General features: G+C 65.9%; 41 protein-coding genes and 1 rRNA gene. 20 read left to right on the top strand and 22 right to left on the bottom strand.

The annotated features are described in order from the left end of the window. Positions 1-126 precede the first annotated feature (126 nt). From lnt to miaB, 5 genes are all read right to left on the bottom strand, one after another. On the bottom strand, positions 127-1,593 hold the full coding sequence (gene lnt, locus ACGTN6_RS17955; protein ID WP_394594277.1) for an apolipoprotein N-acyltransferase: 1,467 nt from the start codon (positions 1,591-1,593) through the stop codon (positions 127-129). Positions 1,594-1,633: 40 nt separating this feature from the next. Continuing rightward, the gene (locus ACGTN6_RS17950; protein ID WP_394594274.1) at positions 1,634-2,503 is read right to left on the bottom strand and encodes an HlyC/CorC family transporter; all 870 of its coding nucleotides are present in this window, start codon (positions 2,501-2,503) and stop codon (positions 1,634-1,636) included. Continuing rightward, a complete protein-coding gene (gene ybeY / locus ACGTN6_RS17945; protein ID WP_394594271.1) occupies positions 2,500-3,012 on the bottom strand; it encodes an rRNA maturation RNase YbeY in 513 nt (170 codons plus the stop codon). The genes ACGTN6_RS17950 and ybeY overlap by 4 nt, the downstream gene beginning before the upstream one ends. Beyond that, positions 3,009-4,112 (bottom strand): PhoH family protein, encoded by a 1,104-nt coding sequence (locus ACGTN6_RS17940; protein ID WP_394594268.1) that lies wholly within the window; start codon positions 4,110-4,112, stop codon positions 3,009-3,011. The genes ybeY and ACGTN6_RS17940 overlap by 4 nt, the downstream gene beginning before the upstream one ends. Before the next feature lie 378 nt (positions 4,113-4,490). After that, positions 4,491-5,834, bottom strand: coding sequence for a tRNA (N6-isopentenyl adenosine(37)-C2)-methylthiotransferase MiaB (gene miaB / locus ACGTN6_RS17935; protein WP_394594266.1), 1,344 nt, complete (start codon positions 5,832-5,834; stop codon positions 4,491-4,493). Between the two features lie 400 nt (positions 5,835-6,234). On the opposite strand from miaB, the gene ACGTN6_RS17930 reads away from it, so the two are divergent. Both ACGTN6_RS17930 and ACGTN6_RS17925 read left to right on the top strand, forming a co-directional pair. Next, complete coding sequence (locus ACGTN6_RS17930) at positions 6,235-6,870, top strand: TIGR04211 family SH3 domain-containing protein (protein WP_394594284.1); 636 nt, start codon at positions 6,235-6,237, stop codon at positions 6,868-6,870. A gap of 10 nt (positions 6,871-6,880) precedes the next feature. Then, on the top strand, positions 6,881-7,519 hold the full coding sequence (locus ACGTN6_RS17925) for a thiopurine S-methyltransferase (protein WP_394594264.1): 639 nt from the start codon (positions 6,881-6,883) through the stop codon (positions 7,517-7,519). 19 nt (positions 7,520-7,538) lie between these two features. Here ACGTN6_RS17925 and ACGTN6_RS17920 read toward each other — a convergent pair whose 3' ends face one another. From ACGTN6_RS17920 to ggt, 6 genes are all read right to left on the bottom strand, one after another. Beyond that, positions 7,539-8,129, bottom strand: coding sequence for a YajG family lipoprotein (locus ACGTN6_RS17920; RefSeq protein ID WP_394594261.1), 591 nt, complete (start codon positions 8,127-8,129; stop codon positions 7,539-7,541). Positions 8,130-8,196: 67 nt separating this feature from the next. Beyond that, complete coding sequence (locus ACGTN6_RS17915) at positions 8,197-9,303, bottom strand: sulfate/molybdate ABC transporter ATP-binding protein (RefSeq protein ID WP_394594258.1); 1,107 nt, start codon at positions 9,301-9,303, stop codon at positions 8,197-8,199. After that, a complete protein-coding gene (gene cysW / locus ACGTN6_RS17910) occupies positions 9,300-10,127 on the bottom strand; it encodes a sulfate ABC transporter permease subunit CysW (RefSeq protein ID WP_394594256.1) in 828 nt (275 codons plus the stop codon). Before cysW ends, ACGTN6_RS17915 begins: the two co-directional genes overlap by 4 nt. After that, complete coding sequence (gene cysT, locus ACGTN6_RS17905; RefSeq protein WP_394594253.1) at positions 10,127-10,990, bottom strand: sulfate ABC transporter permease subunit CysT; 864 nt, start codon at positions 10,988-10,990, stop codon at positions 10,127-10,129. Before cysT ends, cysW begins: the two co-directional genes overlap by 1 nt. A 25-nt stretch (positions 10,991-11,015) precedes the next feature. Continuing rightward, complete coding sequence (gene cysP, locus ACGTN6_RS17900; RefSeq protein WP_394594250.1) at positions 11,016-12,038, bottom strand: thiosulfate ABC transporter substrate-binding protein CysP; 1,023 nt, start codon at positions 12,036-12,038, stop codon at positions 11,016-11,018. Positions 12,039-12,234: 196 nt separating this feature from the next. After that, the gene (gene ggt / locus ACGTN6_RS17895; protein WP_394594282.1) at positions 12,235-13,959 is read right to left on the bottom strand and encodes a gamma-glutamyltransferase; all 1,725 of its coding nucleotides are present in this window, start codon (positions 13,957-13,959) and stop codon (positions 12,235-12,237) included. Positions 13,960-14,096: 137 nt separating this feature from the next. On the opposite strand from ggt, the gene rpe reads away from it, so the two are divergent. The 3 genes from rpe (at position 14,097) to ACGTN6_RS17880 (ending at position 16,095) form a co-directional block, all read left to right on the top strand. Next, positions 14,097-14,795: a ribulose-phosphate 3-epimerase gene (gene rpe / locus ACGTN6_RS17890; RefSeq protein ID WP_394594248.1), complete on the top strand. Its 699-nt coding sequence runs from the start codon at positions 14,097-14,099 to the stop codon at positions 14,793-14,795. 2 nt (positions 14,796-14,797) lie between these two features. Then, positions 14,798-15,103 (top strand): GIY-YIG nuclease family protein, encoded by a 306-nt coding sequence (locus tag ACGTN6_RS17885; protein WP_394594246.1) that lies wholly within the window; start codon positions 14,798-14,800, stop codon positions 15,101-15,103. A 146-nt stretch (positions 15,104-15,249) separates the two neighbouring features. Further along, complete coding sequence (locus ACGTN6_RS17880; protein WP_394594243.1) at positions 15,250-16,095, top strand: mechanosensitive ion channel family protein; 846 nt, start codon at positions 15,250-15,252, stop codon at positions 16,093-16,095. 74 nt (positions 16,096-16,169) lie between these two features. Here the strand turns inward: ACGTN6_RS17880 and ACGTN6_RS17875 are convergent, their stop codons facing one another. After that, complete coding sequence (locus ACGTN6_RS17875; RefSeq protein WP_394594240.1) at positions 16,170-17,465, bottom strand: NAD(P)/FAD-dependent oxidoreductase; 1,296 nt, start codon at positions 17,463-17,465, stop codon at positions 16,170-16,172. Between the two features lie 277 nt (positions 17,466-17,742). Here ACGTN6_RS17875 and ACGTN6_RS17870 point away from each other — a divergent pair, with 277 nt between their 5' ends. After that, complete coding sequence (locus tag ACGTN6_RS17870) at positions 17,743-18,408, top strand: phosphoglycolate phosphatase (protein ID WP_394594237.1); 666 nt, start codon at positions 17,743-17,745, stop codon at positions 18,406-18,408. 241 nt (positions 18,409-18,649) lie between these two features. Then, the gene (gene trpE, locus ACGTN6_RS17865) at positions 18,650-20,137 is read left to right on the top strand and encodes an anthranilate synthase component I (protein ID WP_394594279.1); all 1,488 of its coding nucleotides are present in this window, start codon (positions 18,650-18,652) and stop codon (positions 20,135-20,137) included. A gap of 168 nt (positions 20,138-20,305) precedes the next feature. Here trpE and ACGTN6_RS17860 read toward each other — a convergent pair whose 3' ends face one another. The 3 genes from ACGTN6_RS17860 to ACGTN6_RS17850 form a co-directional block, all read right to left on the bottom strand. Continuing rightward, positions 20,306-22,228 carry a TonB-dependent receptor domain-containing protein gene (locus ACGTN6_RS17860; RefSeq protein WP_394594234.1) on the bottom strand — a complete coding sequence of 641 codons (1,923 nt, stop codon included), beginning with the start codon at positions 22,226-22,228 and terminating at the stop codon, positions 20,306-20,308. An 84-nt stretch (positions 22,229-22,312) separates the two neighbouring features. Beyond that, the gene (locus ACGTN6_RS17855; RefSeq protein ID WP_394594231.1) at positions 22,313-23,671 is read right to left on the bottom strand and encodes a histidine kinase sensor domain-containing protein; all 1,359 of its coding nucleotides are present in this window, start codon (positions 23,669-23,671) and stop codon (positions 22,313-22,315) included. Further along, positions 23,668-24,369, bottom strand: a complete 702-nt coding sequence (locus tag ACGTN6_RS17850) for a response regulator transcription factor (RefSeq protein ID WP_394594230.1) — start codon at positions 24,367-24,369, stop codon at positions 23,668-23,670. Before ACGTN6_RS17850 ends, ACGTN6_RS17855 begins: the two co-directional genes overlap by 4 nt. Positions 24,370-24,761: 392 nt before the next feature. Here ACGTN6_RS17850 and ACGTN6_RS17845 point away from each other — a divergent pair, with 392 nt between their 5' ends. The 3 genes from ACGTN6_RS17845 to trpC are packed head-to-tail and all read left to right on the top strand — an operon-like array spanning position 24,762 to position 27,222. Then, on the top strand, positions 24,762-25,343 hold the full coding sequence (locus ACGTN6_RS17845) for an anthranilate synthase component II (protein ID WP_394594226.1): 582 nt from the start codon (positions 24,762-24,764) through the stop codon (positions 25,341-25,343). A gap of 30 nt (positions 25,344-25,373) precedes the next feature. Further along, a complete protein-coding gene (gene trpD, locus ACGTN6_RS17840; RefSeq protein WP_394594223.1) occupies positions 25,374-26,393 on the top strand; it encodes an anthranilate phosphoribosyltransferase in 1,020 nt (339 codons plus the stop codon). Positions 26,394-26,415: 22 nt separating this feature from the next. Further along, positions 26,416-27,222: an indole-3-glycerol phosphate synthase TrpC gene (gene trpC, locus ACGTN6_RS17835; RefSeq protein ID WP_394594221.1), complete on the top strand. Its 807-nt coding sequence runs from the start codon at positions 26,416-26,418 to the stop codon at positions 27,220-27,222. Positions 27,223-27,308: 86 nt separating this feature from the next. Here the strand turns inward: trpC and ACGTN6_RS17830 are convergent, their stop codons facing one another. The 3 genes from ACGTN6_RS17830 to ACGTN6_RS17820 all read right to left on the bottom strand — a co-directional run bounded on the left by ACGTN6_RS17830 (position 27,309) and on the right by ACGTN6_RS17820 (position 32,665). Beyond that, positions 27,309-29,135 (bottom strand): cation:proton antiporter, encoded by a 1,827-nt coding sequence (locus ACGTN6_RS17830; RefSeq protein ID WP_394594219.1) that lies wholly within the window; start codon positions 29,133-29,135, stop codon positions 27,309-27,311. A 99-nt stretch (positions 29,136-29,234) separates the two neighbouring features. Beyond that, positions 29,235-29,435 carry a DUF2905 domain-containing protein gene (locus ACGTN6_RS17825; RefSeq protein WP_183389846.1) on the bottom strand — a complete coding sequence of 67 codons (201 nt, stop codon included), beginning with the start codon at positions 29,433-29,435 and terminating at the stop codon, positions 29,235-29,237. A gap of 38 nt (positions 29,436-29,473) precedes the next feature. After that, on the bottom strand, positions 29,474-32,665 hold the full coding sequence (locus tag ACGTN6_RS17820; RefSeq protein WP_394594217.1) for an FAD-binding and (Fe-S)-binding domain-containing protein: 3,192 nt from the start codon (positions 32,663-32,665) through the stop codon (positions 29,474-29,476). 169 nt (positions 32,666-32,834) lie between these two features. Here ACGTN6_RS17820 and serS point away from each other — a divergent pair, with 169 nt between their 5' ends. Continuing rightward, a complete protein-coding gene (gene serS / locus ACGTN6_RS17815) occupies positions 32,835-34,112 on the top strand; it encodes a serine--tRNA ligase (protein ID WP_394594215.1) in 1,278 nt (425 codons plus the stop codon). 140 nt (positions 34,113-34,252) lie between these two features. Here serS and ACGTN6_RS17810 read toward each other — a convergent pair whose 3' ends face one another. Next, positions 34,253-35,044, bottom strand: coding sequence for an SIMPL domain-containing protein (locus ACGTN6_RS17810; protein WP_394594212.1), 792 nt, complete (start codon positions 35,042-35,044; stop codon positions 34,253-34,255). Positions 35,045-35,214: 170 nt separating this feature from the next. Here ACGTN6_RS17810 and ACGTN6_RS17805 point away from each other — a divergent pair, with 170 nt between their 5' ends. After that, entirely contained in the window at positions 35,215-36,315 is a 1,101-nt protein-coding gene (locus ACGTN6_RS17805) for an AI-2E family transporter (RefSeq protein ID WP_394594210.1), read from the top strand. Positions 36,316-36,373: 58 nt separating this feature from the next. Here ACGTN6_RS17805 and trxA read toward each other — a convergent pair whose 3' ends face one another. Then, positions 36,374-36,697, bottom strand: a complete 324-nt coding sequence (trxA, locus tag ACGTN6_RS17800; RefSeq protein ID WP_126487061.1) for a thioredoxin — start codon at positions 36,695-36,697, stop codon at positions 36,374-36,376. A 238-nt stretch (positions 36,698-36,935) separates the two neighbouring features. On the opposite strand from trxA, the gene cysB reads away from it, so the two are divergent. Further along, positions 36,936-37,907: an HTH-type transcriptional regulator CysB gene (cysB, locus tag ACGTN6_RS17795; protein ID WP_394594206.1), complete on the top strand. Its 972-nt coding sequence runs from the start codon at positions 36,936-36,938 to the stop codon at positions 37,905-37,907. 89 nt (positions 37,908-37,996) lie between these two features. On the opposite strand, the gene ACGTN6_RS17790 is transcribed toward cysB, so the two are convergent. Then, positions 37,997-38,617 carry a phosphoadenosine phosphosulfate reductase domain-containing protein gene (locus ACGTN6_RS17790; RefSeq protein WP_394594203.1) on the bottom strand — a complete coding sequence of 207 codons (621 nt, stop codon included), beginning with the start codon at positions 38,615-38,617 and terminating at the stop codon, positions 37,997-37,999. Between the two features lie 171 nt (positions 38,618-38,788). Then, a complete protein-coding gene (pabB, locus tag ACGTN6_RS17785; RefSeq protein ID WP_394594200.1) occupies positions 38,789-40,156 on the bottom strand; it encodes an aminodeoxychorismate synthase component I in 1,368 nt (455 codons plus the stop codon). Between the two features lie 235 nt (positions 40,157-40,391). Between pabB and ACGTN6_RS17780 the strand changes: the two genes are divergently transcribed. The 7 genes from ACGTN6_RS17780 to ACGTN6_RS17750 all read left to right on the top strand — a co-directional run. Then, positions 40,392-41,105 (top strand): GntR family transcriptional regulator, encoded by a 714-nt coding sequence (locus tag ACGTN6_RS17780; RefSeq protein WP_394594197.1) that lies wholly within the window; start codon positions 40,392-40,394, stop codon positions 41,103-41,105. Positions 41,106-41,136: 31 nt separating this feature from the next. Further along, positions 41,137-42,027 carry a methylisocitrate lyase gene (gene prpB, locus ACGTN6_RS17775; RefSeq protein ID WP_394594194.1) on the top strand — a complete coding sequence of 297 codons (891 nt, stop codon included), beginning with the start codon at positions 41,137-41,139 and terminating at the stop codon, positions 42,025-42,027. Between the two features lie 66 nt (positions 42,028-42,093). Then, positions 42,094-43,221, top strand: coding sequence for a bifunctional 2-methylcitrate synthase/citrate synthase (gene prpC, locus ACGTN6_RS17770; protein ID WP_394594191.1), 1,128 nt, complete (start codon positions 42,094-42,096; stop codon positions 43,219-43,221). 308 nt (positions 43,222-43,529) lie between these two features. Further along, complete coding sequence (acnD, locus tag ACGTN6_RS17765; RefSeq protein WP_394594188.1) at positions 43,530-46,166, top strand: Fe/S-dependent 2-methylisocitrate dehydratase AcnD; 2,637 nt, start codon at positions 43,530-43,532, stop codon at positions 46,164-46,166. Then, on the top strand, positions 46,163-47,332 hold the full coding sequence (gene prpF, locus ACGTN6_RS17760) for a 2-methylaconitate cis-trans isomerase PrpF (RefSeq protein WP_394594185.1): 1,170 nt from the start codon (positions 46,163-46,165) through the stop codon (positions 47,330-47,332). Before acnD ends, prpF begins: the two co-directional genes overlap by 4 nt. A 93-nt stretch (positions 47,333-47,425) precedes the next feature. Beyond that, entirely contained in the window at positions 47,426-48,907 is a 1,482-nt protein-coding gene (gene prpD / locus ACGTN6_RS17755) for a 2-methylcitrate dehydratase (RefSeq protein ID WP_394594182.1), read from the top strand. 584 nt (positions 48,908-49,491) lie between these two features. Then, positions 49,492-49,894: ribosomal RNA gene (locus ACGTN6_RS17750) — 16S ribosomal RNA — on the top strand; the annotation flags it as partial.

Raw genomic sequence — 49,894 nt, 5'->3', positions numbered from 1 at the left:
CCAGCTTCCAGCTTCCAGCTTCCAGCTTCCAGCTTCCAGCTTCCAGCTTCCAGCTTCCAGCTTCCAGCTTCCAGCTTCCAGCTTCCAGCTTCCAGCTTCCAGCTTCCAGCTTCCAGCTTCCAGCTTCTACGGTTTACGGCGGCGCAGCCGCAGGCCGGGCAGCACCAGCAGGGCGCCTAGCAGCCATACCGGCCAGCTGCCGGTGCGCGAGAACGGCGTGAGGCCTTCCATTGGCGTGACCTCGCCGGTAAGGGTGGCGATCTCGAACTGCGGGGCGCGATCGGTGACCTTGCCCTGGGCATCGATCAGTGCGGTGACGCCGTTGCTGGTGGCTCGGATCACCGGTCGGCCGTTCTCCAGGGCGCGCAGTCGGGCCATCTGCAGATGCTGCAGTGGGCCGATGGAGGCGCCAAACCAGGTGTCGTTGGACACCGTCAGGATCACGTTCGCTTGCCGGGCCTGTGCGGCGACCAGGTCCGCATAGATGATCTCGTAGCAGATGGCATTGCCGATGCGGGTGCCAGCCACCTCCAATGGTGCTTGGTCGTCCGGGCCTGGGGTCATGGCCGGCATCGGCAGGTCGAAGAAGGCAATGGCGCCGCGCAGCAGGGATTCCAGCGGCAGGTATTCGCCGAAGGGCACCAGATGGCGCTTGAGGTAGGTGTCCTCGCTGTTGACCTCGAGCACCCCGTTGTAGAAGTGGCCGGCCTCGTCGCGGGTCAGGATGCCGGTGAGCAGGGCGGTTTCCGGGGGCAGCAGGGTCTGGGCTCGCTCGAGGATCGGCTGGGCCTGATCGGCGAACATCGGCAGTGCCGCCTCCGGCCAGATCACCAGATCCGGTTCGTGATCGAGCTCGGCGGTCAGCGACAGGTAGGTGTTGGCGGCCTGGCGCTGGCCCTCCTGCGTCCACTTGATCAACTGCGGCAGGTTGCCTTGGAGCAGGGCGACACGCAGCGGCTCGCCGGCGGGCGTCGTCCACTGGCCGGGCAGGGCGAGAGGAATCAGCCATAGTACCGCCAGTGGCAGGGCGCTCCACCAGCGACGACGCAGCAGCGCTACACCCAGAGCGCCGCTGAGCGCCACCAGCAGCGACAGCAGGTAGACGCCACCGATCGGCGCCCAGGAGGCCAGTGGTGAATCCACTTGGCCGCTGCCCAGCAGCAGCCAGGGGAAGCCGGTGAACAGCCAGGTGCGCAGTGCCTCGCCGAGCACCCAGGCGCCGGCGAAGGTCAGCACGGACAGGCGGGGGCCGCAGAGGCGCCGGTAGAGGCCCAGGGTGACGGCGAAGAACAGTGCCAGGGCGGCGACGAACAGCGCGGTTAGCCCCAATGCAAGGGGCATGCCGGTGTAGCCGTAATCGTGGATCGATACATAGACCCATGAGGCGCCGGTCCCGAACAGGCCGAGTCCATAGCACCAGCCGCGCCAGGCGGCCTGGCGAGCGTTGAGTGAGGGCAGGCCGGCATAGAGCAGGCCGGCGGCCACCGGGGCTAGCCACCAAAGATGGAAGGGCGCGGCGGATAGCGTGGTGAGCACGCCGGCGGCGATCGCCGCCAGGGGCCCGAGGGTCCGGTGGAGTCGAGAAGGGGGCATGGCACCGTCCTTGGTGAAGAGGGCCTGGTGGATGAGAGGATCAGTCCTCGGCGACCTCTGAGGCCGGCTCGGCCTCCAGAAGACGGATACGGCGATTGTCGGCGTTGAGCACGGTGAAGCGCCAACCGCCGATCTCGGTGTGCTCGCCGCGGCCGGGCAGGTGTCCGAAGCGCTGCATGACCAGTCCGCCCAGGGTGTCGAACTCCTCGTCGGAGAAGCGCGTGCCGAAGCGCTCGTTGAAGTCCTCGATGGGGGTCAGGGCGCGGATGGCGTAGCGCGATTCCCCCAATTGACGGATGTCCTCTTCCTCGTCGGTATCGTGCTCGTCCTCGATATCGCCGACGATCTCCTCGAGGATGTCCTCGATGGTCACGATACCGGCGGTGCCGCCGTACTCGTCGACCACCACGGCCATGTGGTTGTGGGTGTCGCGGAACTCCTTGAGCAGGCTGTTGAGCCGCTTGGACTCCGGTATGAACATCGCCGGTCGCAGCACTTCTTCGAGCTGGAAGGGGTGGCCATTCTCCTGCCCCTGTCGCAGCAGTGGAAGCAGATCCTTTACCAGCAGGATGCCCTTGACCTCATCGAGATTCTCGCCGACCACCGGGTAGCGTGAGTGTCCGGTCTCGAGGATCACCGGGAGATACTCCTCAAGCGGCTGGTCGAGGCCGATGGCGGTGATCTGGGAGCGCGGGATCAGTACCTCGCGAACTTGCTGGTCGCTGATGTTCAGCGCGCCCTCGATGATCATCATGGCGTCCTGCTCGAGCTTGAGCCGGGTTGCCGCCTGACGCAGGAACTCGAGCAGCTCGTCCCGGGAGCTTGGTTCGTCGCTGTCGCTGGATAGGGCGCTGAACAACTTGTCGAACCAGGACTTGCTGCCCTGGCCGGTCGATCGGTCTTCGTTCATGCGTCGGCTCTCTCGTCCTCGGTGTCGGAATCGCGATGCGGTGGACTGGGGGTGAGGTAGGGATCGGCGATGCCCAGGTCGGCGAGGATGTCCCTTTCCATTGCCTCCATGGCCTCGGCCTCGTCGTCCTCGATGTGGTCATGGCCCAGTAGATGCAGTGTGCCGTGAACTACCATATGAGCGTAGTGATCGCCTACCGTCTTGTGCTGAGCTCGAGCTTCGGCGATGACCACCGAATGGCAGATCACCAGGTCGCCGAGCAGCGGCAGCGGCACCCCGGGTGGGCACTCGAAGGGGAAGGACAGCACGTTGGTGGGCTTGTCTCGATCACGATAGTCGCGATTGAGTGCCTGGCTCTCGGCACTGTCGACGAAGCGTACCGTGAGCTCGCAGCGCGGCTCGTCGGGATGGCGGGCCAGCACCGCCTCCACCCAGGTCCCGAGCTCGGCCTGGTCGGGCAGTCCCTGCGCGTCCAGGGCCACCTGGCGATCGACCACGGCGCGGTTCATGAGTCTTCCTCACGGCCGTTCTGGCGCTCGAGCCGCTCCTGGCTCAATTGTCTTTCCTGACGCAGCGCCTCGCGCTCCTGTTCGCGGGCCTCGCGCTTGGCGCGGGCCTTCGCTTCTTCCTCGGCTTCGAAGTGATCGTAGGCCTCGATGATGCGCTGTACCAGCGGGTGGCGCACCACGTCCTTGGCGGCAAAGTGGGTGACGCCTATCCCCGGGGTGTCCTTGAGCACGTCGAGCACCTGAATCAGGCCCGAGGCCTGGCCGCGCGGCAGGTCGACCTGGGTGATATCGCCGGTGATCACCGCCGTGGAGCCGAAGCCGATGCGCGTCAGGAACATTTTCATCTGCTCGCGCGTGGTGTTCTGGCTCTCGTCGAGGATGATGAAGGCGTTGTTCAGGGTTCGCCCGCGCATGTAGGCCAATGGCGCGATCTCGATGATTTGACGCTCGATCAGCTTGGCCACCTGTTCGAAGCCGATCATTTCGTAGAGGGCATCGTAGAGCGGGCGCAGATAGGGATCGATCTTCTGGGCCAGGTCGCCGGGCAGGAAGCCAAGCTTCTCGCCGGCCTCCACCGCCGGACGTACCAGCAGGATACGCCGGACTTCCTGCTGATTCAGCGCCTCCACTGCGGCGGCCACCGCTAGGTAGGTCTTGCCAGTGCCGGCCGGGCCGATCCCGAAGTTGATGTCGTGCGCGCGGATACTCGAGACGTAGGCCTGCTGGTTGAGCCCGCGAGGCTTGATCAGCGTCTTGGGCGTGCGCAGGAGCACCTCGTCGTCGCCGTGGCTGCCTTCTTCCTCTTCCAGGGCCTCGAGACCGGACTCCTGCAGGAACAGGTGTACGGTGTCGGGCGTCAGTTCGCTGGCTTCTGCCTCGCGGTAGAGGTGTTCGACGACGTTGGACGCGGCCTTGACGCGGGGGCCGGGGCCGGCCAACTGGAAGACGTTGCCACGGTTGCGCAGGGTTACGCCCAGGCGCTCCTCGATCAGCTTGAGGTGCTCGTCGCGCTGGCCGCAGAGGTTGGCCAGGCGCTGGGGATCGTTAGGCTCGAGGTTCAGGGTGATGACGCGGTTGGCCGCGGAGGCTGGCTGGCTCAAGACGGGCTGGTCCATGGGTTGATGGATGTCAGGGTCAGTTTATTGCCCCGGCGGCTGCCGGGGCAATGTGCGTGCACGTTCTCTGATCGGCTGCGCCTCTGCCATTGAGCGTTGAACCCTGAACAGAAGGCTGATGTAGCGCACCGGGCGGCGCGTCTTCTCACGATCTCGCCTTGTCTGGCCTGAGCTGGCCAGATCAGGAATCGTCCTCCTGGCCGAGCCGCTCAGGCCGGGCAAGCGAGCTGTTGAACGCCTTTGGCAGACCGGGCAGGCAGCGTCTTAGTCATTGCTGAAGTACCTTGGCGAATGTGCCTAAGGCTTGTCCCGCCGGTCCGCCTGGCCATGACTCGGCCCCCGCAGCGCGTGGGGCGCGTCGAGTTAGAAGCGTTCCGGAGAGGCCAGGTCGCCGCGCAGCGAGTTGGGCAGCGCCTCGGTGATCTCCACGTCGACGAAGTAGCCGATCAGCTCGGTGGGGTTCGGTGCGCGGAAGTTGACGACCCGGTTGTTCTCGGTGCGGCCGGACAGCTGGCCCGGATCCTTGGGCGAGAAGCCGGTGACCAATATGCGCTGGGTGGTGCCCACCATGCGCCGGCTGATCTGCATGGCCTGCTGGTTGATGCGCTCCTGAAGAATCGCCAGACGCTGCTTCTTGATCGCTTCCGGGGTGTCGTCGGCGAGGCCGGCGGCTGGGGTGCCGGGGCGTGCCGAATAGATGAAGCTGAAGGAGACATCGAAGCCGATGCGACCGATCAGGTCCATGGTGTCGGCGAAGTCTTCCTCGGTCTCGCCGGGGAAGCCGATGATGAAGTCCGAGGAGAAGCTGATATCCGGGCGCAGCGCTCGGATGCGCTCCATCTTGTCCACATACTCCTCGACGGTGTGGCCGCGCTTCATGGCCGCGAGGATGCGGTCGGAGCCGGCCTGTACCGGCAGGTGCAGGTGGCTGACCAGTTCGGGAATCTCGCCGTAGGCCTCGATCAGGCTGTCGGAGAACTCCACCGGATGCGAGGTGGTGAAGCGGATACGGTCGATGCCTTCCACCGCCGCCACGCAGGCGATCAGCTCGGCCAGGTCGATCTCCTCGCCGAGCTGGTTCTCGCCGCGGTAGGCGTTGACGTTCTGGCCTAACAGGTTGATCTCGCGCACGCCCTGGTCGGCGAGGTGGATCACCTCGTCCATCACCGCCTCGAAGGGCCGCGAGACTTCCTCGCCGCGGGTGTAGGGCACCACGCAGAAGGTGCAGTACTTGGAGCAGCCTTCCATCACCGAGACGAAAGCGGTGGCGCCATCGGAGCTTGGCTGGGGCAGGTGGTCGAACTTCTCCACTTCGGGGAAGGTGACGTCGACCATCGAGATCTGGTTGTCCTTGCGGGCATCGAGCATCGATGGCACCCGATGCAGGGTCTGGGGACCGAACACCAGGTCGACCTGTGGCGCACGCTTGCGCAGCGCCTCGCCTTCCTGGCTGGCGACGCAGCCGCCCACGCCGATGACCAGCTCAGGATTGGCCTCCTTGAGCTTCTTCCAGCGGCCGAGCTGGTGGAAGACCTTCTCCTGGGCCTTCTCGCGGATCGAGCAGGTGTTGAGCAGGATGACGTCGGCGTCGCGCTCGTCGTCGGTGAGCTCGAGCTGATGGGATTCGCCGAGCAGATCCGCCATGCGTGCGGAATCGTACTCGTTCATCTGGCAGCCATGCGTCTTGATGAAGAGTTTCTTCGCCATAAGAATAGGTCGTGGCGCCTGGGCCCGACGGGTTGCACCGGTGAATGATCGTTCGCAGGAAGGCGGCCGGCATGGCCGTCTGATGAGGGAGATCATTATACGCGGCCACGGGAGGTGGGGCCAGGGTGGCGAGTCGGTGATGCCCGGGTCTGTGGTACCCTTGGCGACTTCGGTCGAGTCGGCGGCTGGTCAGGAAATGATCGCAGCGCTGTCGTGTCGGTAGCCATGCCGGCTGGCCGAGGGTTTCCAGCGGTTTTCCCGGCACTTGTCCACAGATGTTGTGGATGATCCGGGCCGCCTTTCTCATCGCGGCCGGCCGGGCCAGGAAGGCCTGGTCATGGCCGCCATCGCCGCGAGCGACGTACTTAGAGCCTTGGACAGCCAGGACGATGGCATGACGATGCAACGCTACAAGACACTGATGACGCTGGGCATGGTGCTCGGGGCTCTGGCCCTGCCGGCACAGGCCCAGCAGGATGATGCCCAGGACGACGCCTCTCGTTGGGTGTCCGACGATCTCACCACTTACGTGCGCAGCGGACCGACGGACGGCTATCGCATCGTCGGTACCCTGACGGCCGGCGATCCGGTCGAACTGCTCGAGACCCAGGGCGACTACAGCCGCGTGCGTAGCCAGAGCGGCGACGTGGTCTGGGTACCTTCCAGCAATATCCAGGATGCGCCGAGCGCCCGGGTGCAGCTTCCCGAACTCGAGACCCGGGTCGAGGAGCTCTCCGAGGAGCTGTCGGGCATCAATGAGACCTGGGAGAGCCGTATCGCGTCGCTCACCGAGACGCTCGATGTGCGCGAGCGGCGCATCGCCGACCTGGAACAGCGCAACCAGGCCCTGGAATCGGAAAGCGAGGCGTCCCGCTCCACGGTTCGCGAGCTGCAGGCGCGGCTCGACACCCAGGAGGAAGACCTGCTGATGCGCTACTTCATGTATGGCGGTGGGGTGGCCGGGGCCGGCCTGCTGGTGGGGTTGATCGTGCCGCATTTGCCGCGCCGCCGCCGCAAGCGCGATCGCTGGTTCTGAGGGCGAGCACATGAGCAACGAATGGCTCGATCGCTGGCGCGAGGGGCGCATCGGCTTTCATCGTGACGAGGTGCACCCCGCGCTCGCTCGTCACTGGCCGAACCTAGGAGTCGCTCCCGGCAGCAAGGTATTGGTGCCGCTATGCGGCAAGAGCCTGGACATGCGTTGGCTGGCGCAGCGGGGCCACCCCGTGCTGGGCATCGAACTGGCCGGCGAAGCCATCGAGCAGTTCCTGGCCGAGGGCGAGGGGGAGATCTCCCGCTACCACGGCGACAGTTTCGACATCAGTCGTCAGGGTAACGTGGAGCTGTGGCGCGGCGACTTCTTCCACCTGCATATCGAGGCGGCCGCCGAGGTCGGCGCCTTTTATGATCGGGCGGCGCTGATCGCGCTGCCCGACGCGACTCGCCAGCGCTATGCCTTTCATCTCGCCCAGCTGACCCCGCCGGGCAGCCGCGGACTGCTGATCACGCTTACCCGGGCGCCCGGCGATGAGGGCGGTCCGCCCTTCAGCGTGGACGCCAAGGAGATTCGAACGCTATTTGCGGCCAACTTCGAGCTCGTACACTTGGAAGAGGGGGAGCCGGAGCCGGGTAGTGGCTTTCGCGAGAGCGTCTGGGCGTTGACCCGCCGCGGTCCGCGAACCTGAATGGCGAGTCGATGGAGGTTCAGCGAGCCAGCAGACTCGCCAATTCCGGATCGCGGAAGGCGCGGTCCAGAGCGTTGGAGAGCAGCTCCTCGATCATTGCCTGGTTGGCTTCACGATCCGGTTTTACCGCGTATTGCTGGGTACGCCGGGCGGTGTAGCTGCCGGTGTAGGTGGTGCCATCGTTCCGGGCTTCGGCTTCCATCACGGCGACCAGGCTTGCGCTGCCGACCATGGGTGGGGCATCGCCACGGCCGTAGTCGAGGCGTTTGAGGGTCAGCGTCAGGCTCGGTCGTCCCGGCGCGCTGTCACGGGTGGGCCGAAAGCCCATGTCTCGCACGGCGCGTTCGGCCTCGGCCTGCAGCCGCGGCGCCAGTTCGCCCGGATCGACGATGATCACCGCCGTCGAGCCGGCGCTACCGGAACGGGTGCCGATCACGGCCTCCTCGCGGGCGTCGCGGGCGGTCACGCTGACCTCCTGTCCGGTCCCGGCGGCCGGCACCTGGGCGCTGCGCTTGGGATCCGGTTGCAAGTAATGGGGGCCGGCGCAGCCGGTGAGCCAACCCAAAGTCAGCATCAAGGCCGTGAGGGGCAGAAAACGTCGACGTCGCATGGCACTTCCTTTGTGAAATGGCGGGAGCATCGAGTATAGCCTCGCCACCGCAGCCTATGCATTCTCGTCAGCCGGCAAGCGGGGCCGTGCTGGTGCGTGCCGCCAGCGAGTCGTCTGCGAAGCGATGCCAGCGGCGCGGCAGCGCGTAAAGTCGCTGGCCCCGGGTCAGGGCGAGACGCTCGAAATCTGCATGGCGCACGGTGGCGAGCCAGGGGCCGGGCAGCCAGTCGGCGGCCAGCTCCACCCGCACTTCTGCGCCGACCGGCGAGATAGCGGTGACGGTCACCGGCAGGTGGGCCGACTCGCGGGGTGCCTTGTCCAGCGCTACCTCGTGGGGGCGAAGCAACAGTTCTTCCGCGCCATCCGGCAGGTCGACATCGAGCCGGGCGTCGCCGCAGATGAGGACGCCATTGCGCACCTGTCCCTCGAGGTGATTCACATCGCCCAGAAACTCGAACACGAAACGATTGCCCGGGGCTCGATACAGCGTCTCCGGAGTGTCGATCTGCTCAATGCGGCCATTGCTCATCACCACCACGCGATCGGAGAGCTCCAGGGCTTCTTCCTGATCGTGGGTGACGAAGACGCTGGTGAAGTTCAACTCGTCGTGCAGGTGGCGAAGCCAGCGGCGCAGCTCCTGGCGGACCTTGGCATCCAGGGCGCCGAAGGGCTCGTCGAGCAGCAGGACGTCGGGGCGCAGGGCCAGGGAGCGGGCCAGCGAGACGCGTTGTTGCTGGCCGCCGGACAGTTGCGCCGGATAGCGCCCCGCCAGCTGCTCCAACTGGACCATTTCCAGCAGGTGATGCACGCGGGCGCGGATCTCGCTGCTGGACGGACGTTGACGCCGCGGCATGACAGTCAGGCCGAAGGCCACGTTGTCGTAGACCGTCATGTGACGGAACAGCGCATAATGCTGAAAGACGAAGCCGATGCGTCGGTCGCGCACATGCAGCCGGGTGACGTCACGCTCGCCGAACAGGATGCGGCCGGCGGGCTGGCGATCGGGGGCCTCGAGCCCGGCGATGATGCGCAGCAGCGTGGTCTTGCCGGAACCGGAGGGGCCGAGTAGGCCGATCAACTCGCCCTGGTGGATGTCGAGGTCGAGGGGCGCCAGGGCCTGGTGGCGTCCCCCGTGGCCATAATGCTTGGCGATGTTCTCGAGACGAATGCTCATGCGGAAGCCTCCCGGCGCGTGGCGCGCCACTCCAGGCCGGCCTTGGCGGCCAGCGTGAACAGGGCGATGAGGGCCAGCAGGGCGGCGCTGGCGAAGGCGCCCACGGTGTTGTAATCCTGGTACAGCAGTTCGACGTGCAGCGGCAGGGTGTTGGTCTCGCCGCGGATCGCTCCGGACACTACCGACACGGCGCCGAATTCACCGACCGCCCGGGCATTGGTCAGGATGACGCCATACAGCAGCGCCCAGCGGATGTTCGGCAGGGTGACCCGGCGAAACAGCGTGAAGCCCGAGGCCCCCAGAGTGACCGCCGCCTCTTCTTCCCGCGAGCCCTGGGCCTGCATCAGAGGAATCAGCTCCCGCGCCACGAAGGGACAGGTGACGAAGATGGTGACCATCAGGATGCCCGGCCAGGCAAACATCAACTGGATGTCATGGGCGTCCAGCCAACCACCGAGCCAGCCATTGCGACCGTACAGCAGCAGATAGACCAGCCCGGCCACCACCGGCGAGATGGCGAAGGGAATGTCGATCAGCGTCTGCAGCAGGCGGCGCCCGGGGAAGCGAAAGCGCGTCACCAGCCAGGCCAGCATCACGCCGAACACCAGGTTCACCGGAATGGTCAGCACGGTGATGAAGAGCGTCAGGCCGATGGCGGACAGCGTATAGGCGTCGCTGACGTTGCGCCAGAAGCCGCCCAGGCCCTCGGCGAGGGCCTGGGCGAAGATCGCCACCAGCGGCAGCAGCAGGAACAGCGCGGCCAGCGCCACGGCGGCGCCGATGAGCAGGCGGCGCAGGACGGGAGCGTCCCCGATTCGTTGCATCAGGCATTCCCTCCGTGCAGGCGGCGAATGAAGCGCCCTTGCCAGAGATTGATGGCCAACAGCAGGATCAGCGAGGTGGCGAGCACCACCGAGGCGATGGCCGAGGCGCCGACATAGTCGTATTCCTGCAGCTTGACGAAGATCATCAGCGAGGTGATCTCGGTCTCGTAGGGCATGTTGCCGGCGATGAAGATCACCGCGCCGAACTCGCCGAGCGAGCGGACGAAGGCCAGACCGGTGCCGGTGACCAGCGCCGGCCACAGGTGGGGCAGGATCACGCGGCGAAAGGCCACGCCATCGCGGGCGCCCAGCGCCATGGCGGCCTCATCGATTTCCCCCGGCAGGTCCTCGAGGATTGGCTGCACGGTACGTACCACGAAGGGAATGCTGGTGAAGGCCATGGCGAGTGCGATGCCCACCCAGGTATAGGCAACCTCGATGCCGAGAGGGGCCAGCGCCTTACCCATCCAGCCGCTGCTGGAATAGAGCGTGGCCAGGGTGATGCCGGCCACCGCCGTCGGCAGGGCGAAGGGCAGATCCATCAAGGCATCGAGCAGGCGCTTGCCCGGAAAGTCGTAGCGCACCAGTACCCAGGCCAGCAACAGTCCGAACAGCGCGTTGATCACCGCGGCGACTGCGGCGGCGCCGATGGTGGTCAGGTAGCTGGCCACCACTCGGCCTTCGCTGATGATCGCCCAGTATTCGCCCGGCGACAGCCCCGAGAGCTGACCGACCAGGCCGGTGAGCGGAAGCAGCAGGACCAGCGACACGAAGGTCAGGCTGATGCCTAGGGACAGGCCGAAGCCCGGCAGCACTCGCTGCCGGGCTCGGGGAAGTGATAAGGAGAAAGCCGCTGCCTTCATGATGGTGCCTCTTTCATGGCGTCACTCAACGGCGCTGCAACTGATCGAGGGTGCCGCCACTCTTGAAGTGGGTCTCCATGGCCTGGTCCCAGCCGCCGAAGACGTCCTGGACCTCGAACAGCTCGGTCTCGGGGAAGCGATCGCTGAATGCATCGACCACCGTCTCGTCGTGCACGCGATAGTTGAAACCGGCGAGAATCCGCTGAGCCTCTTCGGTGTAGAGGTAATCCAGATACCCCTGGGCCAGCTCGGCGTTGCCGTTATCTTCGGCATTCTCGCCGACTACCGCGACCGGGAACTCGGCCAGGATGCTGACCGGCGGCACGATCACCTCGTACGCGTCGCTGCCGTACTCCTGGCGAATGTTGTTGACCTCGGACTCGAAGCTGATCAGCACGTCACCGATGCCGCGCTCGATGAAGCTGGTGGTGGCACCGCGACCGCCGGTATCGAAGACCTTGACGTTGCCAAGGAAGGTGCGCATGAAGTCTTCGATCTGCTTCTCGTCTCCGTCGAAGGCGCGATCGGCAGCGCCCCAGGCGGCCAGGTAGGTGTAGCGGCCGTTGCCCGATGTCTTGGGGTTGGGGAACACCAGCTCGACGCCTTCCTCGGCCAGGTCGGCCCAGCTCTCGATGCCCAGCGGGTTGCCCTCTCGTACCAGGAAGGCGGTGGTGGAGTAGTAGGGCGAGGCATTGTTGGGCAGCTGCGCCTGCCAGTCTTCGGCCACCAGGCCGGCATCGGCAAGCACCTGAACATCGGTGACCTGGTTGTAGGTCACCACGTCCGCCCCGAGCCCCTGCAGTATGGCGCGGGCCTGCGCCGACGAGCCGCCATGGGACTGCTTGATGGTCAGGGTGTCGTCATGGTCCGCCTCCCAGTGAGCCTTGAAGGCCGGATTGATCTCGGCGAACAGCTCCCGGGCGATGTCGTAGGACGAGTTGAGCAGCTCGCGCTCGGCGGCCATGGCCGGGGCGGCGAGACCGATGCCCAGGCCGGTGGCGACGATGGCAGCGGAGAGACTGCGACGGACGAAGGGCAGCGATGACATGACGACTCCTTGGATCCACGAAGGGTTGACGTTGAAGGCCAAGGTAATAATCGCCAAGTGTAATTACAAGCGTGTTATTAATTCCTTTTTTATCTAAGCCTATCGAGAAGGACACTAGGCTGCCGGCAAGAGGCAAGAAGAAGAGAGAAGAGAAGGAGAAAAGGGCGTGCCCCCGGCCTCGCCGGGGGCTGGGCCATCAGAGCCCGATGGCGGATGAGGTGGAGCGGCGCGGATCGGCGCCGCCGTAGAACTGCCCGTCTTCGATCACGATCGACTGGGCGGCGCCCATGGCCGACTGCTGACTGATGGTGTGGCCCCGAGCCTCCAGCAGCGACAGGGTGTCGGGGCTGAAGCCTGCTTCGACGCGCAGCTCGTCGGGCAGCCACTGGTGGTGCAGGCGCGGGGCGCTGACCGCCGACTGGATGTTCATGCCGTGGTCGATGACGTTCATCAGCACCTGCAAGGTGGTAGTGATGATGCGCGAGCCGCCGGGGCTGCCGGTGATCAGGAAGTTCTCGCCGTCGCGCTTGACGATGGTCGGAGTCATCGACGACAGCATGCGCTTGCCGGGTTCGATCTTGTTGGCCTCGCCGCCGATCAGGCCGTAGGCGTTGGGCACGCCGGGTTTGGCGGAGAAGTCGTCCATCTCGTTGTTGAGAAGGAACCCGGCGCCTTCGACAGCGATGCCCGAGCCATAGCTGAAGTTGATGGTATAGGTATTGGAGACCGCCAGGCCGTCGTCGTCGGCGATCGAGAAGTGGGTGGTCTCGTTCGACTCATAGGGCGCCGGGTCGCCGGCGGCGATCTCGGCGCTGGGCGTGGCCCGGTCGATGGCAATCTCGGCGCGCAGCTCGTCGGCATAGCCCTTGGCGGTGATCCCGTCGAGCGGCACCTCGACGAAGTCGGTGTCGCCCAGGTACTCGGAGCGGTCGGCGTAGGCGCGCTTCATGGCCTCCGCCATCAGGTGCATGGTGTCGGCGGCGCCGAAGCCCATCTCGTCGATGTCGTAGGCCTCGAGAATATTGAGGATCTGCACGATATGGGCGCCGCCGGAGGAGGGCGGGCTCATGGCGTAGACGTCGTAGCCGCGGTAGGTGCCGTGGCTGGGCTCGCGAATCACCGGCTGGTAGCCGGCCAGGTCTTCGCGGGTGATCAGGCCGTCGTGGCGCTCCATCTCGGCAGCGATCAGCTCGGCGGTCTCGCCTTCGTAGAATTCCCTGGCGCCCTGCTCGGCGATGCGCTTGAGCGTTGCCGCCAGATCCGGCTGGCGGAAGGTCTCGCCTACTGCGTAGGGGCTGCCATCCTCCTTGTAGAACATCGATTTGGTGGCGTCCCATTTGGTCAGACGCTCGCCGGCCTCGGCCACGCCGTCAACGAAGCGTTGGGGCACGACGAAGCCGTCCTCGGCCAGGCGAATCGCCGGCGCCAGTGCCTCGGCCAGGCTCAGGGTGCCGTATTTCTCGAGCGCCAGTGACAGGCCGGCCACGGTGCCGGGCACCCCGGCGGCGCGGTGGGTAAAGCGCGACCATTCGGATACGGCGTTGCCGTCCTCGTCCTGGAACATGGTCTCGGTAGCGGCGGCGGGGGCGGTTTCCCGGTAGTCGATGGCAATCACCTCACCGCTGTCCTCGTCGGAGATCAGCATGAAGCCGCCGCCGCCGATGTTGCCGGAACGTGGCTGGGTGACCGCCAGCGCGAAGCCTGCGGTGACCGCTGCATCCACGGCGTTACCGCCGTCGGCGAGCACGTCGTGGGCGACCTGGGAAGCCAGGAAGTGACTGGTGGTCACCATGCCTTGAGTGCCGACTTCAGGGTGGAAACGCTCGCCTTCGAGGATGGCCGACTGGGCGACGGCGAGCGTCGGAGCCAGCAGAGTGGCGGATAGTAAGCCGGCACCGAGGGTGCGGCGCAGCAGAGACATGTGCATTGACCTCTCCTTAGTCCTGTTTCACGGGGAACCTTCACTATTGTCGGCGATGGCCAATGGTGCAAGGCGACCGGGCGCGTTCCTGTTAGAATGCCGCCCATCAAGACCGCGACTCGACAGGACCCCGTTTCATGAGCGACTCGACGCCCGATTACCAGCTGGCTCCCTCGATCCTTTCCGCCGACTTCGCCCGTCTCGGCGAGGAAGTGGACGATGTCCTCGCCTCCGGTGCCGACATCGTCCACTTCGACGTCATGGACAATCATTACGTGCCGAACCTGACCATTGGGCCGATGGTCTGCGAGGCGTTGCGCAAGCACGGCGTCACCGCGCCCATCGATGCCCACCTGATGGTCAAACCGGTCGATCGCCTGATCGGTGACTTCATCGACGCCGGCGCCACCTACATCACCTTCCACCCTGAGGCCTCCGACCATATCGATCGCTCACTGCAGTTGATCCGCGATGGTGGTTGCAAGCCCGGCCTGGTGTTCAATCCTGCCACGCCGCTGTCGTTTCTCGACCACGTGATGGACAAGGTCGACATGGTGCTGTTGATGAGCGTCAACCCCGGTTTCGGTGGCCAGTCCTTCATTCCGGCCACCCTCGACAAGCTGCGTGAGGCACGCCGGCGCATCGATGCCTCGGGGCGGCCGATCCGCCTGGAAATCGATGGCGGGGTCAAAGTCGACAACGTCGCCGAGATCGCCCGCGCCGGGGCGGATACCTTCGTTGCCGGCTCGGCGGTGTTCAAGGCGCGCAGCGAGGCCGACCCGCACCGCTATGACAGCGTCATCGGCGACTTTCGCCGCGCCCTGGCCGAGGCCTGAACGTGGCGGAGGCGAGCCGCTGGCATCTCTACGTGATCGAGACGGCTGCCGGAGCCCTCTATACTGGCATCACCACCGACGTGACGCGCCGGCTGGCCGAGCATCGCGCCGGTCGCGGGGCCAAGGCCCTGCGTGGCAAGGGCCCCTTGCATCTGGTATATCACGAATGTGTGGGAGTGCATGGCGAGGCGCTGCGACGCGAGGCGGCGCTCAAGCGCCTCACCGCGGCGGCTAAGCGACGCTGGCTGGCGGAACGTCGGAGCGGCGAGGAAACGGGGACGTTTTCCCCCTCAACAAGCGCTGAATAGATCGGCGAGCGAGTAAAGCGCAAGGCTTACGAAACGCAGGCGGCGGGGCCTGGAAGGATGAGGGACGGCTTCGCGCATCGCGCAAAGTAGCGATTTGCCCGTGCAGGCACTGGCCCAGTGTCTGCCTAACGTGACAGGGAGAGCAAATGGACACGCAATGGATCACCGATTTCGTGCAGATGCAGGGCGCGAGCTTCGTCATCAACCTGGTGGCGGCACTGGCCATCTTCGTGATCGGCCGCTGGGTGGTAAAACTGCTGCACGGCTTCGCCATCAAGGCCATGCAGCGCGGCAGGCTCGACCCGCTGCTGGTCAAGTTCCTGGGCAATATTCTCTTTGCCCTGATGATGGTCTTCGTGGTGTTGGCGGCGATCAGCCAGATCGGTATTCAGACCACCTCGTTGATCGCCGTGCTCGGTGCCGCCGGCCTGGCGGTGGGGCTGGCGCTGCAGGGCTCGCTGGCCAACTTTGCCGCGGGGGTGCTGGTGATCATCTTCCGCCCCTACAAGATCGGCGACTATGTGGAGGGCGGTGGCGTCTCCGGCACCATCGACGACGTGCAGATCTTCACCACCGAGCTCAGGACACCGGACAACCGCAAGATCATCGTGCCCAATGGCCAGATGATGAGCGGGGCCATCACCAACTATTCCAGCCATGACACTCGTCGGGTGGATCTGGTGGTCGGCGTCGGCTATGACGATGACATCGATACCGTGCGCCGGGTGCTGGAGAGCGTGGTAGCCGACGACCCGCGGGTGCTGGCCGATCCCGCGCCCAACATCCGCATGTCCGCCATGGGTGACTCCAGCGTCAACTGGATCGTGCGCCCCTGGGTCCAGGCGGCGGACTACTGGGACGTGTTCTGGGAGATGACCGAGGAGATCAAGCGTCGCTTCGACGCCGAGGGCATCAGCATTCCCTTCCCGCAGCGCGACGTGCACGTCTACCATCATCCGGAAAAAGCGGACGAGGCGAGCCTCGAGCGCTGAGTCTATCTTCCGGAAATGAAACGGGCCCCGGCAATCGCCGGGGCCCGTCTCGTTTCAGGCAGGCCCAACCGAGCTCAGTGCAGCTTCAGTCGGGGTTTGAGGAACCTGTTCAGGCCGTCGACGACCACCATCAGACCGGTCTTCAGTAATCCATGGATCGCCCTCTGGTGCATGCGGTAGAGCGAGGCGTAGAAGAACTTGGCCAGATGGCCCTCGATGAACAGGCTGCGCGCCGAGGCGCCGCGCATCAGGCTGCCGATGGCGTCGAAGTGGGCCAGCGAGATCAGCGAACCGCGGTCGCGGAACACGAACGGCTTGAGTGGTTTGTCCTCCAGGCGGGCCAGCAGGTTCTTGTAGAGCCGATCGGCCTGCTGATGGGCTGCCTGGGCCCGGGGAGGCACCGTGGAGCCATCCGCCTGGGGGCAGCTGGCACAGTCGCCGAAGGCGAAGATGTGCTCGTCATCCAGACTCTGCAGGGTCGCCTCGACCTTGAGGCGGTGGTTTCGCTCGGTGGACAGGCCCAGCTCCGAGAGCAGGGCTGGCGCCTTGATGCCGGCCGCCCAGACACCGAGATCGATGTCGATTCGCTCGCCGTCGGCGGTGACGATGGCGTTATCGGTGACCTCGGTGACTCGGGTATCGACATGTACCTGGACGCCCAGACGTTCCAGCTCGCCATGGACCGCATCGCTGATGCGTTTCGGCAGGGCAGGCAGCACCTTGGGCGCCGCCTCGATCAGATGTACCTCCAGGTGGGCGCTGTCCAGTGTCGTGAAGCCGTAGCTGTTGAGCATCTGGGAGGCGCCATAGAGCTCTGCGGCCAGCTCCACGCCGGTGGCGCCGGCACCGACGATGCCGACCACCATCTTTGCGGAGGGCTCTTGAGGGGCGTTGTAGCGCAGGAAGGCGTTGAGCATGGCCTGACGGAACAGCTCTGCCTGGCGAGGGCTGTCGAGGAAATGGCAGTGATCGGCGACCCCGGGGGTGCCGAAATCGTTGCTGACGCTGCCCAGTGACAGTACCAGTTCATCGTAGGGTACGGTGCGGGCGGGCAGGATTTCCTGGTCGTCGTCGTCCAGCACCGGAGCCAACGTCAGGGTCCGGGCGTCTCGGTCGAGGTGGGTGAGCGTGCCGAGCTGGAACTGATAGCCGTGGGTACGGGCATGGCCCTGGTAGGAAATCTCGTCGAGCCCCGAGTCGAGCGCCCCGGTGGCGACCTCGTGGAGCAGCGGTTTCCAGATGTGAGTGGGGTTGCGATCGACGAGCACGATCTCGGCGCGCTTGCGCTTGCCGAGCTTGCGGCCGAGCCGGGTGACCAGCTCGAGTCCGCCCGCGCCTCCGCCGACCACCACGATTCGTGGTAGCGTCATGCGAGACTCCTGACGTGAAAGTGGAAAAAGACACATGCGATGTAGGTCGCCTGGGTCGGGTCGGGCGTCTCGAATGGCGTCACGGCACGCCTGGAGCGGCCATGGCGCCGGGAGGGCTCACGGCCCGGTAGCGGCGACGTCTGTCCCTAGCATATGCCTATGCCGCGTCGCTGCCTATGCCCCAAAACGGGTATCTGGTGATTTTTTCCGTAATATTACATGCTTGAGCCGCTGGCGCCGTGCCAGTCGCCCTTACTCATGCCCTCGGGAGCCTGTCATGCATGCACTGTTGTCCGATATTCGTCTGGTGGTCTTCGATCTCGATGGCACCCTGGTCGATTCGGTGCCCGACCTGGCGGCGGCCGTGGATACCGCCCTGACGGACCTGGCGTTGCCGAGACCCGGTGAAGCGAAAGTGCGCGACTGGGTGGGCAACGGCTCACGGATATTGATGGAGCGAGCCCTCGAGGACGCCTTGGGCGAGGCGCCGGCGGCAGCATTCCTGGATACTGCCCACGAGCGCTTCCTGGCTCGCTACGGGGAGGCGCCCTGCGAACGCACCCGACTTTATCCCGGGGCAGGAGAGGCCTTGGCCGGCTTGGCGGCGAGCGGTCGTCAGCTGGCGCTGGTGACCAACAAGCCTGCGGCCTTTATTGCGCCGATCCTGAGTGCCACCGGGATCGAGCGATATTTCGGGATGTGTCTGGGCGGCGACAGCCTGCCACGTCGCAAGCCCGATCCGCTGCCGCTGACGCATGTCGCCGAACATTTCGACGTCGCGCCGGCGCACTGCCTGATGGTCGGAGATTCGCGCCATGACATCGCCGCCGGCAAGGCGGCGGGCTTTCGTACCCTGGCGGTTCCCTACGGCTACAATCACGGCGAACCGGTGGCGGCGAGCCGGCCGGATGAGGTAGTTGAATCGCTGGCGGAACTCGTTTAGTGTAAATCGAGTTGCGCTATAATATCGCAGTTGTTGATAATTTTTTGTTATATACGATCCTTCGATCGTCTGATGGAACCCGCATCATGCTGGCTTTTTCCGCTTCCTCGACCGCCGTCCGCCTTCTTCGTGCCACCGGCATGCTCGGCGGTTGGCGATGGTGACGCTCGAGTCCTGAGTCGGCGTCGACCGTCTCTCTTCGCGCTATCCACGTCTACCACCCCGAGGAAACGGGCCCATGATGACCCTCGAACGCTTTCAGGCGCTGGCTGACGCCGGCTACAACCGCATCCCGGTCACCCGCGAGGTGCTGGCCGATCTCGACACGCCGCTGTCGACCTATCTCAAGCTTGCCGACGCGCCCTGGACCTTCCTGCTGGAGTCCGTGCAGGGTGGCGAGAAGTGGGGCCGTTATTCGATCATCGGCCTGCCATGCCGCGAGCGAATCGAAGTGCGAGGCTTCCAGGTCTCTCATATCGTTGATGGCCAAACACAAGGCGTCACCGAGGTCGAGGATCCGCTAGCCTGGATCGAAGCCTTCCAGGCGCGCTTCAAGGTACCGCGCCTCGACGACCAGCCGCGTTTCGACGGCGGCCTGGTGGGCTACTTCGGCTACGACACCATTCGCTACATCGAGCCGCGCCTGCGCGGGGTGGAGAAGCCCGATCCCATCGGCGTGCCCGATATCCTGCTGATGGTCTGCAATGATCTGGTGGTGTTCGACAACCTGTCCGGACGCCTGACACTGTGGACCCACGTCGATCCCTCCGAACCGAAGGCCCATGCCCGCGCGACCGAACGTCTGGCGGGGCTGGAGTCCCAGCTGCGCTCGCGATTGGTGGAGACCCGCAGCCCCGGCACCGGCCGTCATGACGTGTCCGAGGATGACTTCCATGCCAGCTTCAGCGAGCAGGGCTACAAGGACGCGGTCGAGCGCATCAAGGAGTACGTCAAGGCCGGCGACGTGATGCAGTGCGTGCCGTCGCAGCGCATGTCGATTCCCTACCAGGCGCCGCCGCTCGACCTCTATCGGGCGCTGCGCAGCCTGAATCCTTCGCCCTACATGTTTTTCCTCAATCTTGACGATCACCATGTGGTGGGTTCGTCGCCGGAGATCCTCACCCGCCTCGAGGACGGTGAAGTGACGGTGCGACCCATCGCCGGCACACGCCACCGGGGAGCCACCGAAGAGGAAGATCGCGCCCTGGAGGCCGATCTGCTGGGCGATCCCAAGGAGATCGCCGAGCATGTCATGCTGATCGACCTGGGGCGTAACGACGTGGGACGCATCAGCGAGCCCGGGTCGGTGACGGTCACCGACAACATGACCGTCGAGCGCTACTCCCACGTGATGCATATCGTGTCCCAGGTCACCGGTCGGCTGCGCCCGGGCATGACCTCCATGGACGTGCTGCGCGCCACCTTCCCGGCCGGCACCCTGTCTGGGGCCTCGAAGGTGCGGGCCATGGAGATCATCGACGAACTGGAGCCGGTCAAGCGTGGCGTCTATTCCGGGGCCGTTGGCTATCTCTCCTGGCACGGCAACATGGATACCGCCATCGCCATCCGCACCGCCGTGATCAAGGATGGCGAGCTGCACGTCCAGGCCGGCGGCGGCATCGTCGCCGACTCCGACCCCGAGGCCGAGTGGCAGGAGACCATCAACAAGCGGCGTGCCCTGTTCCGCGCCGTGGCCATGGCCGAACGGGGGTTGGACAACCTGGACTGATCCCGGCGAGGCCGGTAAGCCTCGCCGAACGAAGACTCACATGGATGACAACGCCTCGCGCGGTGGTGATCCGATCCTGGCTGGCCTGGCCGGTCTTCCTGCGCTATGCCCTGCCGTCGGTGGCGGGGCTGCTCGCGCTGACCACGGTGCACTCGGGTGCGGGAGTGATCAGAAGCGGTAGGCCGCGTTCAGGCGGACGTCCCGGCCGGCTTCGGGCAGGCCGGCGGCGACGTCGCCATAGACGGCGTAGCTGGCATGGTCGAAGTACTGCCGGTCGAACAGGTTGTTGACGGTCAGCGAGAGGGTCAGGTCGTCGCCACCCATCGGACGCCAGCGAGCGTAGACATCGTGCACGCCGTAACCGGCCTTCTCCGAGTAGCCGCTGGCGACGTCGGTCAGGCGTTCGGCGAAGCGGCCGGTCCAGCCGAGATCCAGGCGGTCGGTCGCCTGCAGGTTCAGGCCGGCCACCCAGGTATCGCCCAGGCTGGTGCCGAGGCTCCAGTTGTCGTCGCTCAGCGGCTCGCCGTTGAGTTCGGGGCGGGAGCGGCTGTAGGAGAGCGACGCGCCAAGGCGGTCCCAGTCATAGCCGATGGTGGCGCTGAAGCCCGTGGTTTCGAGCTCGCCGAGATTCTCGAGCACCCCGCTGTAGTCCTTCTGGCCGACCACGTCGTCGATCTCGGTGACGAAGGCCTCGGCGTTCAGGTAGAGGCCGCCCTGGCGGTAGCTCACGCCCAGCTCGTAGTTGTCCGCCACTTCTTCCTTGCGGTCCGGCGAGTGGGTGTAATAGTCGAGCACGAACAGTTCCTTGACCTGGGTGCCGCGAATGGCGCGTGCCCAGCCGCCATACAGGTTGAGCCGCTCGGTGGCATCGAAGCTGAAGCCCAGGTTGGGGCTGAAACCGGATTCGCTGAAGTCCTGGCCGGTCTCCTCCTCGTCGAGTTCGAACCAGTCGTAGCGGGTGCCGGCGTTGAGCGTCAGCCGTTCGGTGGCCTGGAAGCTGTCCTGCAGGTACAGGCCCGTCACGCTGCTGGTTTCCCGGGCGCTGTTGAGCTCGCCCTCGTCATGGCGATGGTCCACGCCATAGGTCAGGGTGTGCGCGCCCAGCCGGGTGGTGTTGCGCAGGTCGCCGCCGTAGCTGTTCAGAGCCCCCAGGTAGGTGCCGTAGGGGCCCTCGATGTGCTCCAGGGAGGCCTCGGTCTCGTAGAGGGTCAGCTCGAGGTCCAGCCAGTCGCTGTCGAGGTCGTCGAAGTGATACTTGCCGGTAACGGTCTCCCGGATCATTTCCTGGTCGAAGACCGGGTTGCGCACGCTGGGCACCCAGTGGGGCCGATGCTTGCGGAAGGCTTCATCCTGGTTGCGCTCGTAGCTTAGGCTGAGCTTCTGATCGTCGGTCAACTGGCCCACCACCTTGGCGAAGCCGGTCAGCACCTCGGTCTCGGTGAAGGGGTGGGTATTGCCGTCGCCGTCCTGGTAGTCATCGTGATCGGTCTTGACCAGCGTGGCCATGGCGCTCCAGTCGTTGTTGACGCGGCCGAAGAGCGATGCGGAGGCCTTGTAGCCCTCTGTATTGCTGAAGTAGCCGGCCTTCAGCAGCCCGCCGACGTCCTCTCCCGGACGCAGCAGGTCGTCCGGGTCCTTGGTGACGAAGCGAATCGAACCTCCCAGGGCGCCAGGACCATCGGTGGCCTCGCCGGCACCGGCGGCGACCTCCACCCGTTTGAGCAGTTCGGGCTCGACCATCAGGCGCCCCTGGTGATGGAAGAGGTATCCCGATTGGGTGGCACCGTCGACGGTCACGTTGAGTAGCGTGTCTTCCAGGCCGCGCACGTAGACCTTCTGGGCCACCGGCGAGCCGCCGCCGCCCACCGCCACATCGGGCAGGCCACTGAAGATATCCTGCAGATCGTCGGCCTGGAAGCGTCTCAGGGTGTCCTCACCCACCATGGAATCGCTGTCCCCGATGCGGTCGGCGGTCACTCTCAAGGTGTCGAGCGTCTGGGGTGAGTCTTGAGCCAGTGCCAGGGGGCTGGTGCCCATCAGGGCGATGGCGAGGCAGAGGGGCGAGCGGGAACAGTATGGTGGATGAGACATGATGGCTCCTGCGTGTGATATGCATTCTCATTTGGAGCGCATTCTTGTCAGCTTTGTCGCGAATTTGAAGCGTTTTTACATTTGTTACGCCTCCACCGGGGTTCGGGTCACCGGGAACCACAGCCTCATGCGCAGCCCGCCTCCCGAAAGGTTCTCGGCGTGGATGCGGCCGCCGACCGCCTCCAGCTGACGGCGTGCCAGCGCCAGGCCCAGGCCATGTCCGTCGGGCTTGTCGTCGCGGGCCTGGGGCGTGCGGTAGAAGGGCTGGAAGATGCGTTCGAGCTGATCGGCCGGCACCCCGGGGCCCTGGTCGTCGACGCTCAGTCGATATCCCCTGGCCTCCTGGTCCAGGCCGATCCGGATGCGGCCATCCTCGGGGGTATAGTGGCAGGCGTTGCGGATCACGTTCTCGATGGCCTGGGCCAGGGCGCGTTGGCTGCTGCCGTGGATCTCCGCCTGGGCGGGCAGATTCGCCTGCAGGCGGTGGCGGGGGTATTCGTAGCGGACGTCGTCGATCACGCTGTCGAGCAGGTCGGTGAGATCGAGGCTGTCCTGATCGAGGGTGGGGTTCTCGTTCTCCAGCCAGGCCAGGGTCAGGGCATCCTCCACGAGGTCGCGCATCAGCCGGCACTCGCGGCGGATGCGCGGCAGCAGTTGCTGGGTGTCGATGCCTTCCTCCACGCAGCTGACCGCCATGTCGATGCGGGTCAGGGGCGTGCGCAATTCGTGGGAGAGGTCGGCGATCAGCCGGCGCTGGGCGATGATCAGCTCGCCGGTGCGCTCGGCCATGCGGTCGAAGGTCTCGGCCAGCGCGGCGAGTTCGTCGTTGCGGCTGCCCAGCAGGTTACGGACCCGGACGCCCAGGTTACCCTCGCTGAACTGACGCGTGGCCTGCTCGAGCTGGCGCAGCGGGTGCATCAGGTGTTGGTAGATCACCAGGCTGAGCACCAGCAGCACGGCCAATGGCAGGGCGATCTTGAGCAGCAGCTTCACCTGGGGCAGGTAGGTGCCGGGGCGCATGCGCTGGGGCAGCAGGACCAGGAAATGGGTATGGCCGTCGGCGAAGGTGGTTTCCATGATGGGGTTGGCGGCGAAGTAGAGATGGATCTTCCACTCCTCGCTGCGGCCCAGGCGAAAGCCGTCGCGAAAGCGCTGGTTGAGCTCGCTGCCGGCCAGGGGCTGGATGTCCGAACGCACCACGGCGGCCCAGGTGTCCTCGCGTTCCTGCAAAGCCTGGAGCCAGTCGGCCAGGGCCTGCTCCTCGCCGGCATCATAGAGGCGCTCCGCGGTCTGCCCCCAGTCCTTGAGGGTCTGCTGGTGGCGTTCGGCGATGAAGCTCATTTGTTGTTCGGTCTCGGCGCCCAGGAAGGTGATCACCCAGACCAGTGCCAGGGTGCCCAGCGCCAGGGTGGCGCACAGTTTCCACAGCAGCCGCCGGTTCACAGGAAACGGTAGCCCTTGCCATGAATCGTCTGCAGGCGGTCCGATGCCATGCCTGCTTCTACCAGCTTGCGTCGCACGCGACTCAGGTGCATGTCGAGGCTGCGGTCGTAGCGGCTGTACTCCCGTTCCAGTACCAACTGATAGAGATAGGGCTTGTTCAGCACCTCGCCCTGGTGAAGCAGCAGCACCCAGAGCAGGCGGAACTGTATCGGCGTCAGGGTAACGGCGGTGTCGTCGTAGCGCACCGCCAGGCTATGGCGTTCCAGCTTGAGGGGACCGATATGCTGTTCGTCGGGATCGGCCCGCTGTTCGGTCGTGCCCAGTGTGCGGCGCAGCAGCGCCTCGATGCGTAGCTGCAGCTCGGTGAAACCGAAGGGTTTGGGTAGGTAGTCGTCGGCGCCGCGTTGGTAGCCGCGGATGCGGGCCTCCTCGGCGCCGCAGGCGGTGAGCATCATCACCGGGGTCTGGCGCGTCTTGCGCAACTGCTGCAGTACCTCGAAGCCGTCCAGCTTGGGCAGCAGCACGTCGAGCAGGATCAGGTCGAAACAGTGGCTCAGGGCCGACATCAACCCGCTTTCCCCTTCGTAGCACTGATGGGTGCGATAGCCCCTGTCCTCGAGCAGTCGTGCGATCTGGCCGTTGAGCATGCGATCGTCCTCGATCACCAGGACATGGGGGCGACGGGAGTCGGCGAGCATGGGGGATTGGCTTTCGTTGCATTTGATACGCGTTATCATATGCAGCCGGTCATGGCCTGACAAGCCGCGCTCCTCGGCAGGCTGGCCGACGCGCGGCACGGGCAGCCCGTCCGGCGTCACAGGGTCGAGGGGAGGGGGACGTGCCCGGCTCGCTTGACAGTAAAGTTCCGCCGCCACACTATAGCGGCCATGAACGCTTTCCCTATGACCATCGCAAAGCAGTGGCGCCTCGACATCTGACGGGGCGGCTTTCGCGTGTCTGAGCAATAGTGCCGCCCGCCGAGGCGGCATTTTTGTATCTGCCGGCTCGCAAGGGGGTGATTCGGGCATTGTGCGTAGAAGTGCGATGATGGAAGTGCTGGACTCAATATAATCAGGAGTTTATGCCCGAAATGATCTTGATGATCGATAATTACGACAGCTTCACTTTCAATATCGTCCAATATCTGGGCGAGCTCGGCGCCGAGGTGGTGACCCATCGCAACGACGCCATCACCCTGGAGCAGATCGAGGCATTGGCACCCAGCCACCTGGTGGTCTCGCCGGGGCCCTGCACGCCTAACGAGGCCGGCATCTCAACGGAAGTGATCCGCCACTTCGCCGGACGCCTGCCAATCCTCGGCATCTGCCTTGGCCATCAGGCTATCGGTCAGGTGTTCGGCGGCGAGGTGCGGCGGGCCCCTGAGGTGATGCACGGCAAGACCTCGCGGATTCGCCATCGGGAGCAGGGCGTGTTCGCCGGCCTTGAGGATCCTCTGGAGGTCACCCGCTATCACTCGCTGGTGGTGGACCGCGACAGCCTGCCGGCGTGTCTGGAAGTCACCGCCTGGACCGATGAGGACGACGTGACGCCGGGGCTGATCATGGGCATGCGTCACCGCGAGCTCGACGTCGAAGGCGTCCAGTTCCATCCCGAATCCATCCTGACACGCCAGGGCCATGAGCTCCTGGCTAACTTTCTCGAGCGTCGCTGAATGCTGCCACTGCCAAAGGAGAAGACGGCCATGCAGATGCGGGAAGCCCTCGGCGCGCTGATGCGCCATGAGAACCTTAGCTTCGACCAGACCCATGCGCTGATGACCACGATCATGACCGGTGAGGCCAGCGATGCTCAGATCGCTGCCTTCCTGATGGGCATGGCGATGAAGGGGGAGTCCGCCGATGAGATCAGCGCCGCCGCCCAGGTGATGCGCGAGCTGATGAAACCAGTGACGCTGAATGCCGAGAACGTGGTCGACATCGTCGGTACCGGCGGCGACGGCGCCAACCTGTTCAATGTGTCCACCGCCTCGAGCTTCGTGGCTGCCGCTGCAGGCGCTCACGTGGCCAAGCACGGCAACCGTGGGGTGTCTTCCTCCTCGGGCAGCGCCGACCTGTTCGCCGTGGCCGGTATCGGCCTCGACCTGGAGGCCGATCAGGTGGCGCGCTGCATCGAGGAAGTGGGCGTCGGCTTCATGTTCGCCCCCAACCACCACCCTGCCATGCGCCATGCGATCACCGCGCGTCGCGAGATGGGCGTGCGCACGCTGTTCAACATTCTCGGGCCGCTGACCAACCCGGCTGGTGCCCGCAATCAGCTGCTCGGCGTCTACGCGCCCGAGCTGGTGCCGCTGATGGCCGAGGTGCTCAAGCGCCTGGGCAGCGAGCACGTGCTGGTAGTGTGCGCTGAGGATGGCCTCGACGAGATCTCGCTGGCCGCGCCGACCCGCGTCGCCGAGCTCAAGGACGGCGCGATCCGCGAGTACACCATCGCCCCCGAAGACTTCGGCATCGCCCGGCACGACCTCGACGCGCTCAAGGTGAAGACCGCCGAGGACAGCCTGCGGCTGGTGGAGCAGGCGTTGACCGGTGAGGGTCCGGCGGCGGACATCGTCGCGCTTAACGCCGGTGCGGCGCTGTATGCCGCCGATGTTGCCGACACGCTCAAGGAGGGCGTGGCGCTGGCGCAGGATGCCCAGGACAGTCAGTTGGCCCGCGAGAAGCTCAAGGAACTGGCCAACTTCACCCGCGTCTTCGCCCAGTAGCCGCCCGACAAGGATTGCCGATATGCCCACAGCTTCCGATACTCCGACCATCCTGACGCGTATCCTGGCCCGCAAGGACGAGGAGGTAGCCGAACGCCGCCGAGCCGTTTCCGAGGCCGAATTGCTTGCCCTGGCCGGCCATCAATCCGCTCCGCGTGGCTTCGTGGCTGCCCTGGACGAACGCATGCGCGACGGGGACCCGGCGGTGATCGCCGAGGTCAAGAAGGCCTCACCCTCCAAAGGCGTGATTCGCGAAGACTTCCGGCCCGGCGAGATCGCCGTCAGCTACGCCGAGGGTGGAGCGGCCTGCCTGTCGGTGCTCACCGACGCCGACTTTTTCCAGGGCCACGAGGACTTCCTGGTCGAGGCTCGCGAGGCCTGCTCGCTGCCGGTGATCCGCAAGGACTTCATCACCCATGGCTATCAGGTCAGCGAGGCACGAGCCATCGGCGCCGACTGTATCCTGCTGATCGCCGCCGCCCTGGACGACGCCCGGCTGGCGGATCTGCATCGTCAGGCCACCGAGCTCGGCATGGACGTGCTGGTCGAGGTCCATGATGCCGCCGAGCTGGAGCGGGCCCTGGCGCTGGACCTTTCGTTGGTCGGCATCAACAACCGCGACCTGCATACCTTCGAGACCCGGCTCGAGACCACCCTGGACCTGCTGCCGCGGATTCCCGCCGGCGTCACCGTGGTCACCGAGTCCGGTATCCACACCCGTGGCGACGTCCTGCGCATGCGCGAGCACGATGTCCACGGATTCCTGGTGGGCGAGGCCTTCATGCGTCGCGAAGCTCCTGGAGAGGCCCTGCGCGAGCTGTTCTTCTAGGTTGGATTCGGATTGACTCAACAAGACGGCGCCCCGGTGATCTATCACCGGGGCGCCGTCTTGTTGAGGGAGTGGCTGGGTCTATGTCATGCCGAGGGAAAGGCGATCTGGGACGAGTGTTTCGGCGAGTCAGCATGGATCAGGCTGATCAGGGTGTCGCCGCGCTTGGGCGAGAGGCCGGTCTCGCCGGTCGCTATCCTGAGGCGTCCGGAGGGACCAATGCACAGCATCGGCAGCCAGCGACCGCCATGGGCCTGACGCAGCGGCTCCATGCGGAACTTCTCGCCGCAGCGCTCGAGGCGAACTTCTCCGCCTTCTCCCACCAGGCGCGATAGCTTGGCATAGGTCACGTCTCGGCCGAACAGCAGCGGCAGGTGACCCAGCGCCTGCCCCTGGGGGCGATTGCCGCGCCGACCTTCGTCCACCGCCAGGCGGAAGACCCGGTCGCGGCCCAGCAGATGCTCGAAGTGCAGCGCCGCCAGGTCATTGAGCTCCCGGTAGGGCGAAAGCGGCAGCAGGTAGCCGATGCCGCTGAGCTCCAGGTGCTGGGCGGCGTGCTCGGAGAGCGGGTCGCCGTAGTAGGTGGTCAGGCCCTCGTTGCGGGCCAGCTGAATGGCGTCCCAACTGCTGTCGGCCAGCACCACGCTAACGCCGGCGTCGCGCAGGGTGCAGGCCAGCTGGCGTGCCACGGCGTTGGCGCCGATGATCAGCACGCCGTTGGGCGAGGGGCGCTGAACGCCCAGCCAGTGGGCAAGCGGGCGCGACAGCAGGCTCTGGCTGACCACGGTGCTGATGATCACCAGGAAGGTGACCGGGACCAGCATCTCGGCGCCGGCCATGCCGGCGTCCTCGAGGCGCAGGGCGAACAGGGAAGCCACGGCGGCGGCCACGATGCCGCGCGGCGAGATGAAGGCCAACAGGGCCTTCTCGCGCCACTCCAGGCCACTGCCCAGGGTGCACAGCCACACCGCCAGCGGCCTGGCGACGCCCACCAGCATGATCAGGAAGACCCAGGCCGGCCAGCCCAGCAGGGCCAGCTGTTCCACGGTGAGGCGGGCGGCGAGCAGCAGGAAGAGTCCCGAGATCAGCAGCACCGAGAGGGTTTCCTTGAACTCGATGATGGGCCTTGTGGGCACGCCGCGCATGTTGGCCATCCACACCCCCATCACCGTCACCGTGAGCAGCCCCGACTCGTGGAACAGCTGGTTGGACACGGTGAACAGCGTCAGCATCAGCATCAGGGTGCCGAAGCTGTGCAACTGGTGGGGTAACCAGTGGTGGCGCAGCATGAGGCCCCAGCAGTAGCCGCCGGCGATGCCCAGGCCAAAGCCGATCAGCGCCGTCTGGCCGAACAACGCCAGGGTATGGGTGGCCGCGGCGCCGCCGGAGCCCAGCGCCACGAACTCGTAGACCAGCACCGCGCCGATGGCGCCCATGGGGTCGATCAGGATGCCTTCCCAGCGCAGGATCTGAGTCAGGTGCTCGCGGGCGCGCAGCGTCTGCAGCATCGGCAGGATCACCGTCGGACCGGTGACCACCAGCAGCGCGCCCAGTACGCTGGCCATCTCCCAGGAGAGATCCAGCAGCAGCCGTGCGGCGATGGTGGCGATGACGCCGGTGATCAACGCTCCCCAGGTCACCAGGCGGCGCACCGTGCGGCCGTGGCCGCCCAGCTCACGGAAGTTCAGCGTCAGGCTGCCCTCGAACAGGATCACCGCCACCGCCAGCGACACCAGCGGGAACAGCAGCTCGCCGAGCAGGGCATCGGGATCGAGTAGCCCGGTAATGGGACCGGCAGTGATGCCGGCCACTAGCAGCATGAGGATCGCCGGCAGTTTCAACTGCCAGGCGATCCATTGGCAGATCAGCGCCATCAGGCCGATCATCGCCAGGTCGAAGCCGGCATGCTCCATGATCGCTCGCTCTTTATGGATGGGATAAAGGGCGCGCAGCCTAGCGTCGCCGGGCCCGACATGCAATCCATCGGCGCGATGCAGGTGGCCTATGTCGTCTCAGCGACGGAACAGCCATAGCAGCAGCGACAGCACGACGCTGATCAGCAGCATGGTCGTGAGAGGGAAATAGAAGGTGGTTTGGCCGCGGCGAATCAGGATATCCCCCGGCAGCTGCCCCAGGGGCAGCCTGCCGAGCCAGGGCCACAGTAGCCCGGCGGCGACCAGCAGCAGGCCGATGACGATCAGCGTGCGTGACATGATGTCTCCTCCGGGCCTGAGTGGAGTTGGGAGCGCCCTCAGCCTGTTCGCCTGAGCGCCTCCAACAGCCCCTGCAGCGGGTGCGGCAGCGCGGCGTCCGAGAGCCGCCTGGCCTGGCTGCGGCAGGAGTAGCCGCTGGCCAGCAGTCGGCCGGCGTTGGCCGGATCCTCGACCTTGGGCTGCCAGGACTGGGCGTAGATGGTCTTCGAGGTCTCGAGGTTGCGCGCCTCGTGACCATAGGTGCCGGACATGCCGCAGCAGCCGCTGGCCACCACCTCGAGCTCGAGGCCGAAGGCGGCGAACAGCCGCTGCCAGGCCTTGGGCGTGCCCGGGGCGTTGGTCTTCTCGGTGCAGTGGGCCAGCAGCTTGTAGCCGGGATCGTCGAGACGGGTGCCTTCCGGCGCCAGCTCGGGCGCGCGTTCTGCCAGCCGCTCACTCAGCCATTCCGGCAGCAGCTGCACCTCGGGCACGGCGTCCACGCCCAGCGCCTTCACGTACTCCTGGCGGTAGGTCAGGGTCATCGCCGGGTCGATGCCGACCAGAGGCACGCCGGCCTCGGCCAGCGTCCGCAGCCGTTCGGCCTGTTTCTCGGCGGTGCGCGCGAAGGCGCCGAGGAAGCCCTGCACGTGCAGCGGCTTGCCGTTGGGCGCGAAGGGGGCGACGAACACCCGCACGTCGAGACGCTCGAGCAGCTCGACCACGTCCATCACCAGTTGGGACTCGAAGTGGCTGGTGAAGGCGTCCTGCACCAGCACCACGCTGTTGGTTTTCTGGGCCTCGGTGAGTCGGCCAAGCGATGTCGGCGTGGCCTCGGGCACGCCCCAGGCGGCGAGCTGCTTGTCGAGGCGCGCCCGGGACAGCCGGGGGCTGTCGACCATGCCCACCGGGCCGGCCAGCAGGCGGCTGATCCAGCGATTGTCCAGGGCGGCGTTGTAGAGCGGCGCGACGCGGGCGAGCGTCGGCACCATGAACTCCAGCCCGCCGATCAGGTAGTCGCGCGGCGGACGCAGGTAGCGGCCGTGGTAGACCTCGAGGAACTGCGAGCGGAAGGTCGGCACGCTGACCTTCACCGGGCACTGGCCGGCGCAGGACTTGCAGGCCAGGCAACCGGCCATGGCGTCATAGACCTGGTGGGAGAAGTCGTCCTCGCCGCGGCGCTTGGCCAGGGTGTTCCTGAGCTTGCGGGGGAAGGCCTTGAGCGCGCCCCAGGCGCCACCGCTTCTAGCGTCGCGCGAGGCCTCGAGCACGTCGACGCCGGCCTCGCCCTGCAGGCGCAGCCATTCGCGCATCAGGCTGGCGCGGCCCTTGGGCGAGTGGATGCGCTGGCGGGTGGCCTTCCACGACGGGCACATGGTGTCGTCGGGATCGTAGTTGTAGCAGGCGCCGTTGCCGTTGCAGTAGACGGCGTCGCCGTGGGCCTGCCAGACCCGCTCATCGATCCGGCGGTCCAGCTGACCGCGGGTCGGCACGCCGTCGATGGCCAGCAGCCCCGGGTCGACCCACTTCACGGCCTGTTCGTCGTCGTGCTCGGCTTCGGACGTCTCGCTCTCTGCCGAGGGCGCCCTACCCGCGTCGTCGGGCGGGGGAAATGAAGAGCAAGGCGTGGCGATCTTGCCCGGATTCAACTGGTTATGCGGGTCGAAGGCGCCCTTGAGCCGCTGCAGGCTCGGGTAGAGCGGGCCGAAGAAGGCCGGGGCGTACTCCGAGCGCACGCCCTTGCCGTGCTCGCCCCACAAGAGGCCGCCGTACTTCTGCGTCAGCGCGGCGACCTCGTCGGAGATCTCGCGGATCATCGCTTCCTGGGCCGGGTCCTTCATGTCCAGCGCCGGGCGCACGTGGAGCACCCCGGCGTCGACGTGGCCGAACATGCCGTAGGCCAGGCCGCGGGCATCGAGCAGGGCGCGGAACTCGGCGATGTAGTCGGCCAGCTGCTCCGGCGGCACCGCGGTGTCCTCGACGAAGGGCAGCGGGCGCTGCTCGCCCTGGACGTTGCCGAGCAGGCCCACGGCGCGCTTGCGCATGCCGTAGACCCGGGTGATGGCCTCGCGGCCCACGGCCTGGGTGTAGCCTAGCCGGGTGACGCTGTCGTCCTTTGCGAGATGTTCACAGAAGGCCGCGACCCGCTCGCTCAGGCGCTCGGGGTCGTCGTCGTTGAATTCGACCAGGTTGATGCCGTGGGTCGGCGTGTCGCCGGTGTCAGGGAAGAACTCGCCGACGCTGTCCCACACGAAGTCCTGCTGGGCCAGGCCGAGTACCTTGTCGTCCACGGTTTCGATGGAGGTGGGTGAGGCAGAGCTTGCCATCAGCGCCTTGGCGTCGCGCAGGGCGTCCATGAAGCCGGCGTAGCGCACGTTGACCAGGGTCGAGTGCTGGGGGATCGGCAGCACGTTGAGCACCGCCTCGCTGGTGAAGGCCAGCGAGCCCTCGGCGCCGCACAGCACGCTGTTGAGGTCGAAGCGGCCGTCCTCGGTGCGCAGATGGGCGAGATCGTAGCCGGTCAGGCAGCGGTTGAGCGGCGGGAAGGTTTCGCGGATGCGCTGGCGCTCGGTGTCGATGATCTCGCGGGCCATGCGATGCACCCGGCCCACGGCGTCGTCGCGCTGGCACAGCGCCTCGAGCTCATCTTCGTCCACCGGGCGGGTGACCAGGCGCTCGCCGCCGAGCAGCACGCTGTCGAGTTCGAGCACGTGGTCGCGGGTCTTGCCGTACTCGCAGCTGCCCTGGCCGCTGGCGTCGGTGGCGATCATGCCGCCGATGGTGGCGCGGTTGGAGGTCGAGAGCTCCGGGGCGAAGAACAGCCCGTGGGGCTTGAGCGCGGCGTTCAACTGGTCCTTGACCACGCCGGCCTGGACGCGCACCCGGCGGGCCTCGACGTCGATGTCGAGGATGGCGGTCATGTGCTTGGAGACGTCGACCACCAGGCCGTCGGTCAGCGACTGGCCGTTGGTGCCGGTGCCGCCGCCGCGCGGGGCCAGCGCCACCCGGCGGAACTCCTCGCGGGCGGCGAGCCGGGCCAGGCGCTCGAGGTCGTCGGTGTTCCTGGGGTAGATCACCGCCTGGGGCAGGCGCTGGTAGATCGAGTTGTCGGTGGCCAGCACCGTGCGGTTGGCGTAGTCCGGGGCGATCTCGCCCTCGAAGCCGGCGTCTTGCAGGGCCTCGAGGAAGTGCAGGTAGGGGGCGTCGGCGCGGTCGGAGGCGTCAAGGCGCCCGGGGTCCAGTCTGGCGATCATGTCGTTTTTCGGTCGCTGTCGCTGCCGCGTGGGGCAGGGGGAGAAGGAAGCCCTACTGTACCGCGACAGGCCGCAACACGCATCCTGGCGCGTGGCGCCGGGGCGGGCTTTTGCCTACAATGGCCGCCTTGCGTTTGTTGATTTCACCGACTGCGACGGACCGGATTCCATGCTCGATCCCAAACTGCTGCGCGGCGACCTCGAGATGGTCGCCCAACGACTGGCCACCCGGGGCTTCGCCCTCGACACCGCTCGTCTCGCCGACCTCGAATCCCGGCGCCGGGAGCTTCAGGCCGAGACCGAGCGCCTGCAGAGCGAGCGCAACACCCGGTCCAAGGCGATCGGCAAGGCCAAGGCCGCCGGCGAGGACATCCAGCCGCTGCTCGACGAGGTCAGCGACTTGGGCGAGCGCCTGGACGCTGCCAAGTCGCGCCTGGCCGAGCTGCAGGCCGAATGGGACGACCTGATCAGCGGCCTGCCGAACCTGCCTCACGAGAGCGTGCCTCAGGGCGAGAGCGAGGACGACAACGTCGAGCTGCATCGCTGGGGCACGCCTCGCACCTTCGACTTCGACGTCCGCGACCACGTCGATCTGGGTGCGCAGACCGGCCAACTCGACTTCGACCTGGCCGCCAAGCTGACCGGCGCCCGCTTCGCGGTGATGCGCGGCACCATCGCCCGGCTGCACCGTGCGCTGACCCAGTTCATGCTCGACAAGCAGACTCTCGAGCACGGCTACGAGGAGTGTTACGTCCCCTACATGGTCAACGACGACTCGCTGTACGGGACCGGCCAGCTGCCCAAGTTCGGCGAGGACCTGTTCCGCCTGGAGGACGAGCGCGGCTATCGTCTGATCCCCACCGCCGAGGTGCCGCTGACCAACTTCGCCCGCGGCGAGATCCTCGAGCACAGGCAGCTGCCGATGCGCCTCACCGCGCATACGCCATGCTTCCGCAGTGAGGCTGGCTCTCACGGGCGTGACACCCGGGGCATGATTCGTCAGCACCAGTTCGACAAGGTCGAGATGGTGCAACTGGTCGATCCCGAGACCAGCTACGATGCGCTGGAGGAGATGCGTGGCCACGCCGAGGCGATCCTCCAGGCGCTCGACCTGCCTTACCGTGTGGTCACCCTGTGCAGCGGCGACATGGGCTTCGGTGCCGCCAAGACCTACGACCTGGAGGTCTGGCTGCCGAGCCAGGAGACCTACCGCGAGATCTCCTCGGTCTCTAACTGCGAAGATTTCCAGGCGCGCCGGATGCAGGCCCGCTTCCGTCACCCTGACGAGAAGAAGCCGCGGCTGCTGCACACCCTCAACGGTTCCGGCCTGGCCGTGGGGCGCTGCCTGATCGCGGTGATGGAGAACCACCAGAACGCCGACGGCTCGATCACTGTGCCTGAGGCGCTGCGGCCATATCTGGGCGGGGTCGAAATCGTTAACGCTTGACCGGACTGCGCCCGCAAGCGCGCGACGGTGTCGCTCGAAGAGGGAAGAGCGGCGCTACGCGCCTGGAAGCTGGAAGAAAAACAACCCCGCCGGTGCTGCCGGTGGGGTTGCGTCGTCAAGGAGCAGCGATAGGCGGCTCTTCACTCTTCACTCTTCAGGCCCTCGATTTCCCAACCGACGCTGACAGTGGCGTCGATGGAGAGGGTGCCGGGGCGGTACTCGGTGGCGCCGCCGCTTTCCCGGGCGTCGGCGCTCATGGCCATCATCCGCGGTTGGAACACCGGCGCCTGGTTCTCGCTGACCGACAGCACGTCGCCCAGTGCGACGTCCAGGCTCGCGGCCATCAGCTCGGCCTTGTGTTTCGCGCGCTGCAGGGCCTGGCTCAGGGCCTCGTCGGTGGCCGTGTCGCGGTCAGCGAGGTCGTAGGTGACGCCGTCCAGGGCGTCGACGCCGGCTCCGGTCAGCGCATCGAGAACCGTCGGCAGGCGGTCGAGGTCGTTGAGCTCGACTTCGAAGGGGCGCTCGAGTCGGGTTCGCACCAGCGGCGTCGGCTCATCGTTCTTGCCGCTTCGGTCGTGGAGGATCTCGGGCTGGACTCGCAGCGAACCGGCCCGGATGGCGTCGCGTTCCAGGCCGGCCGACTCCATGGCCTGGATCAGGCTGGCGGCCCGCTCCTCCAGGCGACCGCGGGCTTCGGCCAGTGCTTCGGCATCGCCGCCGCTGGCGTCGCGTTGGGCGATGGCGGGAGTGCGTTCCCAGAGCCGTGCGCTGAGCGTGGCCTGGTCGGGTACCACTTCGAGCTCGGCATGGGCCTGGACGTCCAGGCGGTGCGGTGGGGGAGAGGTCTCGGCGGCGGCGGCAAGGGGCAGACTGGCGAGCAGCAGGGCGAACAGGCTGCCGGGCAGCCGGGGGCTGAGTCGATCAAGGGGCATGGCGCTTTCCTTTTCGCGATGGATACGCCCGCTTGGAACGGGTCCGGCGTGCAAGGTTCCCTGGCGTGGCCGATTGCACGAAGCTTGCATGGTGAACCGGCGCCTGGCGCGTTGTACCAGAGGCCGCCAGGCTGCATGATGACGGTCCTTGCATCGGCGGAGTGGGCGGCATGGCGCGACCCGAAGACGACACCCAGAGCAGCATCCCTCTCAACCTGACGCTGGCCCTGGCCGCCTTGGTGGTGATCATCGCCGGGATGCGGGTCGGCTCCAGCCTGCTGGTGCCGCTGCTGCTGTCGCTGTTCATCGCCGTGGTCTGTACCGCGCCGGTGCATTGGCTGCACCGCCTGGGGGTCGGCCTGCGACTGTCGGTGTGGCTGACCCTGGTGGTGATCGGCGGACTACTGTCGCTGCTGGGCGTGTTGCTGGTCAACAGCTTCGGCACCTTCGTCGATGCCCTGCCGGGCATCGAGGAGAAGCTCTATCAGTACTACCTGGGCCTGCTCGACGGCCTCGCCAGCCTGGGGCTTGCCATCGATACCGAGCGCCTGGCCGAACTGCTCGACGCCGAGCAATTCGGCGGCTGGATTCCGGCGCTGATCGGCCAGGTCGGCAATCTGATGATGCAGAGCGTGATGGTGGCGCTGCTGGTCATGTTCCTGCTGTTCGAGACGCTGAACTTTCGCGACAAGATTTCCCGGGCGCTGGTCAATCCGGCGCCCAGCCTGCGTCGCTTCAGCGAGTTCAGCCTGACGCTGAAGCGCTACCTGGCGGTGAAGACGGTGATCAGCCTGGCCACCGGTGCGCTGATCTGGCTGGCCTGCAAGCTGGTCGGGGTCGAGTTTCCGCTGCTGTGGGCGGTATTGGCCTTCGCTCTCAACTATATCCCCAACATCGGCTCGGCCATCGCCGCGGTGCCGCCGGTGATGCTGCTGCTGGTGTCGCCGGAAGGCGGGCTGTTCAAGGCGGTGGTGCTCAGTGGCGCCTACCTGGGAGTGAACTTCGTGCTCGGCAACCTGGTTGAGCCGCGCGTCATGGGGAGGGCGTTGGGGCTCTCCACTTTCGTCGCCTTCCTGTCGCTGGTGGTGTGGGGCTGGATCTTCGGCGTGGTAGGCATGCTGCTGTCGGTGGTGCTGACCATGACGCTGAAGATCGCCCTGGACAGCCATCCCCAGACACGCTGGATCGCCCATTTGCTGGGGCCGGGCACGGCGCCTATCGCGACCGCCGACCAGCCGCCTTCCGAGCGTCGCGAGGAGGAGGTCGACTGACCTAAAACGACGACGCCCCGGTGAATCACCGGGGCGTCGTGGAGTCGTCGGCCGTCGATCAGGCGTTCTGATCGATGAACTGCGTCAGCTGTGACTTGGACTGGGCGCCGACCAGAGAGGCGACCTTGGCGCCTGACTTGAACAGCATCACGGTGGGAACGCCGCGCACGCCCTGTTCGGCGGCGATTTCCGGGGCGTCATCCACATTGATGCTGACGATCTTGAGGTTGCCTTCGCGTTCCTCGGCGACCTCGTCGACCACCGGTGCCATGACCTTGCAGGGGCCGCACCAGGGGGCCCAGAACTTCAGCAGCACCGGCGTATCGGCGTTGAGGACTTCCTGCTCGAAGTTGGCATTGGTGACATCGACGTTGTTGGCCATGGGATTCTCCAGTTACTGCGGTGCGCATCTTGCGCGGATGGTCGTACATGCCGTCATGCATGCTTGGTCGCTCGATGTTAGCGGTCGGTTAGGATGCTGGCAAATCCCGTGCCGGGGAATGCCGTCTTCCGTGGGGGAGTGTGTCGCCTGAATTGCTATGCTATAAAGTAATTATGGATGATATTTTTATTTCACAATGGTCTTTTGACAGTGCGACAGTCGGCAGGGAGGGGCGACTATGAAGCTCCAGCAGTTGAGGTATATCTGGGAAGTCTCGCGACACAACCTCAATGTCTCGGCCACCGCCCAGAGCCTCTACACGTCCCAGCCGGGTATCTCCAAGCAGATTCGTCTGCTCGAAGACGAACTGGGGGTGGAGATCTTCGCTCGCAGCGGCAAGCACTTGACCCGTGTGACGCCGGCCGGCCAGGCGATCATCGACCTGGCCGGCCAGGTGCTGCGCCTCACCGAGAATATCAAGCACGTCGCCCAGGAGCATAGCGACGAGCGCCGCGGTAGTCTGTCCATCGCCACCACCCATACCCAGGCGCGCTATGCGCTGCCGCCGGTGATTCGCGAGTTTACCCGCACGTATCCCGACGTCGCCCTGCACATGCAGCAAGGCACGCCCAAGCAGATCGCCCAGATGGTCAGCGAGGGCCAGGCGGATTTCGCCATCTGCACCGAGTCCCTGGAGCTGTTCAACGACCTGGTGTTGCTGCCGTGCTACCGCTGGAATCGCTGCGTTCTGGTGCCCCAGGGGCACCCCCTGGCCGCGCTGGAGTCGTTGACGCTGGAGGCCCTGGCCGAGTATCCGCTGGTGACCTACGTATTCGGCTTCACCGGCCGCTCTCAGCTCGACGATGCCTTCCGTGGCAGGGGGCTCACGCCCAACGTGGTGCTGACGGCCGCCGACGCCGACGTCATCAAGACCTACGTGCGCCTCGGCATGGGCGTGGGAATCGTCGCCCACATGGCGGTGGATCCGGAGCTGGATACCGACCTGGTGGCGCTGGATGCCGGACACCTGTTCGAGAGTTCCACCACCAAGATCGCCATCCGGCGAGGCACCTTCATGCGCAGCTTCATGTACGATTTTCTGCAGGGGTTCGCCGGCCATCTGGAGCGTGACCTGGTGGATGCCGCCCTGGCCGCAGGGCCGCGGCACGAGCAGGCGCTGTTCGAAGACATCGAACTGCCGATGCGCTGACCCGCGGACCCTTTAGCGCGACACCATTCCGTCACAACGCCAGCACCCGTCCGGATGGACGGGTGCTGGCGTTCAGGGGCGTTGTCGACTCAGTGCTGCAGGTGCAGGCCGCACTCGCGCTTCTCTTCCACCTTGGTGGGGTCGAAGTAGTCGAACTCGTTGGGCAGCCCGTGAGCCTGCAGGTATTGGTACATGTCGCGGGCGCTCCAGTGCAGCAGCGGGGCGACCTTCAGCAGGCCGTCGGCATTCAGGCTGACCGGGTCCATCTTGGCGCGTTCCGGGGTGTCCTCGGCGCGCAGCGCGGTGAACCAGACATCCGGCGCCATCTCGCTCAGGGCGCGATTGAAGGGCTCGAGCTTGACCTCCTCGGTGAAGGCGGCGTGGCGCGGATCGTCGATGCCCGGCATGGGGCCCTCGACGGCCTCGCGATGGGCTCGGGTCCGGCGCGGGATGTAGCTGACCAGGTGGAGGCCGAGCTGCTTCACCACGGCATCGGCGAAGCGATAGGTGGCCTCGGTGTTGTAGCCGTGATCCATCCACACCACCGGAATGTCCGGACGCACCCGGCTGACCATGTGCAGGATCACCGCCTCGAAGGGGCGGAAGTTGGTGGTCACGATCGGCCGGCTGCCCTGTTCCAGGGCCCAGCGAACCAGGGCCTCGGGGTCCTGGCCCAGGTCGCGATTGATGACGTCGAGTTGCGGCTCCATGAGCGCCTCCCAGAAGAATGATGTTCTCGATGAGGCTACCCTAGCAGAGCCGCCATGAGCGGCCCCAATACCGATTGCTTGGGTGTTTATTCCGCTAAGGATTAAAAGCGCATTTTTGTTATTCCATGGCGGATTATTCGAGCGCGTAACCGCGGGGCAAGCGAACCGAGGTCAGTCGGGATCGCTCAGCGCCGCCATCAGGTGGCGGATCTTGTCCAGGGTCTCGGTGTATTCCGCCTCGCCCTCGGAATCCGCCACCAGGCCGCCGCCGCCCCACAGGTGCAGCCGGCCGCGGTCGGCCACGGCGGTGCGGATGGCGATGGAGGTATCCATGTGACCGCGTACGTCGACGTAGCCGAGGCTGCCGCAGTAGGCGCTGCGCGCCGAGGGTTCCAGCTCGTCGATGATCTGCATGGCACGCACCTTGGGTGCGCCGGTGATCGAGCCTCCGGGGAAGGCGGCGGCCAGCAGCGCCAGCGGCGAGTGCTGCTCGCCCAGCTCGCCGGTCACCACGCTGACCAGGTGATGGACGTTGGCGTAGCTCTCCAGACCGCACAGCTGTGGCACTCGCACCGTGCCGGGGCGACACACCCGGCCGAGGTCGTTGCGCAGCAGGTCGACGATCATCACGTTCTCGGCGCGGTCCTTGACGCTCGCCGAGAGCTCCTCGGCCAGCCGATGGTCCTCTTCCGGCGTGGCTCCGCGGGGCCGGGTGCCCTTGATCGGCCGGGTTTCGACCCGGCCCTCGGCGCAGTGCAGGAAGCGCTCCGGCGACATCGACAGGATGGCCCGATCCCCCCAGGCCAAAAACCCTGAGAAGGGCGTGGGGGTGGCGCGGCGCAGGCGGCGGTAGGCCGTCCACAGGTCGCCTTCGTAGGGCGCGCTGAAGCGCTGGGCCAGGTTGATCTGGTAGCAGTCGCCGGCGCGGATGTAGCGTTGCACGGCGTCGAAGCGTGCCAGGTAATCGTCGCGGCTCATCTCCGCCGCGAAGTCGTCGGTCAGGCGGAAGTCCTCGTCGGTGTCTCCATCGTCTTCGTCAGTGGAGGCCTCCAGCCAGCTCAGCACCTGGGCACGACGCTCCGGGCTGGCCACCAGCCAGGCTTCCCGGCGCTCATGATCCAGGATCAGTGCCCAGTCATAGAGGCCGACCCGGGCCGCCGGCAGGCCGGCCGCGGGCCTCGCCCGGCCGGGGATCGGCTCCAGGCAGCGGCCGAGGTCGTAGCTCCAGTAGCCGATCAGGCCGCCAAGGAAGGGCAGGTCGCTGTCGGGCACGTCGCGCGACAGGCGCTCGAGCAGCGCCTGCTGCGCGGCGAAGGGAGGGATATCCGCGGGCAGGGCATCATCGCCGTGACAGCGGCCCGCGGCGTCGATTTCCAGCACGCTCAGTGGATCACTGGAGAGGATATCGTAGCGACCGCCCGGGGCGGCCGGCCGGCCGCTGTCGAGCAACACGGCGTCCGGGCGTCGGCGCAGGGCGGTGAAAGCTGCCAGGGGAGAGTCCCGATAGGGCAGGGGGGTGATCTCGAGTGGTGATGTCATCGATAGCGTTTCCCTCAACAGGCGGCACATTCTAGGCCCCATGGCAGGCTTTGTCCCGTCGCCTCGACGCCTGGCGACGACGCCTCGTCAACGCAGCCGCGATCGAGGCGGTGTTTGACCTACCAATCGCTTGGTTGTTTACAACCAAAGGGGAATAAATGCGATCATGTGCCGTATTGACCCTTTGAGCGCCACTGGCTACAGTGCCTAAACCACTTAATTGTCGACAATCACCATGACCAACGCCCTGACCCCAACGGCCAACGCCCCCGAAGTCCGCACCCTGGCGGAGCGGGTCTTCCAGCAGCTGCAGGACGCCATCGTGCGCGGCGAGCTGGCGCCCGGCAGCAAGATCACCGAGCCCGGCCTGTCGCGCACCTATGGCATCTCGCGGGGGCCGCTGCGCGAGGCAATGCGACGCCTCGAGGCGCATCGCCTGATCGAGAGGGTGCCCCACGTGGGCGCGCGGGTGGTGAAGCTGTCGATCAAGGAACTGCTCGAGCTGTTCGACGTCCGCGAGGCCCTGGAGAGCATGGCGGCGCGGATTGCCGCCGAGCACATGACCGCCGAGGAGATCGCCGGGTTACGCGAGGTGCTGGCGCTCCACGAGCGGCAGAGCGACCTGAGCCGCGGCGAGGCCTACTACCAGCGCGAGGGCGACCTGGACTTCCACTACCGCATCGTCCAGGGCAGCCACAACAAGATGTTGATGGGCATGCTGTGTGACGACCTCTACTACCTGGTGCGGCTGTATCGCACCCAGTTCAGCGCCAGCGGTTCGCGTCCTCAGCGGGCCTTCGTCGAGCACCATCGCATCGTCGATGCCATCGAGGCTGGCGACGCCGAGCTCGCCGAGCTGCTGATGCGGCGTCACGTCAGCGCCTCGCGGGAGAACGTCGTCGAGCGCTACGCGGCCGTCCTCGACCAGGAACCGGCGACGTCCCCATGACGGGCCCCGCCACCACAGACCGGAGAATTCCATGACTCAAGCGACCCCCGGCGCCCGCTTTCGTGCCGCCCTCGAGGCCCACCGGCCGCTGCCGATCGTCGGCACGATCAATGCCTACACCGCGATGATGGCCGAGCGCGTCGGCCATCCGGCGATCTACCTGTCCGGCGGCGGCGTGGCCAACGCCTCCTTCGGCCTGCCGGATCTGGGCATGACCACCATGAACGATGTGGTCGAGGACGCTCATCGCATCTGCGGCGCCACCGACCTGCCGCTGCTGGTGGACATCGACACCGGCTGGGGCGGCGCCTTCAATATCGCGCGCACGGTGAAGGAGATGCAGCGCGCCGGGGTAGCGGCCGTGCACCTGGAGGACCAGGTGGCCCAGAAGCGCTGCGGTCATCGGCCGAACAAGGCGATCGTTTCCCAGCAGGAGATGGTCGATCGCATCAAGGCCGCCGCCGACGCACGCGTCGATCCGGATTTCTATCTGATCGCCCGCACCGACGCCTTCCAGAAGGAGGGGCTGGAGGCCGCCATCGAGCGCGCCAACGCTTGCCTGGAAGCCGGTGCCGACGCCATCTTCGCCGAGGCCGTGCATACCCTGGACGACTACCGCGCCTTCTGTGATCGCCTGGACGCGCCGATACTCGCCAACATCACCGAGTTCGGCGCCACCCCGCTGTTCACCCAGCAGGAACTCGCCGAGGTCGGCTGTCGCATGGTGCTCTACCCGCTGTCCGCGTTCCGTGCCATGAACGCTGCGGCACTGAAGGTCTATCAGAGCATCCACGACCAGGGCCACCAGCGTGACGTGGTCGAGCTGATGCAGACCCGCGAGGAGCTCTACGATTTCCTCAACTATCACGACTTCGAGCGCAAGCTCGATGCGCTCTTTGCCGACAAGGGCGAGGACGCATAAGCGCGTCCCGAACCGCATTCCAACAACAACACCAAGCCAAGCTCACGCAGAATAAGGAGAGACACCATGGCAGATAAACCGATCGGCGGCGCCGGCCTGCGCGGCCAGAGCGCCGGCTCCACCGCCCTGTGCACCGTCGGCAAAAGCGGTGCCGGCCTGACCTATCGTGGCTTCGACATCGCCGAACTGGCCGACAAGGCACGCTTCGAGGAGGTGGCCTATCTGCTGCTCAAGGGAAAGCTGCCGAACCGGGCCGAGCTCGACGCCTACGTCACCAAGCTCAAAGGCCTGCGCGGCCTGCCGCCGGCGCTGAAGACCGTGCTCGAGCAGATTCCGGCCGACGCCCACCCCATGGATGTGATGCGCACCGGTGCCTCGATGCTCGGCAACCTCGAGACCGAGGAGAGCTTCGATCAGCAGCAGGATGTCTCTGACCGACTGCTGGCGGCGCTGCCCTCGATCATCTGCTATTGGTATCGCTACAGCCACGACGGCGTGCGCATCGGTACCGAGACCGATGACGACTCGGTGGGCGGCCATTTCCTGCACCTGCTACGCGGCGCGCCGGCCTCCGAGCTGCACGCCCGGGTGATGAACGTCTCGCTGATTCTCTACGCCGAGCACGAGTTCAACGCCTCGACCTTCACCGCCAGGGTCTGCGCTTCGACGCTCTCCGACATGCATTCCTGCGTGACCGGCGCCATCGGCTCGCTGCGCGGTCCGCTGCACGGCGGCGCCAACGAAGCCGCCATGGCGATGATCGAGAACTGGCAGTCCCCCGAGGAGGCCGAGCGCGAGATCCTCGGCATGCTCGAGCGGAAAGACAAGATCATGGGCTTCGGGCATGCCATCTACCGCGAGTCCGACCCGCGCAACGCCATCATCAAGAAGTGGTCCAAGCAGCTGTCCGAGGATGTGGGCGACAGCGTGCTCTATCCGGTCTCCGAGCGCGTCGAGGCAGTGATGTGGCGCGAGAAGAAGCTGTTCTGCAACGCCGACTTCTTCCACGCCAGCGCCTATCACTTCATGGATATTCCCACCAAGCTGTTCACCCCGATCTTCGTCTGCTCGAGGGTCACCGGCTGGTGCGCCCACGTCTTCGAGCAGCGCGAGAACAACCGCATCATCCGCCCGAGCGCCGACTACACCGGGCCGGAGCACAGCGAGTGGGTGCCGCTGGAAGAGCGCGACTGACTCAACTCTTGACCGAGTGACGCCGGGGGCAAGGCGCAGCGAGGGTCCTACGCCAGGGATGAGGCGGAAAACGAAGAACATCCAGTGAATGTTCTTCCCGCCGAACGGGTCGGCCATGGATGGCCGGCCCAGGACCTGCAAGCGGTGCAGGATGCTAAAGCGCCGCAGGGCAAAGGTAGCACCCAGGGATGGGTTCACAGCGCCCTCGCGAAGGCTTGTCGACGGCCAGTACTCCTGGAACCACGGCTGGATCACCTCCGCCGTTGCCTCTTTCCATTTCCACGACCCGATCCGAGGGTGGCCACGCCATGAATACCGATTACCGCAAGCCCCTGCCCGGCACCGGGCTGGACTACTTCGATACCCGCGAGGCGGTCGAGGCGCTGCGCCCCGGCGCCTACGACATCCTGACCTACACCGCCCGGGTGCTGGCCGAGCAACTGGTGCGTCGCTGCGAGCCGGGCCTGCGCGACGCCGCCCTCGAGCAGATCATCGACGGCAAGCGCGACCTGGACTTCCCCTGGTACCCGGCCCGGGTGGTCTGTCATGACATCCTCGGCCAGACGGCACTCGTCGACCTGGCCGGCCTGCGCGATGCCATCGCCGAGCGCGGCGGCGATCCGGCCAAGGTCAATCCGGTGGTGCCGACTCAACTGATCGTCGACCACTCCCTGGCCGTGGAGCACGCCGGCTTCGAGCAGGACGCCTTCGAGCAGAACCGGGCGGTGGAAGATCGTCGCAACGAGGACCGTTTCCACTTCATCGACTGGACGCGCACCGCCTTCGAGAATGTCGACGTGATTCCCGCCGGCAACGGCATCATGCACCAGATCAACCTGGAGAAGATGTCGCCGGTGGTTCAGGCCCGCGACGGTGTGGCATTTCCCGATACCTGCGTGGGCACCGACAGCCACACTCCGCATATCGACAGCCTGGGGGTGATCGCCATCGGCGTCGGCGGCCTCGAGGCTGAGACCGTGATGCTGGGCCGCCCCTCCATGATGCGCCTGCCCGACATCGTCGGCGTCCAGCTGACCGGCAGGCGCAAGCCCGGCATCACCGCCACCGATATCGTGCTGGCGATCACCGAGTTCCTGCGCCAGGAGCGGGTGGTGGGGGCTTATCTGGAGTTCTTCGGTGAGGGCGCGGCTAGCCTGACCATCGGCGACCGCGCCACCATCTCCAACATGACGCCGGAGTACGGGGCCTCGGCGGGGATGTTCTACATCGACGACCAGACCCTCGACTACCTCCGGCTGACCGGCCGCGAGCCGGAGCAGGTGGCGCTGGTCGAGCAGTACGCGAAGACCGTTGGTCTGTGGGCCGATGACCTGGCCGGCGCCGAGTATGCCCGGGTGCTGGAGTTCGATCTTTCCACCGTGGAGCGCAACCTGGCTGGCCCGTCCAACCCCCATCGTCGGCTGCCGACCCGTGCACTGCACGAGCGCGGCATTGCTATCGATCATGACAAGGCGCTGGTAGAGGAGAGCGAGGGGCGGATGCCCGACGGTGCGGTGATCATCGCCGCCATCACCAGCTGCACCAACACCTCCAATCCGCGCAACGTGGTGGCCGCCGGCCTGCTGGCCAGGAAGGCCAATGCGCTGGGCCTCGTGCGCAAGCCCTGGGTGAAGTCCTCCTTTGCGCCGGGATCGAAGGTCGCGCGCCTCTACCTGGAGGAGGCCGGCCTGCTGCCGGAGTTGGAGAAGCTCGGCTTCGGCATCGTCGCCTACGCCTGCACCACCTGTAATGGCATGTCCGGCGCCCTGGACCCGAAGATCCAGCAGGAGATCATTGATCGCGACCTCTATAGCACGGCCGTGCTGTCCGGCAACCGCAACTTCGATGGTCGCATCCACCCCTATGCCAAGCAGGCCTTCCTGGCCTCTCCGCCGCTGGTGGTGGCCTACGCCATCGCCGGCACTGTGCGCTTCGACATCGAGCAGGACGCGCTGGGCTTTGATCCCGACGGCAAGCCGGTCACCCTCAAGGACCTGTGGCCTACGGACGAGGAGATCGACACCATCGTCGGCGAGTACGTCAAGCCGGAGCAGTTCCGGGAGGTCTATATCCCGATGTTCGATCTCGATGCCGTGGAACCCGCCGAGAGTCCGCTCTACGACTGGCGGGCGCAGAGTACCTATATCCGCCGACCGCCTTACTGGGAGGGCACCATGGCGGCCGAGCGCGGGCTCAGGGGCATGCGGCCGCTGGCGATCCTGCCGGACAACATCACCACCGATCATCTGTCGCCATCCAACGCCATCATGGCCGACAGCGCCGCCGGCGAGTACCTGGCGAAGATGGGCCTGCCGGAGGAGGACTTCAACTCCTACGCCACCCATCGCGGCGACCACCTGACCGCCCAGCGTGCGACCCTGGCCAACCCCAAGCTGTTCAACGAGATGGTGCGCAATGAAAGCGGCGAAGTGATCCAGGGCTCACTGGCGCGGATCGAGCCGGAAGGAAAGGTCACCCGCATGTGGGAGGCCATCGAGACTTATATGGAACGTCGCCAGCCGTTGATCATCATCGCCGGGGCCGACTACGGCCAGGGGTCGTCGCGGGACTGGGCTGCCAAGGGCGTGGCGCTGGCCGGCGTCGAGGCGATCGTCGCCGAGGGCTTCGAGCGCATCCACCGTACCAATCTGATCGGCATGGGCGTCATGCCGCTGCAGTTCGAGCCCGGCACGACCCGACATACGCTGGCGCTCGACGGCACCGAGACCTACGACGTGGAGGGCGCGCCGGCGCCGGGCGCGACGCTGACGCTGGTGATTCACCGCTCTGCTGGCGGGAGCGCGAGTGAGAGCGAGCGCGTGCCGGTGATCTGTCGCCTGGATACCGCGGAGGAGGTCTCTATCTATCAGGCGGGTGGGGTGCTGCAGCGCTTCGCCGAGGACTTCCTGCAAGGAAAGGACAGTGAGGAGGCGACCAGCGCATGAGCCAGATTCGCATTCCCGCCACCTATATGCGCGGCGGCACCAGCAAGGGCGTGTTCTTCCGCCTCGACGACTTGCCCGAGGCCGCCCGTGAGCCGGGCCCGGCCCGCGATGCCCTGCTGCTGAGGGTGATCGGCAGCCCCGACCCCTACGCCAAGCAGATCGACGGCATGGGCGGCGCCACCTCGAGCACCAGCAAGACGGTGATCCTGTCGAAGAGCCAGAGCCCGGACCACGACGTCGACTACCTGTTCGGTCAGGTCTCCATCGACACGCCCTTCGTCGACTGGAGCGGCAACTGCGGCAATCTCTCGGCCGCGGTGGGGCCCTTTGCCATCAGCAACGGCCTGGTCGAGGCCGAACGCCTCCCCGACAACGGCGTCGTCGAGGTCCGCATCTGGCAGGCCAATATCGGCAAGACCATCGTCGCTCATGTGCCGATCACCGACGGTGAGGTCCAGGAAACCGGCGACTTCGAACTCGACGGCGTGACCTTCCCGGCCGCCGAGGTGGCGGTGGACTTCATGGACCCCGCGGACGGGGAGGGCGCCATGTTTCCTACCGGTCAGGTGGTCGACGAGCTCGAGGTGCCCGGCATCGGCCCGCTGCGGGCGACGCTGATCGATGCCGGCATCCCGACGGTGTTCGTCGAGGCCGAGGCGCTTGGCTATCAGGGCACCGAGCTTCAGGAAGCGATCAATGGCGATCCCGAAGCGCTGGCGCGACTGGAGGCGATCCGCACCCAGGGGGCGCTGCGCATGGGGCTGATCGCCCGGCCCGAGGAGGCGGGCCAGCGGCAGCACACGCCTAAGGTGGCCTTCGTGGCGCCTCCCGCGGACTATGTCGCCTCCAGCGGCAAGGCGGTCGCCGCCGCCGAGATCGACCTGCTGGTGCGGGCGATGTCCATGGGCAAGCTGCACCATGCCATGATGGGCACGGCCGCGGTGGCCATTGCCAGTGCGGCGGCGGTGCCGGGCACTCTGGTCAACCTCGCCGCCGGCGGTGGTGAGCGCACTTCCGTGTGCTTTGGCCATCCCTCCGGGACCCTGCGGGTCGGTGCAGAGGCTCGCCAGAACGGCGGGGGCTGGACCGCGCTCAAGGCCACCATGAGCCGCAGCGCCCGGGTACTGATGGAGGGCTGGGTGCGCATACCCAAGGATAGCTTCTGATCCCGCAGTGACCGACCCCGCGCCCCGGACTTGCCCGGGGCGCGCTCCTCTATAGTGAGGAAAGGCCATCCGACGTTGCGACAGGAGAGCAGCATGAGCGCTACCGTGGAAGCCAATATCCGGCCGGACTACGACGACGAGCTGCAGCGTATCGCCGACTATGTGCTCGATCATCGCCTCGACATCGAAGAGGCATTCGACACCGCCCGCTATTGCCTGATGGATACCCTGGGCTGCGGCCTGCTGGCGCTGCGCTTTCCCGAATGCACCAAGCATCTTGGGCCGTTGGTGGAAGGAACCCAGGTTCCTCATGGTGCAAGAGTGCCGGGCACCGCCTTTCGTCTCGATCCAGTCAAGGCGGCCTGGGACATCGGTGCCCTGGTGCGTTGGCTCGACTATAACGACACCTGGCTGGCCGCCGAGTGGGGGCATCCCTCCGACAATCTCGGGGCCATCCTGGCGGTGGCCGATCATCTCTCCCAGGTGCGCCTGGCGCGAGGCGAGGCGCCGCTGACCATGCGAGACGTGCTCGAGGCCATGATCCAGGCCCACGAGATCCAGGGCGTGCTGGCGCTCGAGAACGCCTTCAATCGGGTCGGGCTCGATCACGTGGTGCTGGTCAAGGTCGCCTCCACCGCCGTGGCCGCCAGGCTGATGGGCGCCGATCGCGAGCAGCTGCTCTCTGCCCTGTCCCATGCCTTCGCCGATGGTCAGAGCTTGCGCACCTACCGCCATGCCCCCAACGCCGGCTCGCGCAAGAGCTGGGCCGCTGGGGATGCGACCTCTCGCGGCGTGCGCCTGGCGGATATCGCGATGCGCGGCGAGATGGGCATACCCGGCGTGCTCAGCGCTCCCCAATGGGGGTTCTATGATGTCTCGTTCAGCCACGCCAATCGGGATTTGGCCATCAAGCCCGAGAGCGAGCGGCGCTTCCGCTTCCAGCGTGAATTTGGCAGCTACGTGATGGAGAACATCCTGTTCAAGGTCGCCTTCCCCGCGGAGTTCCACGCCCAGACCGCTTGCGAGGCAGCGGTGGCGCTACACCCACAGGTCAAGGATCGCCTTGATGAGATCGAGCGCATCGTGATCACCACCCATGAGTCGGCGATCCGCATCATCTCCAAGGAAGGCGCATTGGCCAATCCGGCCGATCGCGACCACTGCCTTCAGTACATGATCGCCGTGCCCCTGGTCTTCGGCGAGCTGGCCGCCGAGCATTACGAGGACGATTTCCATGCCGCCCATCCTGTCATCGACGCGCTGCGCGGAAAGATGGAGGTGATTGAGGAGCCGAGCTATTCGCGTGACTATCTCGATCCGGACAAGCGTGCCATCGCCAATGCCGTTCAGGTGGTTTTCACAGATGGCAGCGCTACCGAGCGGGTCGAAGTCGAGTATCCGCTCGGCCATCGGCGCCGGCGGGACGAGGGAATCCCGCTGCTCGAAGCGAAGTTTCGTCACCACCTGGCCACGCGCTTCCCATCCGCGCGCTGTGCCCGGATCCTCGAGCTGTGCCGGGACCGGCCACGGCTCGAGGCGATGCCCGTCAATCGCTTTCTCGATATGTTGACCTAGCCTCTGCCGCGGACGGGGAGATGCTGAAACGGCATAGCGATAAATAGTCTTGGTAAGCGCGAAGTTCCTGGACTATATTTTTTTGATGCAAGGGGCTTGCGCGGTGCCGAGAGAATCCGTAAAGTACGCATCCGCTGCCGGCGACGGGCAACGTTGCAGGCGGTGATGAGTGGCAAAAGTGCTTGTTTTGCCGAGGGTTTTTCGAAAGACATCGAAAACGCCCGGTTGACAAGCTCAGCGGATTCGGTAGAATGCGCCCCACTCGATCGGAGGTTGGCTCGGACAGCTTGAGCCAATGCATCGGTCGCCCAGTTCGCTTCGAACGCAGCGAAACGCAGGGTTGACACGAAGCGCCGATCACGTAGAATACGCCTTCCTTGCGAGGCGCCGGGGCAGCCGCCACGGCAACGCAAGACGCTCTATCCCAAACGGAAGAGCAGCTCTTTAACAATCGATCAGGTAATTCATGTGGGCGCTTGTCGGGATGTCGGTGACCAGTCACTGAATATCAAGACAAGCGACTCGTCAAGAGACGTTTGAATCTTGAACCAAGTTTGGTGCACTCAATGCACTATCAAGCTTTGAAACTGAAGAGTTTGATCATGGCTCAGATTGAACGCTGGCGGCAGGCCTAACACATGCAAGTCGAGCGGAAACGATGGAAGCTTGCTTCCAGGCGTCGAGCGGCGGACGGGTGAGTAATGCATAGGAATCTGCCCGGTAGTGGGGGATAACTTGGGGAAACCCAAGCTAATACCGCATGCGCCCTACGGGGGAAAGCAGGGGATCTTCGGACCTTGCGCTATCGGATGAGCCTATGTCGGATTAGCTAGTTGGTGAGGTAATGGCTCACCAAGGCCGCGATCCGTAGCTGGTCTGAGAGGATGATCAGCCACATCGGGACTGAGACACGGCCCGAACTCCTACGGGAGGCAGCAGTGGGGAATATTGGACAATGGGCGAAAGCCTGATCCAGCCATGCCGCGT

It is taken from the genome of Halomonas sp. B23F22_20 (genome assembly GCF_043496985.1).
In the GTDB taxonomy this organism is placed as follows: Bacteria; Pseudomonadota; Gammaproteobacteria; order Pseudomonadales; family Halomonadaceae; genus Halomonas.
This window is presented reverse-complemented; position numbering and strand designations above follow the sequence as displayed.

Bases quoted from the DNA above. Each gene is read 5' to 3' on its own strand.
- lnt (WP_394594277.1), bottom strand. From the start codon at position 1,593: ATGCCCCCTTCTCGACTCCACCGGACCCTCGGGCCCCTGGCGGCGATC.
- ACGTN6_RS17950 (WP_394594274.1), bottom strand. From the start codon at position 2,503: ATGAACGAAGACCGATCGACCGGCCAGGGCAGCAAGTCCTGGTTCGAC.
- ybeY (WP_394594271.1), bottom strand. From the start codon at position 3,012: ATGAACCGCGCCGTGGTCGATCGCCAGGTGGCCCTGGACGCGCAGGGA.
- miaB (WP_394594266.1), bottom strand. From the start codon at position 5,834: ATGGCGAAGAAACTCTTCATCAAGACGCATGGCTGCCAGATGAACGAG.
- ACGTN6_RS17930 (WP_394594284.1), top strand. From the start codon at position 6,235: ATGCAACGCTACAAGACACTGATGACGCTGGGCATGGTGCTCGGGGCT.
- ACGTN6_RS17925 (WP_394594264.1), top strand. From the start codon at position 6,881: ATGAGCAACGAATGGCTCGATCGCTGGCGCGAGGGGCGCATCGGCTTT.
- ACGTN6_RS17920 (WP_394594261.1), bottom strand. From the start codon at position 8,129: ATGCGACGTCGACGTTTTCTGCCCCTCACGGCCTTGATGCTGACTTTG.
- ACGTN6_RS17915 (WP_394594258.1), bottom strand. From the start codon at position 9,303: ATGAGCATTCGTCTCGAGAACATCGCCAAGCATTATGGCCACGGGGGA.
- cysW (WP_394594256.1), bottom strand. From the start codon at position 10,127: ATGCAACGAATCGGGGACGCTCCCGTCCTGCGCCGCCTGCTCATCGGC.
- cysT (WP_394594253.1), bottom strand. From the start codon at position 10,990: ATGAAGGCAGCGGCTTTCTCCTTATCACTTCCCCGAGCCCGGCAGCGA.
- cysP (WP_394594250.1), bottom strand. From the start codon at position 12,038: ATGTCATCGCTGCCCTTCGTCCGTCGCAGTCTCTCCGCTGCCATCGTC.
- ggt (WP_394594282.1), bottom strand. From the start codon at position 13,959: ATGTCTCTGCTGCGCCGCACCCTCGGTGCCGGCTTACTATCCGCCACT.
- rpe (WP_394594248.1), top strand. From the start codon at position 14,097: ATGAGCGACTCGACGCCCGATTACCAGCTGGCTCCCTCGATCCTTTCC.
- ACGTN6_RS17880 (WP_394594243.1), top strand. From the start codon at position 15,250: ATGGACACGCAATGGATCACCGATTTCGTGCAGATGCAGGGCGCGAGC.
- ACGTN6_RS17875 (WP_394594240.1), bottom strand. From the start codon at position 17,465: ATGACGCTACCACGAATCGTGGTGGTCGGCGGAGGCGCGGGCGGACTC.
- ACGTN6_RS17870 (WP_394594237.1), top strand. From the start codon at position 17,743: ATGCATGCACTGTTGTCCGATATTCGTCTGGTGGTCTTCGATCTCGAT.
- trpE (WP_394594279.1), top strand. From the start codon at position 18,650: ATGACCCTCGAACGCTTTCAGGCGCTGGCTGACGCCGGCTACAACCGC.
- ACGTN6_RS17860 (WP_394594234.1), bottom strand. From the start codon at position 22,228: ATGTCTCATCCACCATACTGTTCCCGCTCGCCCCTCTGCCTCGCCATC.
- ACGTN6_RS17850 (WP_394594230.1), bottom strand. From the start codon at position 24,369: ATGCTCGCCGACTCCCGTCGCCCCCATGTCCTGGTGATCGAGGACGAT.
- ACGTN6_RS17845 (WP_394594226.1), top strand. From the start codon at position 24,762: ATGATCTTGATGATCGATAATTACGACAGCTTCACTTTCAATATCGTC.
- trpD (WP_394594223.1), top strand. From the start codon at position 25,374: ATGCAGATGCGGGAAGCCCTCGGCGCGCTGATGCGCCATGAGAACCTT.
- trpC (WP_394594221.1), top strand. From the start codon at position 26,416: ATGCCCACAGCTTCCGATACTCCGACCATCCTGACGCGTATCCTGGCC.
- ACGTN6_RS17830 (WP_394594219.1), bottom strand. From the start codon at position 29,135: ATGGAGCATGCCGGCTTCGACCTGGCGATGATCGGCCTGATGGCGCTG.
- ACGTN6_RS17825 (WP_183389846.1), bottom strand. From the start codon at position 29,435: ATGTCACGCACGCTGATCGTCATCGGCCTGCTGCTGGTCGCCGCCGGG.
- ACGTN6_RS17820 (WP_394594217.1), bottom strand. From the start codon at position 32,665: ATGATCGCCAGACTGGACCCCGGGCGCCTTGACGCCTCCGACCGCGCC.
- serS (WP_394594215.1), top strand. From the start codon at position 32,835: ATGCTCGATCCCAAACTGCTGCGCGGCGACCTCGAGATGGTCGCCCAA.
- ACGTN6_RS17810 (WP_394594212.1), bottom strand. From the start codon at position 35,044: ATGCCCCTTGATCGACTCAGCCCCCGGCTGCCCGGCAGCCTGTTCGCC.
- ACGTN6_RS17805 (WP_394594210.1), top strand. From the start codon at position 35,215: ATGGCGCGACCCGAAGACGACACCCAGAGCAGCATCCCTCTCAACCTG.
- trxA (WP_126487061.1), bottom strand. From the start codon at position 36,697: ATGGCCAACAACGTCGATGTCACCAATGCCAACTTCGAGCAGGAAGTC.
- cysB (WP_394594206.1), top strand. From the start codon at position 36,936: ATGAAGCTCCAGCAGTTGAGGTATATCTGGGAAGTCTCGCGACACAAC.
- ACGTN6_RS17790 (WP_394594203.1), bottom strand. From the start codon at position 38,617: ATGGAGCCGCAACTCGACGTCATCAATCGCGACCTGGGCCAGGACCCC.
- pabB (WP_394594200.1), bottom strand. From the start codon at position 40,156: ATGACATCACCACTCGAGATCACCCCCCTGCCCTATCGGGACTCTCCC.
- ACGTN6_RS17780 (WP_394594197.1), top strand. From the start codon at position 40,392: ATGACCAACGCCCTGACCCCAACGGCCAACGCCCCCGAAGTCCGCACC.
- prpB (WP_394594194.1), top strand. From the start codon at position 41,137: ATGACTCAAGCGACCCCCGGCGCCCGCTTTCGTGCCGCCCTCGAGGCC.
- prpC (WP_394594191.1), top strand. From the start codon at position 42,094: ATGGCAGATAAACCGATCGGCGGCGCCGGCCTGCGCGGCCAGAGCGCC.
- acnD (WP_394594188.1), top strand. From the start codon at position 43,530: ATGAATACCGATTACCGCAAGCCCCTGCCCGGCACCGGGCTGGACTAC.
- prpF (WP_394594185.1), top strand. From the start codon at position 46,163: ATGAGCCAGATTCGCATTCCCGCCACCTATATGCGCGGCGGCACCAGC.
- prpD (WP_394594182.1), top strand. From the start codon at position 47,426: ATGAGCGCTACCGTGGAAGCCAATATCCGGCCGGACTACGACGACGAG.